This is a genomic window from Nocardiopsis sinuspersici (assembly GCF_001998325.1).
GTDB classification, from domain to species: domain Bacteria; phylum Actinomycetota; class Actinomycetes; order Streptosporangiales; family Streptosporangiaceae; genus Nocardiopsis; species Nocardiopsis sinuspersici.
This window is the reverse complement of record NZ_MCOK01000001.1, coordinates 4,409,159-4,466,829: the sequence shown is the minus strand read 5'-3', so window position 1 is coordinate 4,466,829 and position 57,671 is coordinate 4,409,159. Positions and strand designations below refer to the sequence as shown.

General features: G+C 71.7%; 47 protein-coding genes and 1 riboswitch (2 of these 48 running past the window's edge). Of the genes, 14 read left to right on the top strand and 33 right to left on the bottom strand.

All coding sequences use genetic code 11. From position 1 onward, the window contains the following. Both NOSIN_RS19275 and NOSIN_RS19270 read right to left on the bottom strand, forming a co-directional pair. Positions 1-164, bottom strand: partial view of a DUF397 domain-containing protein gene (locus NOSIN_RS19275; protein WP_077692097.1) — the 5' portion only. It extends 73 nt beyond the left edge of the window; 164 of the gene's 237 nt are visible here — the first part of the coding sequence; it begins with the start codon at positions 162-164; its stop codon lies off the left edge, out of view. Positions 165-679: 515 nt separating this feature from the next. Beyond that, entirely contained in the window at positions 680-1,588 is a 909-nt protein-coding gene (locus tag NOSIN_RS19270; RefSeq protein WP_171986610.1) for a helix-turn-helix domain-containing protein, read from the bottom strand. A 290-nt stretch (positions 1,589-1,878) separates the two neighbouring features. Here NOSIN_RS19270 and NOSIN_RS19265 point away from each other — a divergent pair, with 290 nt between their 5' ends. Continuing rightward, positions 1,879-2,430 (top strand): ATP-binding protein, encoded by a 552-nt coding sequence (locus tag NOSIN_RS19265; protein WP_077692096.1) that lies wholly within the window; start codon positions 1,879-1,881, stop codon positions 2,428-2,430. Between the two features lie 150 nt (positions 2,431-2,580). Continuing rightward, the gene (locus tag NOSIN_RS19260) at positions 2,581-2,949 is read left to right on the top strand and encodes an STAS domain-containing protein (RefSeq protein ID WP_077692095.1); all 369 of its coding nucleotides are present in this window, start codon (positions 2,581-2,583) and stop codon (positions 2,947-2,949) included. Positions 2,950-3,024: 75 nt separating this feature from the next. Here NOSIN_RS19260 and glmS read toward each other — a convergent pair whose 3' ends face one another. Beyond that, positions 3,025-4,872, bottom strand: a complete 1,848-nt coding sequence (glmS, locus tag NOSIN_RS19255) for a glutamine--fructose-6-phosphate transaminase (isomerizing) (RefSeq protein WP_077692094.1) — start codon at positions 4,870-4,872, stop codon at positions 3,025-3,027. 333 nt (positions 4,873-5,205) lie between these two features. Between glmS and coaA the strand changes: the two genes are divergently transcribed. Beyond that, complete coding sequence (gene coaA, locus NOSIN_RS19250; RefSeq protein ID WP_216349828.1) at positions 5,206-6,111, top strand: type I pantothenate kinase; 906 nt, start codon at positions 5,206-5,208, stop codon at positions 6,109-6,111. 66 nt (positions 6,112-6,177) lie between these two features. Here coaA and NOSIN_RS19245 read toward each other — a convergent pair whose 3' ends face one another. Then, positions 6,178-6,774 (bottom strand): hypothetical protein, encoded by a 597-nt coding sequence (locus NOSIN_RS19245; RefSeq protein ID WP_077692092.1) that lies wholly within the window; start codon positions 6,772-6,774, stop codon positions 6,178-6,180. A 306-nt stretch (positions 6,775-7,080) separates the two neighbouring features. Between NOSIN_RS19245 and NOSIN_RS19240 the strand changes: the two genes are divergently transcribed. After that, positions 7,081-9,333 (top strand): HelD family protein, encoded by a 2,253-nt coding sequence (locus NOSIN_RS19240; RefSeq protein WP_077692091.1) that lies wholly within the window; start codon positions 7,081-7,083, stop codon positions 9,331-9,333. A 31-nt stretch (positions 9,334-9,364) separates the two neighbouring features. Here the strand turns inward: NOSIN_RS19240 and NOSIN_RS19235 are convergent, their stop codons facing one another. Beyond that, complete coding sequence (locus NOSIN_RS19235) at positions 9,365-10,084, bottom strand: DUF998 domain-containing protein (RefSeq protein ID WP_077692090.1); 720 nt, start codon at positions 10,082-10,084, stop codon at positions 9,365-9,367. Positions 10,085-10,303: 219 nt separating this feature from the next. On the opposite strand from NOSIN_RS19235, the gene NOSIN_RS19230 reads away from it, so the two are divergent. The 4 genes from NOSIN_RS19230 (at position 10,304) to NOSIN_RS19215 (ending at position 17,496) form a co-directional block, all read left to right on the top strand. Then, on the top strand, positions 10,304-11,215 hold the full coding sequence (locus NOSIN_RS19230; RefSeq protein WP_077692089.1) for a universal stress protein: 912 nt from the start codon (positions 10,304-10,306) through the stop codon (positions 11,213-11,215). A gap of 481 nt (positions 11,216-11,696) precedes the next feature. After that, complete coding sequence (locus NOSIN_RS19225; protein WP_077692088.1) at positions 11,697-13,505, top strand: phosphoenolpyruvate carboxykinase (GTP); 1,809 nt, start codon at positions 11,697-11,699, stop codon at positions 13,503-13,505. A 224-nt stretch (positions 13,506-13,729) separates the two neighbouring features. After that, entirely contained in the window at positions 13,730-16,543 is a 2,814-nt protein-coding gene (gene pulA, locus NOSIN_RS19220) for a pullulanase-type alpha-1,6-glucosidase (RefSeq protein ID WP_077692087.1), read from the top strand. 179 nt (positions 16,544-16,722) lie between these two features. Further along, positions 16,723-17,496: a bestrophin-like domain gene (locus tag NOSIN_RS19215; RefSeq protein ID WP_077692086.1), complete on the top strand. Its 774-nt coding sequence runs from the start codon at positions 16,723-16,725 to the stop codon at positions 17,494-17,496. A gap of 84 nt (positions 17,497-17,580) precedes the next feature. On the opposite strand, the gene NOSIN_RS19210 is transcribed toward NOSIN_RS19215, so the two are convergent. The 7 genes from NOSIN_RS19210 to NOSIN_RS19180 form a co-directional block, all read right to left on the bottom strand. Then, positions 17,581-18,495: a hypothetical protein gene (locus NOSIN_RS19210; protein ID WP_077692085.1), complete on the bottom strand. Its 915-nt coding sequence runs from the start codon at positions 18,493-18,495 to the stop codon at positions 17,581-17,583. A gap of 99 nt (positions 18,496-18,594) precedes the next feature. After that, positions 18,595-20,247, bottom strand: coding sequence for a sodium/solute symporter (locus tag NOSIN_RS19205; protein ID WP_077692084.1), 1,653 nt, complete (start codon positions 20,245-20,247; stop codon positions 18,595-18,597). Next, complete coding sequence (locus NOSIN_RS19200; protein WP_077692083.1) at positions 20,244-20,633, bottom strand: hypothetical protein; 390 nt, start codon at positions 20,631-20,633, stop codon at positions 20,244-20,246. The genes NOSIN_RS19205 and NOSIN_RS19200 overlap by 4 nt, the downstream gene beginning before the upstream one ends. Then, positions 20,630-21,457 (bottom strand): LytR/AlgR family response regulator transcription factor, encoded by an 828-nt coding sequence (locus tag NOSIN_RS19195; RefSeq protein WP_077692082.1) that lies wholly within the window; start codon positions 21,455-21,457, stop codon positions 20,630-20,632. The genes NOSIN_RS19200 and NOSIN_RS19195 overlap by 4 nt, the downstream gene beginning before the upstream one ends. Beyond that, positions 21,454-22,470: a sensor histidine kinase gene (locus NOSIN_RS19190; protein ID WP_077692081.1), complete on the bottom strand. Its 1,017-nt coding sequence runs from the start codon at positions 22,468-22,470 to the stop codon at positions 21,454-21,456. The genes NOSIN_RS19195 and NOSIN_RS19190 overlap by 4 nt, the downstream gene beginning before the upstream one ends. A gap of 401 nt (positions 22,471-22,871) precedes the next feature. After that, on the bottom strand, positions 22,872-24,557 hold the full coding sequence (locus NOSIN_RS19185) for a solute symporter family protein (RefSeq protein ID WP_077692080.1): 1,686 nt from the start codon (positions 24,555-24,557) through the stop codon (positions 22,872-22,874). After that, positions 24,554-24,955, bottom strand: coding sequence for a DUF485 domain-containing protein (locus NOSIN_RS19180; protein WP_077692079.1), 402 nt, complete (start codon positions 24,953-24,955; stop codon positions 24,554-24,556). The genes NOSIN_RS19185 and NOSIN_RS19180 overlap by 4 nt, the downstream gene beginning before the upstream one ends. 355 nt (positions 24,956-25,310) lie before the next feature. Beyond that, positions 25,311-25,372: riboswitch (guanidine-III (ykkC-III) riboswitch) on the top strand. A gap of 30 nt (positions 25,373-25,402) precedes the next feature. On the opposite strand from NOSIN_RS19180, the gene NOSIN_RS19175 reads away from it, so the two are divergent. Beyond that, positions 25,403-25,717, top strand: a complete 315-nt coding sequence (locus NOSIN_RS19175; RefSeq protein WP_077692078.1) for a DMT family transporter — start codon at positions 25,403-25,405, stop codon at positions 25,715-25,717. A 151-nt stretch (positions 25,718-25,868) separates the two neighbouring features. Here NOSIN_RS19175 and NOSIN_RS19170 read toward each other — a convergent pair whose 3' ends face one another. From NOSIN_RS19170 to NOSIN_RS19140, 7 genes are all read right to left on the bottom strand, one after another. Continuing rightward, positions 25,869-26,936 (bottom strand): TerC family protein, encoded by a 1,068-nt coding sequence (locus NOSIN_RS19170; protein WP_077692077.1) that lies wholly within the window; start codon positions 26,934-26,936, stop codon positions 25,869-25,871. 85 nt (positions 26,937-27,021) lie between these two features. Then, a complete protein-coding gene (locus NOSIN_RS19165) occupies positions 27,022-27,588 on the bottom strand; it encodes a hypothetical protein (RefSeq protein ID WP_077692076.1) in 567 nt (188 codons plus the stop codon). Beyond that, positions 27,588-29,198, bottom strand: coding sequence for an Nramp family divalent metal transporter (locus NOSIN_RS19160; RefSeq protein ID WP_077692075.1), 1,611 nt, complete (start codon positions 29,196-29,198; stop codon positions 27,588-27,590). The genes NOSIN_RS19165 and NOSIN_RS19160 overlap by 1 nt, the downstream gene beginning before the upstream one ends. Before the next feature lie 238 nt (positions 29,199-29,436). After that, positions 29,437-31,590 (bottom strand): acetate--CoA ligase family protein, encoded by a 2,154-nt coding sequence (locus NOSIN_RS19155; RefSeq protein WP_077692074.1) that lies wholly within the window; start codon positions 31,588-31,590, stop codon positions 29,437-29,439. Positions 31,591-31,594: 4 nt separating this feature from the next. Beyond that, positions 31,595-32,824 carry a formyl-CoA transferase gene (gene frc / locus NOSIN_RS19150; protein WP_077692073.1) on the bottom strand — a complete coding sequence of 410 codons (1,230 nt, stop codon included), beginning with the start codon at positions 32,822-32,824 and terminating at the stop codon, positions 31,595-31,597. A gap of 15 nt (positions 32,825-32,839) precedes the next feature. Beyond that, on the bottom strand, positions 32,840-34,543 hold the full coding sequence (locus NOSIN_RS19145; protein WP_077692072.1) for a thiamine pyrophosphate-binding protein: 1,704 nt from the start codon (positions 34,541-34,543) through the stop codon (positions 32,840-32,842). A 76-nt stretch (positions 34,544-34,619) separates the two neighbouring features. Next, positions 34,620-36,005 (bottom strand): MFS transporter, encoded by a 1,386-nt coding sequence (locus NOSIN_RS19140; protein WP_077692071.1) that lies wholly within the window; start codon positions 36,003-36,005, stop codon positions 34,620-34,622. A 151-nt stretch (positions 36,006-36,156) separates the two neighbouring features. Between NOSIN_RS19140 and sucC the strand changes: the two genes are divergently transcribed. The 3 genes from sucC to NOSIN_RS19125 are packed head-to-tail and all read left to right on the top strand — an operon-like array spanning position 36,157 to position 39,843. Then, positions 36,157-37,317 carry an ADP-forming succinate--CoA ligase subunit beta gene (gene sucC, locus NOSIN_RS19135; RefSeq protein WP_077692070.1) on the top strand — a complete coding sequence of 387 codons (1,161 nt, stop codon included), beginning with the start codon at positions 36,157-36,159 and terminating at the stop codon, positions 37,315-37,317. A gap of 37 nt (positions 37,318-37,354) precedes the next feature. Next, positions 37,355-38,296, top strand: coding sequence for a succinate--CoA ligase subunit alpha (gene sucD / locus NOSIN_RS19130; RefSeq protein WP_077692069.1), 942 nt, complete (start codon positions 37,355-37,357; stop codon positions 38,294-38,296). Further along, the gene (locus NOSIN_RS19125) at positions 38,293-39,843 is read left to right on the top strand and encodes an aldehyde dehydrogenase family protein (RefSeq protein ID WP_077692068.1); all 1,551 of its coding nucleotides are present in this window, start codon (positions 38,293-38,295) and stop codon (positions 39,841-39,843) included. Before sucD ends, NOSIN_RS19125 begins: the two co-directional genes overlap by 4 nt. Positions 39,844-40,017: 174 nt before the next feature. Here the strand turns inward: NOSIN_RS19125 and fdhD are convergent, their stop codons facing one another. The 5 genes from fdhD to NOSIN_RS19100 all read right to left on the bottom strand — a co-directional run bounded on the left by fdhD (position 40,018) and on the right by NOSIN_RS19100 (position 47,204). After that, entirely contained in the window at positions 40,018-40,899 is an 882-nt protein-coding gene (fdhD, locus tag NOSIN_RS19120) for a formate dehydrogenase accessory sulfurtransferase FdhD (RefSeq protein WP_077692067.1), read from the bottom strand. 73 nt (positions 40,900-40,972) lie between these two features. Further along, positions 40,973-41,914 carry a 2Fe-2S iron-sulfur cluster-binding protein gene (locus NOSIN_RS19115; RefSeq protein WP_077692066.1) on the bottom strand — a complete coding sequence of 314 codons (942 nt, stop codon included), beginning with the start codon at positions 41,912-41,914 and terminating at the stop codon, positions 40,973-40,975. Next, a complete protein-coding gene (locus NOSIN_RS19110; protein WP_077692065.1) occupies positions 41,911-43,887 on the bottom strand; it encodes an NAD(P)H-dependent oxidoreductase subunit E in 1,977 nt (658 codons plus the stop codon). Before NOSIN_RS19110 ends, NOSIN_RS19115 begins: the two co-directional genes overlap by 4 nt. A gap of 250 nt (positions 43,888-44,137) precedes the next feature. Further along, on the bottom strand, positions 44,138-46,081 hold the full coding sequence (locus tag NOSIN_RS19105) for a molybdopterin oxidoreductase family protein (RefSeq protein ID WP_077692064.1): 1,944 nt from the start codon (positions 46,079-46,081) through the stop codon (positions 44,138-44,140). A 115-nt stretch (positions 46,082-46,196) separates the two neighbouring features. Continuing rightward, positions 46,197-47,204, bottom strand: coding sequence for a 2-dehydropantoate 2-reductase (locus NOSIN_RS19100; RefSeq protein ID WP_077692063.1), 1,008 nt, complete (start codon positions 47,202-47,204; stop codon positions 46,197-46,199). A 205-nt stretch (positions 47,205-47,409) separates the two neighbouring features. On the opposite strand from NOSIN_RS19100, the gene NOSIN_RS19095 reads away from it, so the two are divergent. Then, positions 47,410-48,501, top strand: coding sequence for a molybdopterin-binding protein (locus NOSIN_RS19095; RefSeq protein WP_236743400.1), 1,092 nt, complete (start codon positions 47,410-47,412; stop codon positions 48,499-48,501). Between the two features lie 67 nt (positions 48,502-48,568). Beyond that, positions 48,569-49,255: a GntR family transcriptional regulator gene (locus NOSIN_RS19090; RefSeq protein ID WP_171986609.1), complete on the top strand. Its 687-nt coding sequence runs from the start codon at positions 48,569-48,571 to the stop codon at positions 49,253-49,255. A gap of 21 nt (positions 49,256-49,276) precedes the next feature. Here NOSIN_RS19090 and NOSIN_RS19085 read toward each other — a convergent pair whose 3' ends face one another. From NOSIN_RS19085 to NOSIN_RS19045, 9 genes are all read right to left on the bottom strand, one after another. Further along, a complete protein-coding gene (locus tag NOSIN_RS19085; RefSeq protein ID WP_077692061.1) occupies positions 49,277-49,774 on the bottom strand; it encodes a DUF2087 domain-containing protein in 498 nt (165 codons plus the stop codon). A 226-nt stretch (positions 49,775-50,000) separates the two neighbouring features. Beyond that, positions 50,001-50,819, bottom strand: coding sequence for an HAD hydrolase family protein (locus tag NOSIN_RS19080; RefSeq protein WP_077692060.1), 819 nt, complete (start codon positions 50,817-50,819; stop codon positions 50,001-50,003). Positions 50,820-50,863: 44 nt separating this feature from the next. Then, positions 50,864-51,784, bottom strand: a complete 921-nt coding sequence (locus tag NOSIN_RS19075; RefSeq protein WP_077692059.1) for an STM4011 family radical SAM protein — start codon at positions 51,782-51,784, stop codon at positions 50,864-50,866. Next, entirely contained in the window at positions 51,781-53,127 is a 1,347-nt protein-coding gene (locus NOSIN_RS19070) for an STM4012 family radical SAM protein (protein ID WP_077692058.1), read from the bottom strand. The genes NOSIN_RS19075 and NOSIN_RS19070 overlap by 4 nt, the downstream gene beginning before the upstream one ends. Beyond that, positions 53,124-53,984: an STM4013/SEN3800 family hydrolase gene (locus NOSIN_RS19065; RefSeq protein WP_077692057.1), complete on the bottom strand. Its 861-nt coding sequence runs from the start codon at positions 53,982-53,984 to the stop codon at positions 53,124-53,126. Before NOSIN_RS19065 ends, NOSIN_RS19070 begins: the two co-directional genes overlap by 4 nt. Then, positions 53,981-55,096, bottom strand: coding sequence for an STM4014 family protein (locus tag NOSIN_RS19060; RefSeq protein ID WP_077692056.1), 1,116 nt, complete (start codon positions 55,094-55,096; stop codon positions 53,981-53,983). The genes NOSIN_RS19065 and NOSIN_RS19060 overlap by 4 nt, the downstream gene beginning before the upstream one ends. Beyond that, positions 55,093-56,163, bottom strand: coding sequence for an STM4015 family protein (locus NOSIN_RS19055; protein ID WP_077692055.1), 1,071 nt, complete (start codon positions 56,161-56,163; stop codon positions 55,093-55,095). The genes NOSIN_RS19060 and NOSIN_RS19055 overlap by 4 nt, the downstream gene beginning before the upstream one ends. Before the next feature lie 79 nt (positions 56,164-56,242). After that, positions 56,243-57,259 (bottom strand): STM4015 family protein, encoded by a 1,017-nt coding sequence (locus NOSIN_RS19050; RefSeq protein WP_077692054.1) that lies wholly within the window; start codon positions 57,257-57,259, stop codon positions 56,243-56,245. Next, positions 57,238-57,671: the 3' portion of a MerR family transcriptional regulator gene (locus NOSIN_RS19045; protein ID WP_077692053.1), read on the bottom strand. The gene runs 40 nt beyond the window's last position; only the last 434 of its 474 coding nucleotides appear in the window; its start codon lies beyond the right edge, outside the window — the gene reads right to left on this strand; the stop codon is at positions 57,238-57,240. The genes NOSIN_RS19050 and NOSIN_RS19045 overlap by 22 nt, the downstream gene beginning before the upstream one ends.

Below are 57,671 nucleotides of genomic sequence, written 5' to 3'. Positions count from 1 at the left end.
ACGAGTGCCGGCCCCTGCGGGTCCCGTGAGTTTCGCACGGCGATGTCCCCGTCCGGAAGGGTGGCGACCTCGACACAGTTCCCGTCCGGGTTGCTCCAGCTGCTCTTGGTCCAGACGACCTTCGGCAGACGGCTCGCGGGAACACCGTTGTAGATCGGATACATCTCAACCTCCTGGAACTTCGGGGGACTCGTGAGCGGGGTGTCCACACGCGGCCGTCCAGACCGCCGCGCCCGTCATGGCGGATGACCGGGTCCATCGGCGGAAGCCGGCCCAGGGCATGAGCGGCCTGTCCCCCGGTGGGTTGTTTCGTCCCCGGTGCGAGCCAAAGCGTAGCCCATGCACGTGCATTCGTACTTACCGAGGTAAGTACCTATGCAAGAACTCGGGAGTGGTGACAGCCCGGAACCGCATGTCAGACCTAACGCGGTGGGGGTCCGGGCGGTTCGGAACACGGGGACCGTTCCCCGGTCGTGGCCGGAGGCGGCCACACGGGAACCCGGGAGGTCCACGCAAAGCGAACGCCCGGGCGCTGAGGGCGACCAGGCGTGGAGAGGGGGGATCGGCGGGGGAGGGGCCGGTGCGTCCCGAAGCGGGGACCCCTGTCAGGGGCTCGGGAGCCGGCGGTCGGAGTGGTGCCGCGCCGTGGGCGTCGGCCGCGGGGGTGGGGGGCGAGGGGTCAGGAGTAGCGCTTCAGGAAGTCCTGGAGGATGTCCTCCGTGGCGCTGGGCGGCGGCGCCTGGGTGGCGAGGTGGTCCATCGTCTGCGCGTAGCGGTGGGTGTCGTCGTACTTGTCGAAGTACAGGGCGCTGTTCAGCTGCTCCAGGTAGACCACGTCGGGCAGCTCCGGAGTGGGAAAGCGCAGGATGCTGAACGGGCCGCCCGCCGCGGGGTGGCCGCCCATCGCGAAGGTGGCGATCTGGATGGTGATGTTGGGACGGCGGGCCATGTCGAGCAGGTGCTCGATCTGTCCGCGCATCACCTCGGCGTCGCCGTAGGGCCGGTGCAGCACGGCCTCGTCGATGACCGCCCACAGGCGGGGCGAGCCCGGCTCGACGAACCTGCGCCGGCGGTGCATGCGCATCTGCACACGGCTGTCGATGTCCTCCTCGGAGGTGGCGGTCCGGGACAGGCGGATGACCGAGCGCGCGTAGTCCTCGCTCTGGAGCAGCCCGGGGACGAACTGGACCTCGAAGGTACGGATGACCGACGCGGCCTCCTCCAGGCCCACGTACACGCCGAACCAGTGCGGCAGCACGTCGCCGTACTTGTGCCACCAGCCCTGGGCGTTGGCGCTGGAGATCAGGCCGAGGAGGGCCTCGCGCTGCTCCGCGTCGTGCACGCCGTAGAGCTTGAGCAGGTCCTCCACGTCACGGCGCTTGAAGCTGACCTGGCCCAGTTCCATGCGGCTGATCTTGGCGTGGGAGGCGCGGATGGCGTACCCGGCGTCGTGCCGGGAGATGTTCCTCTCCTGACGCAGTCGTCGGAGCTGTGTTCCCAGGAGAATCCGCAGGACGGTGGGGCCGCCGCTGGAATTGGCCAGAAAATCCTGGGTGACCTGGAGATTCGGGGCGTGATCGGCGACCACATCGCCTCCTGCGTGTAGCGGCTTTGGCGCGAGCGACCGCTCAGTATACCCAGCGGCCCTTGTTACGGACAGAGGTGTTGGGGATTCGGACCATGTCCTATGGGGGTCTCCGTGTCCGGTGTAAACGCGGGTGCCCGTCTGTGAATTCTTGGCAAGAGATCTACCAAGAGAGGTGCATCGTCCTATAGTCTAGGCCGACGTTGATCTGCACGTGCATCTGTGTCTTACAGATGTAAGCCACGATGGCCCCGTGGACAGGGTCACCCGACATCACACTCGTGAGGACCGTGATGAACGCAGAGCTCGTGTCTTCGGAGCTGGACTCCGAGGCATCCTGGAGCCGCCCCTCCCTCGCCGAGGCGTCCAACGCCCTCCTGGGCGGCTGGTGGGACGACCCGCTCGGCCGTGTGGCCGTCGGGGAGGGCGCGCGCACCCGGGACGCCGCGGCGAGGGCGTTCGGTTCGGTCCCCGGGTCGGTCCGCCGAGCGCGTGAGTTCGCCGCCCGGACCCTGGAGGAGTGGGGGCTCGAGGATGTGGTGGAGGACGTCCGCCTGATCATCTCCGAGCTCGTGGGCAACGCCTGCCGCCACGCCCGGCCCGGGAGCGGCCGGCCCGAGGACGGCCGTGTCGTGGTCCAGCTGCGCCACCTGGCCGATCAGGGGGGTGTGGTGTGCATGGTGGCCGATTCCAGCAGGAAAGCGCCGGTCAGAGTGGACGCCCACCATTTCGCCGAGTCGGGTCGCGGCCTCGGACTCGTCTCCGCGTTCAGCCGGGAATGGGGTTGGGAACCGGTCGAGGGCCGCGGCAAGATTGTCTGGGCGATATGCGACAGTGAAGGCTGATCCGCGCCCTTTACGTGTTCGACGACGAACACCTCGAAGCTGTGAATGACATCGATACGTCTTCCGGGACGAGTAGGCTGTCAACGCATGTCGGCATTTGACCGATCGCGTCTGAGCAGAGTTTCCTACACCCGATCCCGGGAGCGAGGCGTGGCCGTGCTGGACACGGAACAGGACCAGTTCGTCTGTGGCGGGATCACCGTCGTCGAACTGGGCGGCGAGATCGACATCGCCACCGCCGAGGAGGCGTTCACCCGGATCACGACCGCGGCAGCGGGCAGCTGCGTGGTCGTCGACCTGTCCGCGGTGGGCTTCATCGACGCCTCCGGCGTCAACGCCCTCGTCCGCGCACTGCGTGCCGCCACGAAGGCCCGACACCATCTCCTTCTGGCCTGCCCGCCCCGTCAGCTCTCCCGGATCCTCGACGTCCTGGGGCTGACCGAGGTCCTGCCGACCCACGCCGACACCGCCGCGGCCGTCGCCGTCCACGAGGAGGCCGGGCACGGGGCCGCGCACTGACGCGGGCCCGCCCGTCCCGGTACGCACGAGGGGGCGCGCCCGGCGCCGTCCGCCGGACACGCCCCCCTCACGCGGCTACTCGACCGTGACGCTCTTGGCCAGGTTGCGCGGCTGGTCCACGTCGTTGCCCTTGGCCAGGGCCAGCTCGCACGCGAACACCTGCATCGGGATCGTGGACACGATCGGCTGAAGCAGGGTCGGCACCGCCGGGATCTCGATGAGGACGTCCGAGTACGGGCGCACCGACTCGTCGCCCTCCTCGGCGATCACGATGGTGCGTGCACCGCGGGCGCGCACCTCCTGGATGTTGGACACGATCTTGTCGTGCAGCACGCTGCGCCCCTTGGGAGAGGGCACCACGACGACGACCGGCAACTGGTCCTCGATCAGCGCGATCGGGCCGTGCTTGAGCTCGCCGGCGGCGAACGCCTCGGCGTGCATGTACGCCAGCTCCTTGAGCTTGAGCGCGCCCTCCATCGCCACCGGGTAGCCCACGTGGCGGCCCAGGAAGAGCACCGTGTCGGCGTCGGCCAGCGACCGGGCCAGCTCGCGGACCGGCTCCACCGTGCCCAGGACCCGCTCCACCTGCTCGGGCATGGTGGCCAACTGGGCGATCACGGCGTTGATCTCGTCGCCGAACTTCAGCCCGCGCACCTGGGCCAGGTACAGGCCGACCAGGTAGCAGGCGGCCAACTGGGTGAGGAAGGTCTTGGTGGCGGCCACGCCGACCTCCGGGCCCGCGTGCGTGTACAGCACGCCGTCGGACTCGCGCGGGATGGTCGACCCGTTGACGTTGCAGATGGCCAGCACCTTCGCGCGCTGCTCACGGGCGTAGCGGACCGCCATGAGGGTGTCCATGCTCTCGCCGGACTGGGAGATGGCGATGACCATGGTCTGCTGGTTCAGGATCGGGTCCCGGTAGCGGAACTCGCTGGCCACCTCGACCTCGCACGGGATGCGGCACCAGTGCTCGATCGCGTACTTGGCGATCAGGCCCGCGTGGTAGGAGGTGCCGCAGGCGATGATGACGATCTTCTCGACGGAGCGCAGGTCCTCGGGGGACAGGCGCATCTCGTCCAGGGTGAGCTGGCCGTCGGCCGACACACGGCCCAGGAGGGTGTCGGCCACCGCGCGCGGCTGCTCGATGATCTCCTTGAGCATGAAGTACTCGTAGCCGCCCTTCTCGGCGGCGGAGGCGTCCCAGTCCACGTGGTACTCGTTCACCTCGACGGGGTTGCCGTCGTAGTCGGTGACGGACACGGAGTCGGCGCGCAGCTCCACGACCTGGTCCTGGCCCAGCTCGACCGCCTCGCGGGTGTGCGCGATGAACGCGGCCACGTCGCTGGCCAGGAAGTTCTCCCCCTGGCCGCGGCCGACGACCAGCGGCGAGTTGCGGCGGGCGGCCACGACCAGCCCGGGGTCGTCCACGGAGGTCGCCACGAGGGTGAACGCGCCCTCCAGGCGTTTGCACACCGCGCGCATGGCGGCGACGAGATCGCCGTGCTCGGCCACCTCGATGCCGAGCAGGTGCGCGGTCACCTCGGTGTCGGTCTCGGAGAGGAACTTGCAGCCCTGGTCCTCCAGTTCCAGGCGCAGGGCGGCGAAGTTCTCGATGATGCCGTTGTGGACGACGGCGACACGGCGGTTGCCGTCCACATGGGGGTGGGCGTTGACGTCGTTCGGGGCGCCGTGGGTGGCCCAGCGCGTGTGGCCGATGCCGGCGCCGTCCCCGCTGATCGGCCGCTCCTCCAGCGCCTGGCGCAGGTTCGCGAGCTTGCCCGCGCTCTTCTCGGTGCGCAGGACCCCCTCGTCCAGCATCGCCACACCCGCGGAGTCGTATCCGCGGTACTCCAACCTTGCGAGGCCGTCCATGACGACCTGAAGCGCCGGTTGCGGCCCGACGTAGCCAACGATTCCACACATGGCCGCCAGCGTAGGCGAAGGAGATTGCCGGATCGACCAACCAGTGCCCCATACCACTGGTCGTTTTCGCAGGTAACGGTATAGACCATTTGGTGTATGGAGAGTAGACCGCGCAGGTGGGGGGCATGGGGAGGCGCAGAGTGGAACTGATTCCGCCCGCCTGGAACCGGAGGTAAAAATTCTGGCCGGGCATGTCGTGGACGTGTGGTCCCGGGCACGTCCGGCGGCCGGGCCCGAGGCTCCGGGGGACCGGGCGCCCGGTACGGTCGACACTCTCCTCTAGGGTGGTCATTCGTGTCTCACGCGACGAAGAACGGCTTCTCCACGCCGTATGTGGAAATGGACCGGGAGGCCTGGGCAGGACTCCGGGCCTCCACCCCCCTTTCCCTGACCGAGGCGGACCTCGCCGAGCTCCGCGGCACCACCGATCCCACCTCCCTGGAGGACGTACGGGACATCTACCTGCCGCTGTCGCGCCTGCTCAACCTGTACGTGGGCGCCACCCAGCAGCGGCACGCCGCGGTACGCGCCTTCCTGGGCGAGTCCGGCCGCCCGTCGCCGTTCATCATCGGCGTGGCGGGCAGCGTCGCGGTGGGCAAGTCCACGACCGCGCGCCTGCTGCGCTCCCTGCTCGCCCAGTGGCCCAACCACCCCGACGTGGAACTGGTGAGCACCGACAACTTCCTCCACCCCAACGCGGTCCTGGAGTCGCGGGGGCTGATGCGCAGGAAGGGCTTCCCGGAGAGCTACGACCGCCGGGCCCTGGTGCGCTTCGTGTCGGAGATGAAGGCCGGCGCCGAACGCATCGACATCCCCGTCTACTCCCACCTGAGCTACGACATCGTGCCGGACGAGCGGCAGACCGTGCGCCGCCCCGACATCCTCATCGTGGAGGGCATCAACGTCCTCCAGCCCGCCACCGCCGGGCGCCTGGCGGTGGCCGACTTCTTCGACTTCTCCATCTACGTGGACGCCAAGGTCGAGAACATCCGCAACTGGTACCTCGACCGCTTCCGCGAGCTGCGCCGCACCGCCTTCTCCGACCCGCGCTCCTACTTCCACCACATGGCCACCAGCATCGGCGAGGGGGAGGCCCTGGAGTTCGCCGCCAACACCTGGCGCACCATCAACGAGGTCAACCTCGTGGAGAACATCCGTCCCACCCGGGGCCGCGCCACGCTGGTCATGTACAAGGGCGACGACCACCGCGTGCGCCGGGTCCGGCTGCGCAAGACCTGACCGGCCGGACGGGTGCGCACCCCCTCGGGCCCGGGGCGCGCGCCCGGCGCGGCCGTCCCGCCGCGCTCATCCCATCGTCACGACCACGCCGATGAGCACGGCCACCGCGATGGCCAGGAGCAGGACGACGCAGAACGCGGCTGCGAACAGGAAGGGATGCTGCTCGACCCACGACACGAGGCCCGGCCGGTACTCCTCCAGTTGCTTGCCGGTGACGCGGCCCTCCGGGCCGCTGCACGGCAGCCCGAGCGCGTACACCAGCCGGTCCATGTCCTCGGTCGCGTAGTTGGCGCCGTACACCCTGACGAGCACGCCGCCGTGCGCGTCGAGGACGAACAGGGTGTCGCAGGGAGGCACGCGCGGCTGGACGACGGTCGCGCGGATCGTCCACACGGCGCGCGCCCGTGACCGGCGCCGCTGGAAGAGCGCACCCTTGAGGATGATCTCGTGCGCGGTCAGGATGATCCTGGCGCGGTAGAGGTGCGCGGCCACCACCACGACCAGCACGATCCACACGGCGCCCACGACCATGGCCGCCCCCGGGCCGATGCGGAACGCGAAACCGGCGGTCATGACCACACCGGTCACCACTCCGACGGCCAGCCTGGCCCACCCCGCTCGGAGGCCGGGACGCAGTACGAGGTCATCCTGAACCTGGTGCACGTGAACACCGTCCTTTCCGGGGTCTTGGACGGTCCCGCGCCGGCGCCGGTTCCCCCGCCGGGGCGTTTCGCGCGGCCCCGCGCCGACGGCGGCACGGCCGGCGGAGCGTGCGGACGACTCCGCCCGGCCACCGGCCGGTTTGGTGGAGGTCACACCGCGGGATAAGGTGATCCCTCCTTTCGGCCGCACCCCTTCCGCGGGTGCTGTGCGCTCCAAGGATCGGAACGAACCGGGCCCTCGCGGCGACCGGGGCGGGACCCGCGCACGCGTGCCACCGTCCCGCCGAGCCCCCTCCGAGGTCGCCCTGTGTCCACGACCGTTCCCTCCGCCGACTCCGCCGTGCCCGTGAGCCCCGGACTCCAGGCCGAACGCGACCACCTCGCCGCCGCCCGAGACGCCCTGCGCAGGATGCGCGAGGACGTCGAGGACAGCGAACTCGTCCTGGGCGACGTCGTCAACGACAAGGTCACCAACGCGGCCCTGCGCCGCGGCCGCGCACGCCGCCTCGCCGCCCTGGCCGACGTCCCCGGCGCCCCGCTGTTCTTCGGCCGCCTCGACTTCGAGCCCGGGACCGTCTTCCTGGACGACGGTCCCGACGCCCCGGCTCCCGCGTCCGCTCCCAACGGTCCCGGCGCCCCCGCGCCCGCACCGGCTCCCGGCGACGAGCCGGACCGGGTGCACATCGGCCGCCGCCACGTCCACGACCCCGACGGCCGCCCCATGGTCCTGGACTGGCGCGCACCCGTCTGCGTCGCCTACTACCGGGCATCGCCCAGCGACCGGATGGGCGTGCGCACGCGTCGCCGCTACGGCTTCACCACCCTGGACCGCGGCCCGCACGCCGAACCCGAGGCGGTGCTCACCGCCTTCGAGGACGAACCGCTCACGGTCACCCCGGCCGAGGCCGACCAGCGCGCCGGCGAACTCCTCAGCGCCGAGATCGAGCGCCCCCGCACCGGGCCCATGCGCGACATCGTCGCCACCATCCAGCCCGAACAGGACGACCTCGTCCGCGCCCCGCTCAGCACCACCCTGTGCGTGCAGGGCGCTCCGGGCACCGGCAAGACCGCCGTCGGCCTGCACCGCGTCGCCTACCTCCTCTACACCGAACGCGCACGCCTCTCCCGCTCCGGCGTGGCGATCGTGGGCCCCAACCGCTCCTTCCTCTCCTACATCCGCGACGTCCTGCCCGCCCTCGGCGAGGTCGACGTCCGGCAGACCACCGTCACCGGGATGCTCACCGCCGGGCTGCCCGAACGCGCACGTCCCGCCGCCGGATGGGTGCGCCGCACGGAGGAGCCCGCCGCCGCGCGGATCAAGGGCCGGGCCCGCATGGCCGAGGTGCTGCGCCGCGACCTGTGGTCGCGCCTGCGCACTCCCGAGGAGCCGGTCGTGGTCCGCCGGGGGTCGCGCCGCTGGCGCCTCTACCCCGAGGACCTGCGCCCCCTCCTCGACGAGCTGGCCGGACGCGGCGTCGCCTACGGCTCCGGGCGCGAACTCCTCTCCCACCGCATCGCCCACGCCGTCCTGTCCCTCATGGAGAGCCAGGGGGAGGCGTGCGACGACCGCACCCACGAACAGGTGCGCCGCGACCCGGCCGTGCGGTCGGCGGTCACCGCCATGTGGCCCAAGGCCGACCCGCTCAAGCTCGTCCTCGGCCTGCTCACCGACCCCGACCGCCTCGCACGCGCCGCCGAGGGGCTGCTGTCACCTGAGGAGCAGGCCGCCGTCCTGCTGCCCGGCAGGCCCCGCGGTCCGAAGTCGGCCCGCTGGTCGGAGGAGGACCTCGCGCTCGTCGACGAGGCCGCCGCGCTGATCGAGCGCCCCGCGGGGCTCGGCCACATCGTGGTGGACGAGGCCCAGGACCTGAGCCCCATGCAGTGCCGGGCCGTCGGCCGCCGCTGCGTGTCCGGCTCGCTCACCGTGCTCGGTGACATCGCCCAGGGCACCAGCCCGTCGGCCACCACCGACTGGTCCACGCTCCTGGAACACCTCGGCAAGCCCACCGGCCACCTGAGCGTCCTGAACCGCGGGTACCGGGTCCCCGCCCAGATCATCGACTTCGCCGCGCGCCTCCTGCCCTCCATCGCCCCCGTCGCCCGCCGCTCCCGGACGGGGGACGCCGGCTCCGGCCATCCCTTCGCGCCGGTCTCCGTGCGCCGTGCGGCCGGGTCCCTCCGCGTCACCCCCGCCGTCGACGGCCTCGCCGCGTCCGTGGTCGACGCCTGCCGCGCCGCGCTCGGGGGAGAGGGCTCCGTGGGGCTCGTCGCCGCCGACACCGACCTGCCGGCCCTGCGCGAGGCCCTCGAAGCCGGGGGCCTGCCCACGCCGCTGCTCGGCGAGGCGGACACCGGGCCGGACGCGGGCCGCCTGGTCGCGGTGCCCGCAAGCCTCGCCAAGGGCCTGGAGTTCGACGCGGTCGTGGTCGCGGAGCCGGCCGCCATCGTCGAGGCCGAGGAGCGCGGCGCGAACCGGCTCTACGTGGTGCTCACCCGCGCCGTCAGCACCCTGCACGTGGTCCACGTGCGTCCCCTGCCGGAGGCCCTCCGCGACGCCTGAGCACGCGGGGGCGTCCGGGCATCCCCGGCCCTCAGCGGGCGGTCCGGACGGGACGGGGCTTCCGTGGCCGCTGCCACGGCCCGGGCAGCAGGCCCGCGGCGAGCAGCCACAGGGCCACCGTCGTCAGGTGCGCGCGTTGCAGGGAGTTGAGCTCGACCCCGGCCTCCCCGTCGCCCGAGGCCGCGTAGACCAGCCCGGCCATGACCAGGACGGCGATGGTCGAGGCCAGTTGGAGCACGGCCACGACGGCCACCAGCCACCACGCGCGCTCCTTCATCCGGTAGCGGTCGACCGCCAGGACGACCACGCTCACCAGGGCGGCCAGGATCGCGATCAGCGCGATCACCGTCTGTGCGAGGGTGGCCCCCGGCAGGGCCTCCACCATGGACTCCGCCGTGCAGGTGAGGTCCGTGGACACCGCGCACGGCCCGGGGAACACCGTGGCGACCAGGGAGGTCAGGCCGAACACGCCCATGGACCACCACGACACCGACAGCAGGTGGCTGTGCTGCTCCCGCGCGCCCAGCCCGAGCCCCAGCCCGGCGGCGATCATCACCAGGACCGCCGCGATGCGGTGCGCGCTGTCCAGGAACCTGGCGAAGTCCGCGCCCGGGTCGGAGAGGGCCCCTTGGACCGTGTCGCCGCCGGGCAGCAGGACCTCCACGACCCACAGGCTGTACACGATCGCGGCCGTCACCGCCGCGACCTTCCCGTCCCGGTAGTCCCAATGCAACTGTGCGGAGTGCGGCATCGTGCCCCCTCTTCCGCGGATGTCCCCATGGCCGGGACGGTCCGGCGGTGGCGCTGTCGAATTCACCGTTGTCTCGGGACCCTACGCCTTCCTCGCCCGGACGTCACCCAACTCGCGGCGGCACTGTTATCCACGGGTGTGTGTTCACGCGGCATGATCGGGGGACACCGGCGAACACGCGGGTACGGGTAGGGAACGACCGACGAGAAGGGCGCACGCATGGACGGCGCATCCACGACGCGATGGGTGATCGTGGGGGTCGACGGAACCGATTCCAGCCGCCACGCGCTGGAGTGGTCGGCGCACCAGGCGGTGCTGCGCGGGCTCGGGGTGCGGATCGTCGCGGCCGCCGGGCCGCTGGCCTCCGTCGGCGTTTTCGCGGGGAACACCCACCTCGACGGGGCCGTGCCCCCGGACGAGGCCGACACCCGGGGTGCCGAACGCCTGCTGGAGTACGCGCGCGACTGGGTGTCCCGGCTCTTCCCCGAACTGCGGGTGCAGACCCGCATGTCCTACGCCCGGCCGGTGGAGGCACTGCTCGCCGAGGCCGCCGCGGAGGGTGCCGTCGCCGTGGTGGTCGGCTCGCGCGGGCTGAGCGGGATCGCGGCCGCCTTCGTCGGCTCCGTCGGCATCGAACTGGCCGCGCGCTCACCCGTTCCGGTGGTCGTACTGCCCCGCGAGCACGCGTCGGCGCACGGGGTCCGGGGCCGCGTCATCGTGGGCATCGACGGGTCCGAGCCCAGCAGGCGGGCCGTGGACTTCGCCTTCACGCAGGCCGACTTCGCCGAGACCGAGCTGGTCGCCGTGAGCGCCTGGCAGCCCCTGGTGGCCTTCGCCGCCGCGACGGGTCCCATCCCCCCGGAGCTGTTCGACGACGAGACCGCCGCCGAGGCCGCCCGGCAGGCGATGGAGGACGAGCTGGCCGAGCCGCACATGCGCCACCCCGGGGTCACCGTGCACACCCGGGTGGTGCGCGCCCATCCGGTGGTCGCCCTGCTGGAGGAGGCCACACCCGCCGACCTCGTCGTCGTCGGCTCGCGCGGCCGCGGGGGGTTCCGGGGGCTGCTGCTCGGCTCGGTGAGCCACTCCGTCCTGCACGGCGCCAAGGGCCCCGTCGCGATACTGCGCTGACCGCAGGCGTGCGCCGACCCGGGACACGTGCCGGCCGGAGGTGACGCGCCGGAGGTGACGCGCCGGAGGTGACGCGTCGGCCGGAACCGGCCACCTCGGACTCCGCCGGGCGGCCCCGGACCGAGTCCCGGACCCGCCCGCGCTGGTCGGATCCGCCCGCGACGCCCCGGGTCCGGAGCATAGGTATAGCGGTTCTCCCGAGGCCGGAGACCGCCGTGTGACGAACAGCACGGTGTGTCGGACGCCGTCGGCGGTCCGCCCCCGTGACCGGGGAAAGCGGCTCCGAACAGTGCCGGAGCACTCCCCGGAGGTGCACTCGCCTACCCGGCGGTAGACCATTCGGATCCCCTGCTGTGCGGCGGAATCGGCTCTCTCCGTGTCACACCTGTAGACCATTGGCCTATACCAATTGGTCACTATGGGGGGTTGTCGTTCATGATGCGAGAGATCTCGACCTTGTAAAGGAGCCGCTGTGACTGCCGTGGGTATCGAAGTGGGCGCCGTACCGACCGAGCACGAAGGACTGGTCTCCTGGGTGCGCGAGGTCGCGGAGCTCACCCAACCGGACGGGATCGTGTGGTGTGACGGCTCGGAGGAGGAGTGGACCCGACTGACCGACCAACTGGTCGAGCAGGGGACCTTCGTCCGTCTGAACTCGGACAAACGCCCCAACAGCTTCTACTGCAAGTCCGACCCGAGCGACGTCGCCCGTGTCGAGGACCGCACCTTCATCTGCTCCGAGCGGGAGGAGGACGCGGGTCCGACCAACAACTGGATCGCGCCGGACGAGATGCGCGCCACCTTCGGCGAGGTCTTCCGGGGAGCCATGCGCGGCCGCACCATGTACGTGGTGCCCTTCTGCATGGGCCCGCTGGGCGGTGACATCTCCCAGCTCGGCGTCGAGATCACCGACTCCCCGTACGTCGTCGTGTCCATGCGCATCATGGCCCGCATGGGTACCGCAGCCCTGCGCCTGATCGAGGAGCGCGGCGACTTCGTCAAGGCCGTCCACTCCGTGGGCGCCCCGCTGGAGCCCGGTCAGCAGGACGTCGCCTGGCCGTGCAACTCCACCAAGTACATCTCGCACTTCCCCGAGACCCGTGAGATCTGGTCCTACGGCTCCGGCTACGGCGGCAACGCCCTGCTCGGCAAGAAGTGCTACGCGCTGCGCATCGCCTCGGTGATGGCCCGCGACGAGGGCTGGCTGGCCGAGCACATGCTCATCCTCAAGGTCACCCCGCCCAAGGGGCGGCCGCACTACGTCGCCGCCGCCTTCCCGAGCGCCTGCGGCAAGACCAACCTCGCCATGCTCCAGCCGACCGTCCCCGGATGGAAGGTCGAGACCGTCGGCGACGACATCGCCTGGATGCGCTTCGACGACGAGGGGCGACTGCGCGCCATCAACCCCGAGGCCGGGTTCTTCGGCGTCGCACCCGGCACCGGCGAGAAGACCAACGCCAACGCCGTGAAGACCCTGTGGGGCAACAGCATCTTCACCAACGTCGCCCTGACCGACGACGGCGACGTGTGGTGGGAGGGCCTGACCGAGGAGCCGCCCGCGGGCCTCACCGACTGGAAGGGCCGTCCCTGGACCCCGGAGTCCGGTGAGCCCGCGGCCCACCCGAACTCCCGCTTCACCACCCCGGCGGGCCAGGCGCCGACCATCGCCGACGAGTGGGAGGACCCGGCGGGCGTGCCGATCTCGGCCATCCTGTTCGGCGGCCGTCGCGCCTCGGCCGTGCCGCTGGTCACCGAGTCCTTCGACTGGCAGCACGGCGTCTACATGGGCGCCAACGTCTCCTCGGAGAAGACCGCCGCCGCCGAGGGCTCCGTCGGCGAGCTGCGCCGCGACCCCTTCGCCATGCTGCCGTTCTGCGGCTACAACATGGGCGACTACTTCGCGCACTGGGTGAAGCTGGGCCAGGGGGCCGACGAGTCCAAGCTGCCCCGGATCTTCTACGTCAACTGGTTCAAGAAGGACGCCGACGGTCGCATCGTGTGGCCCGGGTTCGGCGAGAACAGCCGCGTCATCAAGTGGATCGTCGAGCGCCTGGAGGGGGAGGCCCCCGCGGTCGAGACCCCGATCGGCCACGTGCCGACCGCCGACGCCATCGACACCGAGGGCCTGGACGTCTCCCGTGAGGACATGGAGTTCGTCCTGGACGTGGACACCGACGTCTGGAAGCAGGAGGCCGCCCTGGTCCCCGAGTTCTTCAAGACCTTCGGCGACCACATGCCCGGTGAGCTGTGGGACGAGTACCACGCGCTCCTGGACCGCCTGGACCGGTAGCGGTCCCTTCCGGCCGGTCCCTTCCGCGCGGGGGCCGGCGCCAGGGGGCGCGGGCACGACGGTGCCCGCGCCCCCTGGCATATGCGGTGGCCGCCAGCCGCCGCCGTGTGGACGTGTTGACGCAATCTTGCAGAAAAACAATGGAAACTCTTGCAGAAGTGACCGCGGTCTCATTAGCGTGCCGATCAACATTCCTGTGACCCCCGAGAGGACCGGCACCCCCTATGAGGCCCCCGCACACCCGGTCTGAGCGTCCCCCGCCCGGGACCGGACCCGGCGCCGTCCGAGCCGTCGCCGCCGGACTGGTCGCCACGGCCCTCGCGCTTCCCCTGCTCGGCGCGAGCGCCGCCGCACTCCCGGCACCCGCCGAGCCCGCCGGGCAGGCGGTGGGAGCGGACCTCACCGAGCAGCGCGCCCACTGGATCGACCGGACCACCGTGCTCTGGCCCGGCGACCTCGACCCCGAGCACACCTACGCCCTCGTGGCCTCCGGCGACGCCGGCCTCGACGTCTCCGGCGGCGAGCTCGGCGGCACCTACGAGACCCTGGACCTGACCGCCGACCCCGACGGCCCGACCGAGGACCAGCGCGCCGCCTGGCCCCACCTGGCCGACCTGTCCGCCCTGGACGTGGGACGGGTCAACGGGCCGCGCCTGCGCACGGCGCTCACCGGCCGGCTCGCCGTCGTCGAGCGGGACGGCGACGGCGCGGTCGTCGCCGCGACGGGCGTCCAGATCCCCGGTGTCCTCGACGACGTGTACGCCGACGCGGCCGACGCCGACCTGGGCGCGGTCTGGGACGCCAGGGGCCGCCCCACGATCTCCCTGTGGGCGCCGACCGCCCGGTCCGTGAGCCTGGAGCTGTACGACGACTCCGCCTCCGACACCCCGCGCACCGTGAGGATGCGGCAGGACCACAGGACCGGCGTCTGGTCGGTGCGGGGCCGGGACGACTGGGCCGGGCGCTTCTACACCTTCGACGTACGGGTGTTCTCCCCCTACGCCGACGGAGGACGGGGCGCCGTCGTGGACAACCGGGTCACCGACCCCTACAGCGTCTCGCTGTCCACCGACTCCGCCCGCTCCCACCTGGTGGACCCGGGCGACCCGGACCTGGCCCCCGAGGGCTGGTCCGACCTGGCCAAGCCCGCCGCCGTCCCCCCGGAGGCCGCCTCGGTCTACGAGCTGCATGTACGCGACCACTCGATCTCCGACGACACCGTCCCCGCCGGGCTGCGCGGCACCTTCGCGGCCTTCGCGCAGCCCGGGTCCGACGGGATGCGCGAACTCGCGGCCCTGGCCGAGGACGGCATGGACTACGTCCACCTGCTGCCCGCCTTCGACGTCGGCTCGGTGCCCGAGGACCCCGCCGACCGGTCCGAGCCCGCCTGCGACCTGGACTCCTTCGAGTCCGACTCCGAGGAGCAGCAGGCCTGTATCGCGAGGACCCGCGGCGAGGACGCCTTCAACTGGGGCTACGACCCGTACCACTACACGGTGCCCGAGGGCTCCTACTCCACCGACCCGGACGGCGCGACGCGCGTCAGCGAGTTCCGCCAGATGGTCGGCGGCCTCAACGGGGCCGGACTGCGCGTGGTCATGGACGTGGTCTACAACCACACCCACCAGGCCGGACAGGACGAGCACTCGGTGCTCGACCGCATCGTCCCCGGCTACTACCACCGGCTGGGGGCCGACGGCGGCGTGGCCACGTCCACCTGCTGCCCGAACACGGCGCCCGAGCACCTCATGATGGGCAAGCTCGTCGTGGACTCGGTGACCACCTGGGCCCGCGAGTACAAGGTCGACGGCTTCCGCTTCGACCTGATGGGACACCACCCCAAGCAGAACATGCTCGACGTCCGGGCCGCCCTGGACGAGCTCACGCTGGAGGAGGACGGGGTCGACGGCTCGTCGGTCCTGCTCTACGGCGAGGGCTGGGACTTCGGCGAGGTCGCCGACGACGCGCGGTTCGAGCAGGCCACCCAGGCCAACATGGCCGGAACGGGCATCGGCACGTTCAACGACCGGCTCCGCGACGCCGTGCGCGGCGGCGGGCCCTTCGACGCGGACCCCCGGGTGCAGGGCTTCGGCTCGGGGCTGTACACCGACCCGAACGGCTCGCCCGCCAACGGCACGGGTGAGGAGCAGCTGGCGCGGCTGCTCGGCTACCAGGACCTGGTCAAGGTGGGCCTGACGGGCAACCTGCGCGACTACCGGTTCACGGCCTCCTCCGGTGAGGAGGCGACCGGGTGGGAGGTGGACTACAACGGGGCCCCGGCCGGGTACAACCTCGACCCGGGCGAGGCGGTCACCTACGTGGACGCGCACGACAACGAGACCCTGTACGACGCGCTCGCCTACAAGCTGCCGCCGGACACACCGATGGAGGACCGTGTGCGGATGCAGGCGCTGTCCCTGGGCACGGCGGCGTTCGGGCAGGGCACGCTGTTCGTGCACGCGGGCAGCGAGCGGCTGCGCTCGAAGTCGCTGGACCGCAACTCCTACGACTCGGGGGACTGGTTCAACCGGCTCGAATGGGACTGCGCCGACGGCAACAACTTCGGCGTGGGCCTGCCTCCGGCCTGGGACAACGAGGACAAGTGGGACTACGCCCGGCCCCTCCTGGCCGATCCCGCGCTCGTCGCGGACTGCGCGGCCGTGGAGGACGCCCGGGAGCGCTTCGGCGAGATGCTGCGCATCCGCGAGTCCACCCCGGCGTTCTCGCTGGGTACCGCCGAGGAGGTCCAGGACCGGCTGTCCTTCCCGACCAGCGGCGCCGACGAGTTGCCCGGAGTCATCACGATGCGTGTGGACACCACCGGCCTGGAGGGCGGGTGGTCGTCGGTGACGGTGGTGTTCAACGCGACCCCGGAGACCGTCGGGCAGGAGGTGGACGCGCTGGCGGGAGGTGACGTGGACCTGCACCCGGTGCAGGCGGAGTCTGCCGACGAGGTCGTGCGCGAGTCCTCCTTCGACCCGGACACGGGCGCCCTGGAGGTGCCGCCGCGTACCGTCGCGGTGTTCGTGGAGGACTGAGGCGTGTCCGGGCCGGGGCGTGCGGACCCCGGCCCGGACCGGTGCCCGTCCGCGCGGGTCGTCGCTGGTCACGGCCCCGAGGGGATATTTGCGGGCGTTCCGTCTTTCGGCCGGAGAGGCGGCCGGGACCGTGCTACGGATGGACCCGTTCCCCTTGGCACTCTCCTCCTGGAATCCACATGCTGACGTTGTTCCTCGTCCTCATCGTCCTGATCGCCATGGTCGGCGGCGCCCTGCTGGCAGTGGGCAGGTTCCGCGTCGACGACGAGTCATCGGGGGGAGCCGTCAGCGTCGTCGTCGCGCCCTGCGTGCTCGCCCTCTACCTCGCGTCGGCGGCGATGGGGGTGGTCATCGGCTGGGAGCACTTCACGGGGGCCGGGGACGGGCTGACCGCCGAGGCGGGTGCGGCCGAGTCCCTGTACTGGAGCACCACCGCCTTCCCCGACGAGGAGGCGCAGGTGGTGCGCGAGCGGCTTCGCGCCTACATGAGCACGGTCGTGGAGGAGGACTGGCCGCGGATGGAGAGCGGGGGTGAGCTGAGTTCCGCGGGCGACGAGGCCTTCGCCGACCTGGCCGCCTCCGTGCGGGCGCTGTCGGTGTCCGACACCGGCGACGGCCTGGACCGCCTGACCGCCCGCCAGGAGCTCGCGGAGCTCAGCGACGCGCGCATCGAGCGCGCCGACGCCGCCGGGGACGGGGTGCCGTCCGTCCTGAACGCCATCGCGGCCCTGTCCGCCGTCGCCGTGGCGGTGCTGCCGTTCGCCATGATCCGGCGGGGCTCGTCCGTGGCCTACTTCTGGGCCGCGGCCAACCTGGTGTTCGTCTTCGCCACCATCCTGCTGCTGTTCTACCTGGGCAACCCCTTCAACGGGGCCCTGGCCCACGACGCGGGCGCGATCCAGGAGGCGCTGGCCGAGTTCGACCGGACCGACGCCTCGCTCGACCCCCGGTAGGGGCCACGGCGGGTTCCGGGCGTGCGCTCCGCGGCACGCCCGGAACCCGTTGCTGCGCCCGTGCGCGGCTGTTCCCGCGGCCGGTCAGCCGGAGACGCGAGCGGCTGCGCGGCCCGCGCCCGAGGCGGCCACGGCGATGACGACCACGAGCACCACCATGGTGCGCATCGGGGTGAAGGCGCCGGCGGCCTGCGGCGCCGAGGACGACGACATATCCGCCAGCACCTGCTCTCCGGCCGCCTCCTCCACCGTGATCGGGGCGGACGGGGACGGGGAGGGCTCCACGGGGTCGGTCGCGCGCTCCTGCCCGGGGGCCGCCGGGACGGCCGGGGACCCCCGGTCCGGGCCCGCCTCCCCGGGCGGCACCTCCCCGGGCTCGTCCCGGGCCTCGGACGCGGGCGCCTCGGGAGCGGTCTCCCCGGGAGCGGGCTCTCCGGGCACCGAGGGAGCGGACCGCTCCGGTGCCCCGGGCCGCGGCTCACACGGTGGCGCCTGGCCCGTGTGGACCACCACCCGCACTCCGTTCGCGCACACCAGGACGTAGGGCTCCGGGGCGACCTCCACCAGCACGTCGGAGGTCTCCACCCGGACCCCGGTGGGGTCCACCTCCACACGGGAGGTTCCGTCGTCCACGCTCACACCCGGGCCCGCGCCGTCCACGCTCACACCCGGGCCCGCGCCGTCCACGCTCACACCCGGGCCCGCGCCGTCCACGTGCACACTCGGACCCGCGCCGTCCACGTGCACACTCGGACCCGCGCCGTCCACGTGCACACCCGGGCTCGTGCCGTCCACGCTCACGTCCGGATCCGTGCCGTCCACGGTCACGTCCGGGGCCGTGTCCTGCGCACGCACGTCCGGGCCCGCGCCGTCCACGCTCACGTCCGGTGGGGCGGTCGGCGGATCGCCCTCCAAGGCGAGCGCGGACGGGGCGCCGGAGGTGAGCAGGAGCGCGCTCAGGGCCAGCAGGACGGGCGGGATACGACGCGAGGGGAGCATGTGACCCATCGTATCCAGGCCGGGGCGAGGAGTGATATCCCGTGTTCGCGAGGTCGCGTACGGGGCGACGGGCGGGCCCGCCGCACGGGGACCGCGCGCTCAGGGCGAGTGGAGCCGCAGGACCGCGTGCTCGGCCCAGTCCGGCGGACGTGTGAGCCGGGAGACCACCGTCATCGTCGTGAAGGCCAGCGGGATGGTCCACGCCGCGGGCTGGGCCAGCAGCACCGACACCCATCCGTCCGGCGTGGGGAGCAGTATCGACCACCCCACCGCGCCGGTCGCGGTCACCGTGCCCACGACCAGCCCCGAGGCCGCTCCGGGCAGCGTCAGCCTCCGCCACCAGATCCCCAGCACCAGCAACGGACAGAACGTGGAGGCCGCCACCGTGAACGCCCACACCACCAGCACGTTGATGTCGATCATCTGCGCGGGCAGCGCCAGCAGCACGGCCACGCCCGCCCCCACGACCACCGCCAGGCGCAGCCGTGGCACGCTCCCCTGGAACAGGTCGTGCGACAGCCCGCCCGCCAGGGCCAGCAGCAGCCCGGAGGAGGTGGACAGGAACGCGCCGAACGCGCCCGCCGCCACCAGCGCCGCCAGCACCGTGCCCACCGACCCCGGTACCGCCTGCTCCGGCAGCACCACCGCCACCGTGTCGGTGCCCTGCAACAGGACCAGGTGCGGCGTGAGCACCCGGCCCAGCAGCCCGTACACCGCCGGGAACAGGTAGAACAGCCCCAGCAGGGCGATCACCCCCACCGCCACCCTGCGCGCGGTCCGCGCCGTGGGACTCGTGTGGAAGCGCATGATGACGTGCGGCAGGCCCATACAGCCGAGCGTGATCGCCAGCAGGGCGGACCACGTCTCGAACAGCGGGTAGCCGCCCACGTCCAGCAGCGGCATGCTCCACCGCTCACCGCCCAGGTCCGGCAGCCCCTCCGGGCGCGGAATGGTCGCGCCCTCGGGGAAGACGTACTCGGTGCCCTCGGCCGCGGTGTGCTCACCGGCGGAGAGCCGCACCTCCTCGCCGCCCGGAGCGGTCACCGTCACCGGCTCGTCCAGGCTGAACCGGGTCCCCACGGTGAACTCCACCGGGGTCGTCTCGGGAAAATGCGTGCCCCACTCCGGGGTCAGCGCCTCCGTGCGGGTCCGCGGACTGGAGTGCACCACCAGGTAGATCGCGGGGATGGCGAGGAAGGCCAGTTTGACGACGTAGTGGAAGGCCTGCACGTAGGTCGCCGACCGCATGCCGCCGGCGGCGATCGACCCGCTCACCACCAGCCCGGCGAGCAGCACCCCCACCCAGTACGGCGTGCCGCTGACCAGGGCCATCACCACCCCGGCGCCCTTGAACTGGGGCACCAGGTACAGCAGCATGATCACCAGCACCACGCACCCGCACAGCTTGCGCAGACGCGGCGCGCCCAGCCGGTACTCGGCGAAGTCGGGCACGGTGAACGCGCCCGACCGGCGCATCGGCCCGGCCACCAGCGCCACCACCGCCACGTAGCCCGCGGCGAACCCCACCGCGTACCACATGGTGCCCAGGCCGTTCTTGAGCACCAGCCCGGCCAGCCCCAGCACGGAGGCGGCCGACAGGTACTCTCCCGCGATCGCCATCGCGTTCCAGGTGGGGGACACCCGGCGCGAGGCCACCAGGAAGTCCGACGTCGAGCGTGCCGCGCGTACCCCGTAGATGCCGATGACCAGGCTGGTGACCAGGACCAGCCCGATCGCCAGGGCCGAGATCACCGCTCCCGCTCCCCGTGCCCGGGCTTCGGGTGCTCCCGCTCCGCCCGTTCCTCGATGCGTTCGGCCGAGCGCACGTGCCACAGCGCCAGCACGAACAGCAGGGGGTAGACCGCCACCATCAGGAGCAGCCACGACAGGGGGACTCCGCCCGGACGGATCTCCCCGAGCACGGGGAAGGCCGCGAAAGCGCCGCTCATTCCGAACAGCAGGACCGACAGCAGCGCCACCGTGCGCGCCGCCGCCCGCCGCTGGGCGTGGAAGAGCCTGCGCGCAGCCTCGGTGTCCACCGGCCCGGGTATCGGCAGCAGGTGCTGCACGGGCCGGTTGCCGCGGGCCAGCGCGATCCGGGTCTGCGGGCTCGTCAGCTTCTCCCTGCGCGGGCTCATGGCGCCTGCCGGGGGGACTGCTCGTGCTCACCGTCCCGGGACCGGACGGGGGGAGGGCCCTGCGCGTTCGCGGACCGGCCGAGCTGGTCGCGGCGGGCCGCCTCCAGCAGTTGCGTGCGCAGGTGGCGGCCGTGGCGGCGGCTCACCGGCACGTCCCCGGCCGGGGTGCCCGCCACCAGGCCGGACGAGGAGGTCACCCGCAGGTCGCGCACCCACGGGATCGCGATGAGGAAGCCCCGGTGGACCCGGACGAACCCCGCCGAGGCCCACACCTCCTCCAGGTACGACAGCGACAGGCGGATCAGGTGGCCGCCGTCGGCGGTGTGCAGGCGCACGTAGTCGCCCTGGGCCTCCACGAACTGCACGTCGTCGCGCTTGACGAACACCGTGCGCCTGCCCGTGTCGATCTGCACCACGTGCAGGTCCTCGGCGGGCGGGGCGTCACCGCTGGGACGGCGCAGTTGGGCGATGCGGCCCACCGCCTCGGCCAGGCGCTCGGGGCGGATCGGCTTGAGCAGGTAGTCCACGGCGCCGATGCCGAACGCCTCCACGGCGTGGGTCTCGGACGCGGTCACGAACACGATGGACGGCGGCTCCGACAGCACGCTCAGCACCCGGGCCACGTCCATGCCGTCCAGGCCGGGCATGAGGATGTCCAGGAACGCCGCGTCGATCGTGGTGGTCCCCAGCAGCCGCACGGCCGTGGCGCCGTTGTCGGCCACGAGGACCTCCGCCACCTCGGGCATGTCGCCCAGCAGTGACGCCATCTCCTGGCGGGTGGAGGCCTCGTCCTCGACCACCAGTACCCGTAGCTCGGGCTTCACTGCGCCACCACCCCCCTGGTGAATCTGGGTACGCGCACGGTCACCTTCGTTCCCTCGCCGAGCGCGGTCTCGATCACCAGACCGTACTCGGGTCCGTAGACCGCGCGCAGCCTCTGGTCCACGTTGGCCAGGCCGACGCTGCGCGACTCCGGTCCCGTGCCCGCCAGCAGGGAGCGGGCCAGGTCGGGGTGCATGCCGACCCCGTCGTCCTCGATCTCGATCACGCACAGCGGTCCCTCGCCGAAACCCGAGACGCTGATGTGGCCGCGGCCCTCCTTGCGTTCCAGGCCGTGCCGGAGCGCGTTCTCCACGATCGGCTGCACCACCAGGAAGGGGATGGCCACCGGCAGCACCTCCGGCGCTATGCGCACGGTGATGTCCAGGCGGTCGTGGAAGCGGGCCCTCTGTAGTTCGAGGTAGGTCTGCGTGGCCTCCAGCTCCTCCGAGAGCGTCGCGTAGTCGCCCTTCTCCGAGAAGCCGTAGCGCAGGTAGTCGGCGAAGTCCGACAGCAGGTGGCGGGCGCGGTCCGGGTCGGTGCGCACCAGCGCGGCGATGACCGCGAGGGCGTTGTGCATGAAGTGCGGGGAGATCTGTGCCCGGAGCGTGCGCAGGTCGGCGGCGGCGATGCGCGTGCGTGCCCGGCGCAGCGCCGCGTGGTCCAGGCAGTCCGACACCAGCGCGGCGGCCGCCTCCACGTCGGTCTCCACGGGGTTGCCCGACGCCACCAGCGCCCCGGACAGCTCGTCGTCCACGGTCAGGGGGACCGCGCACACCGAGGTTCCGTCGGCCAGGCGGCCGCGCGCGTTGCTTCCGTACTCGAAGACCTGGGCGAGCAATCCCTCGACCTCCTGCGGCTCGGGCTGTCGGCCGTACGCGGCGACAGGACCGTCCAGGTCGGCGAGCACGACGCCTTCCACGGCCAGGAGCTCGCGCAGCCGCCGGGCGGCCGAGGGCACCTTCCTGCCGTGTAGTCCGTCCTGGAGGTCGATGCCCAGGGAGTGGACCTGGCGCATCAACTCGACGCTCGCCCGCTGCGCTGACGACGCTGGGCGCCGCCGGGAGGGGGACATCCGCGACAGCCACCGATATGACACGGAACGACCCTATCCCAGCAGCCTGTGTCGACACTCACGTGGTGGGAATCACCTTTCGAATCGTGATGTGGGAGGCGTGTCCGTTCCCGTGCCGGCGCAAGGGTCCGGGCCCGTCACCCGGGAGGGGATGACGGGCCCGGGAAGGGGCTCGGGGACGGTGGCCGCACCGGGAGCAGGGTGTCTCCCGGCGGGGAGTGGGCCACCGGTGACCACCCCGAGCTCGTGGTTCCTGGGGCCTGCTCCTCGGGTCCCGGCCCGTGAGGGGTGTTCGTGCGCCCGAACACGGACCGGGGCGAGGCGGAGGTCCCGAAGGGCACCGCCTAGTGCTGGCCCGCCTTCTCGGCGCCGGCACCGGTCAGGGCGCGGACCTGGAGCATCGCGAACTTGTCGAAGTCGCGCTCCTTGGACATCAGCGTGCCGACGACCGCGCACAGGAGGCTGATCGGCACCGACACCAGGGCCGGGTTGGGCAGCGGGAACCAGGCGAAGTCCGCGGTCGGGATGAGCGCCTTCTCGCTGCCGGAGACCACCGGCGAGAAGAGCACCAGGCCCACGGCGCTGATCAGGCCGCCGTAGATGCCGGCGAGGGCGCCGGCGGTGTTGAACCTCTTCCAGAACAGGCTCAGCAGCAGGGTCGGCAGGTTGGCCGAGGCCGCGATCGCGAACGCCAGCGCGACCAGGAAGGCCACGTTGAGGTTCTGGGCGAACACGGCCAGGACGACCGCGACCGTGCCGACGCCCAGTGCGGCGAGCCGGGCGACCTTGACCTCCTCGGCGCCCGTGGCCTTGCCCCTGCGCAGGACCGAGTTGTAGAAGTCGTGCGCGATGGAGGACGAGGAGGCGATGACCAGGCCCGCCACGGTGGACAGGATGGCCGCGAAGGCCGCGGAGGAGATGAGCGCGAGCAGGACCGAGCCCGCCATGTCCCCGCCGATGGTCTCACCGACGGCCTGGGCCAGCTGCGGAGCGGCCGTGTTGCCCGCCGCGTTCTGGGCCGTGATGGCCTCGTGGCCGACGATGGCCGCCGCGCCGAAGCCCAACACCAGGGTCATCAGGTAGAAGGTGCCGATGAGGCCGATGCCCCAGTTGACCGACTTACGGGCGCTCTGGGAGTCGGGGACGGTGTAGAAGCGGATGAGGATGTGGGGCAGGCCGGCCGTACCCAGCACCAGGGCCATGCCCAGGCTGATGAGGTCCAGCTTGTTCCACATGGTCTGCACCGGGTCGCCCGCGACCTCCACGCCGTAGCGCAGGCCGGGCTCCAGGAAGCCCTCCTGGCCGCTGGCGTTGGCGGCGTCGCTCATCAGGGCGCCGAGGTTGAACCCGTACAGCGACAGGGTCAGCACGGTGAGCAGGGCGGCGCCGGACATGAGGATGACGGCCTTGATGATCTGCACCCAGGTGGTGCCCTTCATGCCGCCGAAGGTCACGTAGACCGTCATCAGGAGGCCGACGACCACGATGCCGACGATCTTGGCGGTGGCGGCGTCCATGCCGAGGAAGGTCTGACCGGGCTGGATGCCCAGCAGCAGGGCGATGAGCGCGCCCGCGCCGACCATCTGCGCCAGCAGGTAGAAGATCGACACCACGATCGTGGAGACCGAGGCCGCGGTCCGGACCGGGCGCTGCTGCATCCGGTAGGACAGCACGTCGCCCATGGTGTAACGGCCGGAGTTGCGCAGCAGCTCCGCGACGAGCAGGAGGGCGACCAGCCAGGCGACGAGGAACCCGATGGAGTACAGGAAGCCGTCGTAGCCGAACAGGGCGATCATGCCGGCGATGCCCAGGAAGGACGCGGCCGACATGTAGTCGCTGCCGATGGCCAGGCCGTTCTGGAGCGGGGAGAAGCCGCGGCCGCCCGAGTGGAAGTCGGTCGCGGAGCGGGTGTTGCGACTGGCCCAGACGGTGACGCCGAGCGTGGCCGCGATCATGAGGACGAAGAGGACGATGGTGACGATACGACTGCTGTCGTCGACCGTGGCGACCGCTTCCTGTGCGAACATCATCGGCCGCTCTCCTTGTCCATCGCGTCGTGCTGGAGCTCGTCACGCAGCTCGACCGCCTGTGCGTCGAGCTTGCGGCGGGCGTAGCTCGTGTACAGGATGGCGATCCCGAAGGTGGAGAGGAACTGCAGGAGGCCGAAGAGCAGCGCGACGTTCACGTTGCCGAAGAGCACGGTGCCCATGACCTCGCGGCCGTAGGCGGACATGAGCACGTAGAGCAGGTACCACGCCATGAAGGCGATGCTCATCGGGAAGATGAAGGCGTAGAGGCGCTTCTTGAGCCCGACGAAGCGCGGGTCGCCGTGCATCCTGACGTAGGCCTCGCGCGAGATGGGCTCCGCGTCGCCTCCGTTGCCACCTGGGGGTGGTGTCGGGTCCTTCGTGGGCCTGTCTGGTGACATTGAAACCTCCGGGGGGATCGGCGGACAGCCGGTGAAGACGATGTTTCGCCGGTGTGACGTGCGTTACCCGGCACTGTAAGGAGGGGCACTCCGCCACAGGAGGGGGTGCGCGTCCACGCGCGCCGAACGCGGGGGAGGAGCGTCAAGCGGTCGCCCAGCGCTCGGTGAGTGGTCGGGCCGTGCGGTGAGCGGTCGACGAGTGGTTCCCCCGCTGGTGCGCGTGTCAGCCCCCGACGTGCGGGTCCATACCGCCGACGGCCGGTGAAGGGGGTCTCCGGCGTCCCCGGAAGGCCCGGCCGGCGCGGGCCGTTGTACCTTGCGTGGCATCACCGCCCGTGCGGACAGAGGTCGTACGGGTGCGTTCCGTGAGACCCCGGACGAGGTGCGCCGTACCCGGTGACGACAAGACGGCGCGTTCGCACACGCACGTCACGGAAGGTACGGATCATGGCCTGGATCGTTCTGGTGGTCTCGGGGTTCCTGGAGACCGCGTGGGCGACCGCGCTCAGCGCGTCCCAGGGCTTCACCCGCCTGTGGCCGTCGGTGGCCTTCGCGGTCACTCTGACGCTGAGCATGGCCGGCCTGGCCTACGCGCTGCGCACCATCCCCGTCGGGACCGGTTACGCGGTCTGGGTCTCGATCGGCGCCGTCGGCACCGCCCTGGTCGGCATGCTCTTCCTCGGGGAGGGCTTCAGCGTCCCCAAGGCGCTGTGCCTGCTGCTCATCGTCGCGGGCGTCGTCGGACTCAAGCTCCTGCACTGAGCCCGTGTCCGGGCCGGGGCGGCACGGACGGGGACGGACCGGGGACGGGCTGCCCCGGGCGAACGCGGGCGGCCCCGGCGGAGGTGCTCCGCCGGGGCCGCTCTGTGGTCACCCGTGTCCCGCCGCGGTGGTGCGCCGCGGGGGCGTGAGGTCATTTGCGGGTCCGTGTTCCCACCTCGTCGTCGTCATCGGTCCGTGCCCGCGAGGCGGTGTCGGTGTCCCCGGCCCCTTCGGAGGACCGGGCCGCGACCCCGGCGGCCTCCGCCGCCTCGGCGGCGGCGGTCTTGCGGCTGCTGAGCAGGCTGGTCACCGTCGTGACGGCGAGCGTGGCGATGATGACGAACAGAGAGGTCAGGGTGCCGATCTCCGGCACGTGCCAGTCGGTGGTCTCGTGCAGGGCGTGCAGGATCAGCTTCAGGCCGATGAAGCCCAGGATCACGGCCAGGCCCTTGTTGAGGTGGACGAGCTTCGTCAGCAGGCCGCCGATGAGGAAGTAGAGCTGGCGCAGGCCCATCAGGGCGAAGGCGTTGGCGGTGAAGACCAGGTAGGGCTCCTGCGTGATGCCGAAGATGGCCGGGATCGAGTCGAGGGCGAACAGGATGTCGGTGAGGCCGACGGCGATCATCACCAGCAGCATCGGCGTGACCACGCGCTTGCCGTCCAGCCGCACGGTCAGCTTCGCCTCGTGGAACTTGTCGGTGGTCGGCAGGAGGCGCCGCACCATCCGCACCGCGGCGTTCTCCTTGTACTCCTCGTCCTCGCCGCCCGCGTCGGCGATCAGCTTCCACGCCGTGAACAGCAGGAACGCGCCGAAGATGAAGAAGACGCCGGCGAAGGCGTTCACCACCGCCGCGCCCAGGGCGATGAAGAGGCCGCGGAACAGCAGGGCGAGCGCGATCCCCACCAGGAGGACCCTCTGGCGGTGCTTGGCCGGGACCGCGAACGACCCCAGGATCAGGATGAAGACGAACAGGTTGTCGACACTCATCGAGTACTCGACGATCCAGCCGGTGAAGAAGTCCAGGCTCTGTGAGGGGGTGCTGAAGATCCCGATCCCGATACCGAAGACGATGGCGAGGGAGACGTAGACGCCGATCCAGATCGCGGCCTCACGCATCGATGGCTCATGGGGTCTGCGCGCGATGATGATGAAGTCGACCGCGATGACGGCCAGCAGGGTCGTGATGGTGACGGCCCATACCCACGGGTGAATGTCCACGTTCTCTTATCTCCATGTGCTCGTACGGGCACGGTGCTGCCCGCGGAGCGGCGGTACGGCCGCTCCGCAGGCATCACCGTGGTTGTCAGGGGGAGGTGTTGGAGGACTTGCGGCGGGGACGCTGGGGTCCGCGCCGCCGGTTGAGGTGATCCGCGTGTTCCATGTAGCGCTCGACGAGTGCCGCGGCCACGGGGTTGTGACCACGGATGCGCAGCAGCCAACGCGGGGCGATCCGCTCGTGCAGCCACAGGAACCCGATGGTGAACCCGAAGCTCAGCATGGCTTGCAGCGCAAGGAAGGACAGTAGCGGCTCACCCAGCACGGTGTCGCTTCCGACCACCTGTGCCACGGCGTAGGAGTCGAACAGGCGGACGAGGGGGAACCCCACGAGCCAGTACAGGGCCAGAGGCGCCACGGACCCGATGGTGAAGACGCCACGTGCCAGCAGCACACAGTATCCGGCGCCGAGAAGTGCGATGGGACCCCCCATCGCGAGCGCGAGGGTGAGGGTGACCTCCACGGGGAGTCCCGCCAGGACTCCGACGCCCGCGGCGAACAGTCCTACCACCGGGCCGATCGCCGCGCCTGGTACAGCGACCTCCACGTGGTCGAAGAGGGGCCTTCCCTCCGGAGGGGTGTCTGGGGGCTTCATCAGTCGATCACGACCCCGAAGGCGAACAGGGAGTAGAACAGGGCACCGAGGTAGAACACCGCCGCGAAGGCGATGATGGCGTTGGAGAAGATGCCCGGCCGGATCGGCTTGGGCAGCGTGATGTTGTTGACCAGCAGCAACACCACGCAGTAGGCGCCCATCGCGAACGCCGACAGGAAGGCCAGCACGTCCAGGATCGCCGCCGGCCCGTCGGCCGGACCGAAGAGCAGGATGCAGATGCCGAAGGCGATCAGGCCCCAGAGGAAGATGGCGTACAGCTTCGACATGCCGATCTTCTTGGCGCCCGGCACGAAGTTGAAGGTCATGTCGGCCTGGCCGCGCGAGAAGGAGTCGAACAGCCCCAGCGTGGCGTTGAGCCCGATGAGCGCGATGAAGCAGAAGAACACCGTGCCCAGGACCGGGCTGCCGGCCGCCGAGAAGGAGGCCGCCATGGCGTCCAGGGCGGCGTTGCGGTCGCCGCCCCTGAGCAGCTCGGTCACGTTCGGGTCGAAGCGGGCCGCGGACTGGGCCAGCACGGTGAAGGAGATCGTCACCAGCATCGTGATGCCCCAGAACAGGACCAGGGCGTCGAAGGAGACCCAGCGCCGCCAGCCCTTCCACTTCTCCATCTCCTCGGGGTCGGAGGTGTCGAACATGAAGCCGCGCGAGGGCATGGTCTCCTGCTCGCCCGCGTGCCTCAGACCACGGATCTGGGGGATGTGCGCTCCCATGCCCGCGCCCTTGTCGCGCAGGTGCAGGGTGTACCACATCTGCTGCATGCCCGAGGGGCCGGCGAAGGCGATGGACCCGACGATCACGGGGAACCAGAGCGCCGTGGACGCCTCCGCGGGGAAGTAGCCGAACGCGAACATCCCGGTGAGGGTGGACGTCAGGTCGGACAGGTTGCCCACGATCGCCGCGATCACCGCGCTGCCGACCACCAGCAGGCCGATACAGATCGACAGCAGGTTCTCGAGCAGGTTGTAGATGACCTTCGCGAAGGTGAAGACCACGCCGACGAGGAGCATCCCCGTCACCGCCGTCAACTGCCAGGGGATCCCGGTCACCCTCTCGAAGGCCGACGCGCCCGCCGACAGGTGGCCCGGCCAGATGTAGACCAGGATCGCCGTGGCGAAGAAGAACCACATGAGTGGCTTGAAGACGCGTGCGGCTCCGTAGAAGATGCTCTCGCCCGTGGCCATCGCGTAGCGGGACATCTCCAGCATGACCACGGCCTGCAGGGTCACACCGACCAGGAAGAGCCAGCGGATCTCGGGGCCGAAGACCAGGACCAGCCGCGGCCACATGTAGGACTCGCCCATGCCCACGCCGAGGGCGACGAGGAACACGGTGGGGCCGAGGATGTGGATCGAGGGGGGTGCCTTGGGCAGGCGCCGGATGGGCATCTGCTCCAGCCGGCCCGCCTTCCAGAAGCGCTCCTCCTCCTCGGGGGCGCTCCCGGCGGTGCCGGCCGTGTCGGTCGGGGTGCTCGGGGGGTTCGTGCCCGCCTCGGTGGAGGGCGCCGGTCGTTGTGCGGGGATGTGCGGACGTTCGGTGCCGGAGCCGGTCGAGGCCGCGGTGTCACCGCTTTCGGGGTGCGAGGAATCCATGGGTGGAACTCCCTGTGTGGGATGTGCGGATGCGAGTCGGTGGTTCGCATGGCGCCCCCGGATGGTTCTGGTCCTCCCTTCCTTCGGACGTGTACAAGGGGTCACTGCGGCGCGGCGCGTGGCTGCCGTCGCGGTGGCTGCTCCCGACGGTCTGTGGCGGCGGCTCCAGGCCGTCGGGTTCATGGGGGTTGCGGAGGGAACGGCCCGGTCAGAGCTCACGCCCTGACCGGGCGTCGGGTCAGAGTACTCCGGCGGAGCGGGCCCAGCGGTACTTGGCGCCCAGAACCTTCACGGGCATCTCCGTGGTGTAGGGATAGGCGACGATCCCGTGCTCGAAGAGCTTCTGGCTGGCGGCCTCGACCTCGGTGTCGCCCGAGAGCGAGGCGACGACCGGCTTGTCGATCCCGGCGGCCCTGGCCTTGCTCACCACGTCGATCACCACGTCGGCGAAGACCAGCGGCGGGGTGACGATCGTGTGCCAGTAGCCCAGGACCAGGGAGTGCACCCGGGGGTCCTCCAGCCCCAGCCGGATGGTCTTCTCGTAGGTGGAGGGCGGCTCGCCCCCGGTGATGTCCACCGGGTTCCCGGCGGCGCCGAAGGGCGGGATGAAGGCGCGGAAGGCCTTGTCGAGGTCCGGCGGGATCTCGTACAGCGACATGCCGTTGTCCACCACGGCGTCCGACAGCAGCACGCCGGAGCCGCCGGCGCCGGTGATGATGACGATGTTCTCGCCGGTCGGCGCGGGCAGGACCGGCAGCGCGCGGCCGTACTCCAGCAGCTCGGTCAGGCCGGGCGCGCGGACCACGCCCGCCTGGCGCAGGATGTCGTCGTAGACCTTGTCGTCGCCCGCGAGCGCGCCGGTGTGCGATCCGGCCGCACGGGCCCCGGCGGAGGTCCGCCCGGCCTTGAGCACCACCACGGGCTTCTTGGGCACGACCTCGCGGGCGGCGGCGACGAACGCGCGGCCGTCCTTGAGGTCCTCCAGGTGCATCGCGATCGCGTTGGTGTTCTCGTCCTGCCCGAAGAAGGTGAGCAGGTCGTCCTCGTCGATGTCGGCCTTGTTGCCCACACCCACGATCGCCGACACGCCCGTGCGGGTGCTGCGGCTGTAGCCCAGGATCGCCATGCCGATACCGCCGGACTGGGACGTTAGAGCGGTCCCGCCCGCCACGTCGTAGGGCGTGCAGAAGGTCGCCGACAGCTTCTGCGGCGTGTAGTAGTAGCCGTAGATGTTGGGGCCGAGCAGGCGGACGCCGTGCCGTCGGGCCACGGCGAGCACCTCGTCCTGCAACTCCTGTTCGCCGGTCTCGGCGAAGCCGGAGGGGATGAGGATCGCGCCCGCCACGCCCTTGCGCCCGGCCTCCTCCAGCGCGCTCGCCACGAACTTGGCGGGGATGGCGAAGACCGCGACGTCCACGTCGCCGGGCACGTCGGTGATCGAGGCGTAGGAGGCGCGCCCGTAGACCTCCTTGGCCTTGGGGTTGACCGGGTGGACCCCGCCCTCGTAACCGCCGTCCACGATGTTCTTGATGACGGAGTTGCCGATTTTGCCCGCCTCGTTGGAGGCGCCGATGATCGCGATGGAGCGCGGCTTGAAGATGCGCTCCATGGAGGCCAGGATCTCCTCACGGCTGAACTTGTCGGGTCCCTTCGCGGGCTCGAAGTCGAGGACGAAGCGCAGGTCGGCGGCGATCGCCCCGGAGGCGGAGGCGAACACGGGGTTCAGGTCCGCCTCGGAGATCTCGGGGAAGTCCGAGACCAGGTCGGACAGGCGGACCAGGAGGTCGGCCAGGGCGCCCTTGTCCACGGCCTCGCTCCCGCGGACCCCGGACAGCACCTCGGCCGCCCGGATGGAGTCGAGCTGGCCGAGCGCCTCCTCCCGGGTGAGCGGCGCGAGCCGGAAGGCGACGTCCTTGAGGACCTCCACGAGGACCCCGCCGAGACCGAACACCACCACCTTGCCGAACGTGGGGTCGGTCGTGGCACCGACGAGCACCTCCACTCCGCCGCCGACCATCTGCTGGATCTGGACTCCGTCGATCCGGGCGTCGGGGTCGTGGGCGCGGGCGTTGGCGGTGATGCGCTCGAAGGCCGCGGCGACCTCCTCGGCGCTGTTCAGGCCGATCTCGACGCCTCCGGCGTCGGTCTTGTGGAGGATGTCGGGGGAGACGATCTTGGCCGCCACGGGCAGGCCCAGCTCCGCGGCGAGGGCGGCGGCCTCCTCCGCGGTGCCGGCCAGCGCCTCACCGGGTACGGGGATGCCGTAGGCCTCGGCGAGGACGCGGCCCTCGGGGGCGGTCAGCGCGCTCCGGCCCTCGGCCCTGGCGCGGTCGAGTACCTCGCGGACCGAGGCACGGTCGCGGTCGGAACGCTCGGGGGTGTAGACGGCCATACCTTCAGATCACTCCGTTCGATGAGAGATCGGCCAGTTCCTCGGGGGAGAGGCCCAGCTCGGATCCGTAGACGTCGGTGTTGTGCTCGCCGAGCAGGGGGGACCGCACGACGTCCACCGCCGATTCCGAGAGCCGGATGGGCGAGGCGACGGTGTGGTAGGTGCCGCGCTCGGGATGCTCGACCGCGGTGACGACCCCGTTCTCGCGCAGGGTGGCGTCCTCGATGATCTCCCGGGTGGACATGATCGGCCCGCAGGGGATGTTGTGCTCGTTCAGAGCGGCCAGGACGTCCCACTTGGGCAGTTCCTGGGACCACTCCTCGATCAGGGAGAACGCCTTGTCGAGCTTGTCCAGCCGGGCCTCGGGGGTCGACCACTCGGGGTCCTCGGCCAGTTCGGGGTGGCCGATCAGCCGGGCGATGGGGGCCCAGCCGGTGGGCTGGATGATGACGTAGACGTAGTCGTTCGGGCCGCCGGGGGCCGTGCGCACGGCCCAGCCGGGCTGCCCGCCGCCGGAGGCGTTGCCGGATCGGGGGACCTCGTCGCCGAACTCGTCGTTCGGGTACTCGGAGAGGGGCCCGTGCGCCAGCCGCTGCTGGTCGCGCAGCTTGACGCGGCACAGGTTGAGCACCGAGTCCTGCATGGCGACCTGGACGCGCTGGCCGCGGTCGGTACTGACGCGCTGGTACAGGGCGGCGAGGATGCCGGCCACCGTGTGTATCCCGGTGCCCGAGTCGCCGATCTGCGCTCCCGTGGCCATCGGGGGTCCGTCCTCGAACCCGGTGGTGCTCATCGAACCGCCCATGGCCTGGGCGATCACCTCGTATGCCTTGAAGTCGGCGTAGGTGCCCGGCCCGAAGCCCTTGATCGAGGCGTAGACCAGGCGGGGGTTGACCTCGGACAGCACCTCCCAGGTGAAGCCCATCCGGTCCAGCGCCCCGGGCGCGAAGTTCTCCACCAGCACGTCGCTGCGGCGCACCAGGTCCAGGAAGATCCGCTTGCCCTCGGGGCTCTTGGTGTTCAGGGTGATGCTGCGCTTGTTGGAGTTGAGCATCGTGAAGTACAGGCTGTCCACGTCCGGCTTGTCCCGGAGCTGGCGCCGGGTGATGTCCCCGGAGGGAGCCTCCACCTTGACGACGTCCGCGCCCATCCACGCGAGGATCTGTGTCGCGGACGGACCGGACTGGACGTGGGTCATGTCCAGGACGCGGATTCCGTCGAGTGCCTTGCCCATGACTCTCCTTCCGGGCTACTTGTACATCGTCTGGTTCATGGTCCCCGGGGCGTACACCTCGGGGTCGATCCAGACGTTGATCAGTGAGGGCTTGCCGGACTCGCGGGCGCGGCGCAGGGCCGGGGCGATCTCGGCCGGGTCCCGGACCTCCTCCCCGTAGCCGCCGAGCATCTTGGCGAACTCCGAGTAGCGCACGTCCCCGAGGGTGTTGCCGATCTCCCCGCGGTCGGCGCCGTACTTGGCGATCTGGCCGTAGCGGATCTGGTTCATCGAGGAGTTGTTGCCGATGATCCCGACGAAGGGCAGGTCGAAGCGGACCAGCGTCTCGAAGTCCCAGCCGGTCAGGCTGAACGCGCCGTCGCCGAACAGGGCGACGACCTCCTTGTCGGGCCGGGCGTGCTTGGCGGCCATCACGAACGGGATGCCGACGCCGAGCGTGCCGAGCGGGCCCGGGTCCATCCAGTGGCCCGGCGACTTGGGCTGGACCACCTGGCCGGAGAAGGTGACGACGTCGCCGCCGTCGCCGACGTAGATGGAGTCCTCGGTGAGGAACTGGTTGATCTCGCTGACCAGCCGGTAGGGGTGGATCGGCGTGGAGTCGGAGGTGAGCAGGTGGGCGCGCTTGTCGAGCGCGGCCTGCTCCTGGTTGCGCAGGTCCTCCATCCAGGCCTTGCGGCCCTGCGCCCCGGTGTCGCCGTAGCCCGAGACGGCCTGGAGGACCGAGGACAGGACCACGTCGGCGTCGCCGACGATCCCCAGGTCGACGTCCCGGTTCTTGCCGACGGTGGCGTAGTTGAGGTCGATCTGCACCACGGTGGCCGTGGACGGGAGGCGCTTGCCGTAGCCCATCCGGAAGTCGAAGGGGGTGCCGACGATGATGATCAGGTCGGAGTTGGTGAAGGCGTAGCGCCGGGAGAGCTGGAAGTGGTGGGGGTCGCCCGGGGGCAGGGTGCCGCGGCCCGCGCCGTTCATGTAGGCGGGGATGTTGAGGGAGCGGACCAGGTCGGTGGCCGAGTCGGTGGCCCGGGTCGTCCACACCTGGTTGCCGAGCAGGATGCTGGGCCGCTCCGAGCGCACGATCAGCTCGGCCAGCCGCTCGATGTCGGCGGGGTCGCCTCCCTGGCGGGTACTGGCGCGGTAGCGGCCCGCGACGGGGATGCGCGCCCTCTCCAGCGGTACCGAGGCGTCCAGTACGTCGCGCGGGATCTCCAGGAAGGACGGGCCGGGCGCGCCGCTGTTGGCCTCGCGGAAGGCCATGGAGACCAGGTCGGCCACGCGCTCGGTGTGCGGCACGGTGGCCGCGAACTTGGAGATCGGGTTGATCATGTCGACGTGCGGTAGGTCCTGGAGGGACCCCATCTTGTGCTGGCTGAGGGCGCCCTGGCCCCCGATGACCAGCATCGGGCTCTCCGCGCGGTAGGCGTTGGCGATGCCGGTGACCGCGTCGGTGGTCCCGGGACCCGCGGTCACCACGGCGCATCCGGGCTTGCCGGTGATCCGGGCGTATCCGTCCGCGGCGTGCGCTGCGACCTGCTCGTGGCGGACGTCGATCACGTCGATGCCCTCGTCCGCGCAACCGTCGTAGATGTCGATGATGTGTCCGCCGCAGAGCGTGAAGATGGTGTCGACACCTTCGGCCTTGAGCGCCTTGGCCACCAGGTGGCCGCCGGAGATCGTGGTCGTGTCGCTGCTGGGTTCGGTGCTTGCCTTGTCGGCCATCGGTGCGACGACCCCTTTCGTGCGGGTACCGGGATGCGGTGTACCTTTGTTGATCGGATACTGTATACCGTGTACGTCACATTGGAGCACGACGCGCTGCCGCTGTCCAGACCCTGGTTTGCCTGGGGATGGTACGAATCGGCAGAGGACGGCGCAGACGGGCCGCGAGAAGGGCCGCCACCGCGGGCAGGACGCCCGCCGCGGCGAGGAAGCCGGCATGGGTGCCGGCGGGAGCCAGGGACAGGACCGCCATGGCTCCACCCACCCCCAGCAGCCCTCCGACCGCCTTGGACCCGTGGACGAGGCTCTGGAGGCCGGGAGCGCGCTGCGATCCGAAGTGCCCCTCGGTGATCGCCCGGGTGAGCGGATAGCAGGACCCGGTGCCCGCGCCGACCACCAGCGCCAGGAGGACGAGCAGCTGGACCGGCCCGGCGGGGGCCGCGGCGGCCAGCGCGACCAGCGCGAGGGCGGTCGCGGCCATCAGCAGGGCGAGGGTCCGACGCCTTCCCGTCCGCTCGGCGGCGGTGCTCGCGGCCAGCCTCCCCAGGCCGCTGGCCAGGGCGAGGGCCGTGATCACGGCGGCGACGTCCGAGGGAGGCCGGCCGAGGCCGAGCAGGAGCGTCGGCAGGGCGGCGAGCGCGAACAGGGCGCTCGTGCCGGACAGCGCCACCACCGCGTGCAGGGCGGGCAGCGAGCGCCCGCTCGCCCAGGCCTGTCCCATGCTGAAGTCCCCCGCCGCGGGAGGGTCGGCGCGCCTGCGCAGCGCGGTCGCGCACGGGTCGTTGCCCGGCGGCCACCACCGCTCCGGGGCCTCGCGCTGGCCCGCGCCGCCCGCCAGGCCCAGGGCGACCACCACCGCGGCGAGCGCGGTGGAGGCCGGCGGCAGCGCGTCGGGGGAGAGTCCCAGCACGACGGCGGGCAGCAGGGGGACCGCGCCCAGGGCGAAGGCGCCGCCCACGACGCCCAGGCGCACGGTGTGCCGGTCCGGGAACCAGCCGCCGACCAGGTCCGCGCAGGAGTGGTAGACCAGCCCGGCCCCCGCGCCGCCGAGGACGCCGTAGCCCAGTACCGCGGCGACCGGGCTCGCGGAGTGGCCGAGTGTGAACAGGGCGGCGCCGCACAGCAGTGCTCCCGCGCAGACCACGGGGCCCGGCCCCAGCAGCCCTCTGGTCCGCAGCCAGTGCGGCGCGGGAGCGAGGGAGCCCTGGACCAGGGCCCAGACGAGGAACGGCGCGAGTGCCTGGGCGGGCGACCAGCCGTGCGCCTCGACCAGGACGGGCACGGCGGCCCCGTAGCCGAACTGGAGCACGCCGACCGCCGCGACGGCGACGAGCGCGCGGACGAGGAGGGCGGATCGGGGCAGCCCGGTCAGTTCCCGGGCGGTGGGGCCGACGGTGTACCGCCGCCCCCGCCAGTCTCGGACATCTGTCGTGGTGTGGTGTCGGGTTGGCTCCTGAGGCATGTCGACACCTCCTTGTATGCAGTATGCAAAGCACGTCGCGCCTTGTGAAGGGGTACGCGGGCACAACTCGTCGAAGGAGCGGGTATTGCATACTGCATACAGTATGGCGTATCACTGAGAGGGGGCGAGCGAAGCAGGATGAGGAGGAGTGGTGGATCTCTACGAGTTCGAGGCCAAACAGATCTTCGGTGAGTACGGTGTCCCCCTCGTGGAGGGCGAGATCGCCAACACCCCGGAGCAGGTCCGGCTGGCGGCGGGCCGGATCGGCCAGAAGGTCGTCGTCAAGGCGCAGGTCAAGACCGGTGGCCGCGGTAAGGCCGGCGGTGTGAAGGTCGCCGACGGACCCGAGGACGCCCAGGCCAAGGCCGAGCAGATTCTGGGCATGGACATCAAGGGCCACACGGTGCACCGCGTCCTGGTCGAGGAGGCCTCCGACATCGCGGAGGAGTACTACTTCTCCCTCCTCCTGGACCGCGCGAACCGCACCTTCCTGGCGATCTGCTCCGCCGAGGGCGGTGTGGAGATCGAGGAGGTCGCCGCCACCGACCCCGACGCGGTCGTGCGAGTTCCGGTGGGCCCCGAGGGCCTGGACCGCGAGGCGGCGCTGGAGATCTGCCGCGCCGCACGCCTGCCGGAGGGGATCCGGGACCGCGCGGCGAAGGTCGTCACGGCCCTGTGGCGGGTCGCCGCCGGCGAGGACGCCACCCTGGTCGAGGTCAACCCGCTGGTGCGCACCCGGGACGACCGCGTGATCGCCCTGGACGGCAAGGTCACCCTGGACGACAACGCGGCCTTCCGGCACCACGAGCGCGCCCCCTTCGCGGACGGCGCGAACACCGACGAACGCGAGCTGCGGGCGCGGGAGAAGGGCCTGAACTACGTCAAGCTCGACGGCCAGGTCGGGATCATCGGCAACGGCGCGGGCCTGGTCATGTCCACCCTGGACGTGGTCGCCTACGCCGGCGAGGGCCACGGCGGCGTCAAGCCCGCCAACTTCCTGGACATCGGCGGCGGCGCCTCGGCCGAGGTGATGGCCGACGGTCTGGAGATCATTCTGGGCGACCCGGCGGTCAAGAGCGTGTTCGTCAACGTCTTCGGCGGCATCACCGCCTGCGACGCCGTGGCCAACGGCATCGTCCAGGCACTGGAACTGCTGGGCGACGTGAGCAAACCGATCGTGGTCCGTCTGGACGGCAACAACGCCGAACTGGGCCGAAAAATCCTCACCGAGCGCGCCCACCCGGCCGTGCGACAGGTCGACACGATGGACGGCGCCGCCGCACAGGCCGCCGAACTCGCGTCCGCGAACTGACCTGGGTGGGACATCCCGACGGGAGTATGAGAGACACATGGCTATCTTCCTGAACAAGGACAGCAAGGTGCTCGTCCAGGGCATGACGGGCTCTGAGGGCACCAAGCACACCCGCCGGATGCTCGCTTCGGGCACCCAGATCGTGGGCGGGGTCAACCCGCGCAAGGCGGGCCAGAGCGTGGACTTCGACGGTACCCAGGTGCCGGTCTTCGGATCGGTGGCCGAGGGCATGGAGGCCACCGGCGCCGACGTCACGGTGATCTTCGTGCCGCCCAAGTTCTGCAAGGGCGCGGTGTTCGAGGCCGTGGACGCCGGGATCGGCCTGGCGGTGGTGATCACCGAGGGCATCCCGGTGCACGACACGGCCGCGTTCTGGGCCCACGCCCAGGCCACGGGTAACAAGACGCGCATCATCGGCCCCAACTGTCCCGGGCTCATCACCCCGGGTCAGGCCAACGCGGGCATCATTCCCTCCGACATCACCAAGCCGGGCCGGATCGGGCTGGTGTCCAAGTCGGGCACGCTGACGTACCAGATGATGTACGAGCTGCGTGACATCGGGTTCTCCTCGGCGGTGGGCATCGGTGGGGATCCGATCATCGGGACCACGCACATCGACGCGCTCAAGGCCTTCGAGGCCGATCCCGACACCGATGTGATCGTGATGATCGGTGAGATCGGCGGTGACGCCGAGGAGCGGGCCGCGGACTTCATCCGGGAGCACGTGACCAAGCCGGTGGTGGGGTACGTGGCGGGCTTCACCGCTCCGGAGGGCAAGACGATGGGCCACGCGGGCGCGATCGTGTCGGGGTCCTCGGGCACGGCCGCCGCGAAGAAGGAAGCGCTGGAGGCCGTCGGCGTCAAGGTCGGCAAGACCCCCAGCGAAACCGCCCAGATCATTCGTACCGCTCTGACCGGAGCGACCCAGGGAGAGGAGGCGGGCGTCCCCTCGCAGTCGATGGCGCCCACAGCCCCATGACGGAGATGACGCTCAAGCCCGGCACCGAGTGGGCGACCCTGTACGCCCGCTGCCGCGAGATCGCCCCGGAGGCCTTCGCCGCCGACCGGGTCAACAACCACTGGGGCGGCCAGTGGCGTGCCGACGGTGAACCGCGCACGTCCTACTCGCCCGTGGACGGTTCCGAGATCGCCGGACCGCCCATGCTCGACGAGGCCACCGCGGACCTCGCGGTGGCCGGGGCCGCCGCCGACCACCGCGCGTGGAGCGGTGTCCCCCTCGACGAGCGCCGGGACCGGGTCCGCGCGGCCGTCCGGGCCTGGGGCGAGCACCGCGACACCCTGGCCCTGGCCCTGGTCTGGGAGATCGGCAAGCCCTGGCGGCTGGCCCGCCAGGACGTCGACCGGGCGATCTCGGGGGTGGAGTGGTACCTGGAGGAGGTCGACCGGATGCTGGACGGGCGCGTCGCCCTCGACGGCCCCGTCAGCAACATCGCCAGCTGGAACTACCCCATGAGCGTGCTGGCCCACGCGATGTGCGTGCAGGCCCTGGCGGGCAACGGCGTGATCGCCAAGACGCCCACCGACGGCGGGCTCGTGTGCCTCACCCTGGCGGTGGCCCTGGCGGTCCGGGAGGGCCTGCCGTTCACCCTGGTCAGCGGTGGAGGGCGCGACCTGTCCCCGGCGCTGGTCCGCGGCTCCGAGATCGGCTGCGTCTCCTTCGTCGGAGGGCGCGACACCGGGGGCCGGGTCGCGGCCGACCTCGCCGACCTGGGCAGACCGCACATCCTGGAGCAGGAGGGCCTGAACTGCTGGGGCGTGTGGGAGTTCGACGACTGGGACACCCTCACGGGGCAGATCCGCAAGACCTTCGACTACGCCAAGCAGCGCTGCACGGCCTACCCCCGGTTCGTGGTGCAGCGCTCCCGCTTCGACGCCTTCCTCCAGGCCTATCTGTCCGCCGTGTCCACGGTCCGCTTCGGGCACCCGCTCGCCGTCGCCGATCCCGGGGACGACCTGCCCCAGCTCGACTTCGGGCCGCTGGTCAACGCGGCCAAGGCCAAGGAGCTCACCGACCGGGTCGAGGAGGCCGTCGCGGGCGGCGCGGTGCCGCTCCACCGGGGCTCCGTCGCCGACGCCCTGCTGCTCCCGGGGCAGAACACCGACGCCTACGTGGCCCCCGTGGCCCTGCTGGAGCCGCCGCGCTCCTCCCCGCTGTTCCACGCCGAGCCCTTCGGGCCGGTCGACACGATCGTGCTGGTGGACACCGAGGCCGAGCTGCTGGCGGCCATGAACGCCAGCAACGGGGCGCTGGTCGCCACCATCTCCTGCGACGACACCGACACGGCCGACCGCCTGGCGGCCGGGGTGCGGGCCTTCAAGGTCGGCGTCAACCGGCCGCGCTCACGCGGGGACCGCGACGAGCTGTTCGGCGGCTGGGGCGACTCCTGGCGGGGCGCCTTCGTCGGCGGTGAGCTCCTGGTCCACGCGGTCACCCGCGGTCCCGCCTCCGAGCGGCTGCCCGGCAACTTCCCGCACTACACGCTGCACCCGGAAGGACGCGTCTGACCGGCGCACGACAGCGGTGATCTTGCTCTTGGCGGCACCGTCGAGCACCGACAGTGGCACTGGGAGCAAGATCACCGCGTATCGGTGCGTCTTTCCGGGGCGGGGGAAGCCCGGCAGGCGTGGTATCGGGCCTGGCCGGCGCGGGGGGCTGGTACGCGCCGACCGGGCCCGCGCCTACCGACCCGGAGGGCGTGGTACTTCTGGGGCCGCCGAAGGCGCGGTGAGCGCCTTCTCCAGGAGTACGCGGTGCCTTCCGGCGTAGACGTTCATGGAGGTGCCGCGCAGGAATCCGACGAGCGTGATGCCCGCCTCCTCGGCCAGGTCGACCGCGAGGGAGGAGGGCGCGGAGACGGCGGCCATCATGGGGATGCCCGCCATCCACGCCTTCTGCACCAGCTCGAAGGAAGCGCGTCCCGACACCATCAGTACCGTGTCACGCAGCGGCAGACGGTCGGAGCGCAGCGCCCAGCCGACCAGTTTGTCCACCGCGTTGTGCCTGCCCACGTCCTCGCGCAGGACGAGCAGCTCGCCCTGCGGGGTGAACAGCCCGGCGGCGTGCAGGCCGCCGGTGCGGTCGAACACCCGCTGTGCCTCGCGCAGCCGGTCCGGCAGCGCCGTCAGCGTGTCCAGGCCGATCCGCAGCCCGTCCCCGGCCACCGGCCAGCGGGCCTGGGTGCGCACGGCGTCCAGGCTCGCCTTGCCGCACAGCCCGCAGGAGGAGGAGGTGTAGAAGTTGCGCTCCAGGGAGGTGTCCGGGCGGGGGACGTCCGGGGCCAGCGACACGTCGAGCACGTTGTAGGTGTTCGATCCGTCCTCGGTGGCCCCGGCGCAGTAGCGGATCGCGGTGACGTCCCGTTCCCGGGCCGCCACCCCCTCGCTGACCAGGAACCCCGCGGCGAGGTCGAAGTCGCTTCCGGGGGTGCGCATGGTGATGCTCAGCGGGGTCCCGTCCAGCCTGATCTCCAGCGGCTCCTCCACCACGAGGGTGTCCACGCGCTCACTCGCGACCCCCTCCCTGATCCGGAGGACCTTCTCCCGGGTCGTGACCCGTCCCATCCGTCCACCGCCTTCCGCTGCGTCTGGTCTACTCCTTCACCCGCCCCGCGTCGAGGGGGGCGGACCCACGGATTCAGTCTCCGCCGCGCCGCTGCACGTGCTGGAAGCCGAACCGGCCCTTGATGCACAGGTTTCCATGGGTCACCGGATTGTCGTGCGGGGACGTGACCTTGACGATCTTGTTCTCCTGCACGTGCAGGGTGAGGTTGCAGCCGACCCCGCAGTAGGTGCAGATCGTGGTCGTCTCGGACTGCTTCTCCTCGTCCCAGGTACCCTCCTGGCGCATGTCGAACTCCGTGGAGAACGACAGGGCGCCGGTCGGGCAGACCTCGATGCAGTTCCCGCAGTACACGCAGGCCGAGTCGGGCAGGGACACGTCGTGCTCGGTGGAGATGCGCGCGTCGAACCCCCGGCCCGCCACTCCGATGGCGAAGGTGTTCTGCCACTGGTCGCCGCAGGCGTCCACGCACTTGTAGCACATGATGCACTTGGAGTAGTCGCGCACGTAGAGGTCGTTGTCCACCTTGGCGGGCTGCTCGACCGTCGCCGCGACGGAGCCGTCGCCGGGCTCGTGCTCGCCCGCCCGGCGGGCGTCGCGCACGCCCAGGGCGGCGGGCTCGGCCCGCCGGCCGAACCTCTCGGGCTCCGCCTCGTAGCGCTCCATCCACTCCGCCACCTGCGGCGTGGTGGACAGGTCCACCGAGGAGCCCAGCAGCTCCAGGACCAGCTTGCGGCTGTGCCGGACCCGCTCGGAGTCGGTGGCCACGCTCATCCCGGCCTCCAGCTTGCGCGAGCAGGCGGGGGCGAGCGTGCGCGCGCCCTCCACCTCCACCACGCACACGCGGCAGGCGTTGCGCGGGGTGAGCGTGTCGCCGTAGCACAGGGTGGGGATCTCGGTCCCGGACGCGGAGCAGGCGTCCAGGATCGTGGTGTCCTCCGGGACGCGGACCTGCTCTCCGTCGATGGTCGCGTCGATCAGCCGCTTGGGCGGGGACAGGAGTACGGGGGCGGTCATCGGGCCTCCTCGGTCGCCGGCCGGTCGCCCGGCGCGGCGGTCTGGTGGGTGTCTTCGGAGAACAGTCCGAGCCGGTCGATGGCCGACTCCACGGCGTTCCAGGCGGTCTGGCCGAGTCCGCAGATCGAGGCGTCCCGCATGGCCTGGCCGACCTCGCGCAGCAGGGGCAGCTCCTGGGCGGGGGAGGCGCCGGCCCGCAGGCGCAGCAGGGACTCCTCCTGGCGCACGGTGCCCACACGGCACGGGACGCACTGGCCGCACGACTCGTCCCGGAAGAAGGCGGCGACGCGTACCAGCGTCGAGGCCAGGTCCGCGGTGTCGTCCAGGACGAGGACGACGCCCGAGCCCAGCGAGGTCCCCGCCTCCCTCGCCCCCTCGAAGGTGAGGGGGATGTCCAGCTCGTCGCCGCGCACGAACGTCCCGGCGGCACCGCCGAGGAGGATCGCGCGGATCGAGCGGCCCTCCGGCATCCCGCCCGCCGCCTCGACCAGGTCGCGCAGGGTGGCTCCGAAGGGCATCTCGTACAGGCCGGGACGGCGTACGCCGCCGGAGAGGCAGAACAGCTTGGGACCGGTCGACTTCTCGGTGCCCACGGCCGCGTACGCGGGGCCGCCCATCAGCAGGACCGGGAGCACGTTGACCAGTGTCTCCACGTTGTTGACGGCGGTCGGCTTGCCGAACAGCCCCTTCTCCACGGGGAAGGGCGGCTTGGAGCGGGGCTCGCCCCGCTGGCCCTCGATGGAGCCGAAGATCGCGGTCTCCTCGCCGCAGATGTAGGCGCCCGCGCCGCGCCGGATCTCGATGTCGAAGGAGAAGCCCGAGCCCATGATGTCGGTGCCGAGCAGGTCGCGCTCGCGGGCCAGGGCGAGGGCGTTCTCCAGGTGCCGCAGGGCCCTCGGGTACTCGCCCCGGATGTACAGGTAGCCGGTCTGGGCGCCGATCGCGTATCCGGCGATCGTCATGGCCTCGACGAGGGAGAAGGGGTCGCCCTCCATCAGCACCCGGTCCTTGAAGGTGCCGGGCTCGCTCTCGTCGGCGTTGCACACCAGGTAGTGCGGCGCGTCGGGCTGCTGGGCGGTGGCGCTCCACTTGCGGCCGGTGGGGAAGGCCGCGCCGCCGCGGCCGACCAGGCCGGAGTCGTTCACCTCCCGGAGGACCCCGGCGGGTCCGAGCCGCAGGGCCTCGCGCAGCGCCGCGTAGCCGCCCTCCGCGCGGTAGTCGTCCAGGCTGAGCGGGTCGACGCGGCCGATCCGGCGCAGCAGGACGTGGTCGGGGGAGCCCGCGTCGGGGACCGCGGAGGCGGCGTCCGCCTCGGGCGCGGTGCCCGGGAGCGGGTCGGCGCCGTAGGTGGTGCGGACCGCCGGGCGGTGGCCGTTCCCCTCGCTCGGAGCCACCGGTCCGTCCGCGGACGCGCTCTCGGCGAGGGCGTCCAGGTCGTCGGGGCCGGCGGGCGCGGCGACGGCGTACCGGGCCGGGTCCCCGGCCTGGAGCGCGAGCGCGGCGGGTGCGCGTTCGCACATGCCCAGGCAGGGGCTCTCGTGCCAGGTGGTGCCGCCCTCGGTGGATCCGGGCGGACCCAGCCGTTCGACCATGCGGTCGCGCAGCCCCGAGGAGCCCGCGGCGGCGCAGGCGATGTCCGTGCACAGGTGCACGACCCGCCGGGGCCGCTCGTGCATGGCGAACATCGCGTAGAAGGAGGCGACGGCGTAGGCCTCCGCCGGGGGAACGGTCAGTCTGCGGCAGATGTGGTCGAGTGCGCCGCGGCTGATCCAGCCCACGCGGTCGTTGACGGCGTGTAGGGCGGGTAGGAGCATGTCGCGCTGGTCACGGGCGGTGTGGCCGCCCCTGGCGTAGCGCAGGTCGGTGTCCTGACGGGTGCCGCCGTCCCATCCGGACTCAGGCGGTCCCAGGACCGAGTCGACAGCCTCGCGCTCGGCGGTGGTGGGAGCCTCGTCCAGGAATTTCAGGTCCACGCCCGTGTCACCTCATATCACGTGTAAGCCAGATCACAGGATTCTGTATACAGAGAACAGTATGATGGGTGAGTCGGATTGACAACCCCGTGGTCCGACGCGGTCCCGGTGGGATGTCATCCTTCCCGGGGCGTGCTCGAACCGCACACGGCAGGTGCGCTCGGGCACCCGCGCGGGCCGTCTCCGCAGGGGGCTGGGGAGACGGCCCACACGCTTCTCGTGTGCTCGGCGCATCCGGGGCGCGCCCGGATCAGCTCGCGGCGGCGCTCACCCGCGCCTCCTCCTCCACCCGTTCGATCCGGACCGCGGCCGCCTTGTACTCGGCCGTGCCGGCGATCGGGTCCGTGGCGTCGATGGTCAGCATCTGGGTGTCCACCTGGTCGGGGAAGTGGAAGGTCATGAACACCAGCCCCGGCCGCATGGCCTCGGTGACCGAGACGGGGGTCAGGACCGAGCCCCGGCGCGAGGTCACGCGCACCGTCTCCCCGTCCTTGACGCCGAGCTTGGCGGCGTCCTCGGGGGACAGGTCCAGCAGCTCGCCCCGGCGCAGGGGGGAGGAGAAGCCGCTGGTCTGCACACCGGTGTTGTAGTCGTCCAGCCGGCGCCCGGTGGTCAGGCGGAACGGGAAGTCCTCGTCCAGCAGGTCCACCGGCGGCGAGTGGCCGACGATGCCGAAGGGCGCGGGTTCGCCGCGCTCCTCCGGGTCCTCGGACCACAGCCGTGAGTGCAGGTAGCTCGGCTCCAGCTCGTCCTCGGAGTAGCAGGGCCACTGGATACCGCTCAGCTCGGCCAGGCGCGCGTAGCTCATGCCCCGGTGCATGGGGGACAGCGAGCGCACCTCGTTCCAGATGTCCTCGGCCGACGGGCGCTCCCACTCCTGCCCCATGCGGTTCGCCAGCTCGCACATGATCTCGATGTCGTCCCGGGCGCCCTCCGGCGGGTCCAGGGCCTTGCGGACCAGTTGGACCCGCCGCTCGCTGTTGGTGAAGGTGCCGTCCGACTCGCACCAGGAGGCGCTGGCCGGGAGCACCACGTCGGCGAGTTCGGCGGTACGGGTCAGGAAGATGTCCTGCACCACGAGGTGGTCCAGCGAACGCAGCCGACCCGTGGTCTTGTGCGTCTCGGGCTCGGACTGGACCGGGTTCTCCCCGATCACGTAGAGCGTCCTGAGCTCCTGGGACTCCATCGACTCGAACATCTGGGTGAGGGTCTTGCCCTTGGTGCCCTGGATCGGCCGCCCCCACAACCGCTCGAACGGGGCGCGCACCTCCGGGTCCAGGATGTCCTGGAACCCGACCAGCCGGTCGGGGATGGCGCCCATGTCGCCACCGCCCTGCACGTTGTTCTGTCCGCGCAGCGGGTTGAGCCCGGCGCCGTGCCGGCCCACGTGGCCGGTCAGCAGCGACAGGTTGATCAGCGCGCGCACGTTGTCGGTCGCGTTGTGGTGCTCGGTGATGCCGAGGGTCCAGCAGAGCTGGGCGCGCTCGGCGCGGGCGTAGGCGTGCGCCATCTCGCGGATGGCCTCCGCGGGCACGCCCGTCTCGGCCTCGGCCGCGGCGAGCGTCCACGGCTCGACCAGTTCGCGGTACTCGTCCAGGCCGGTGGTGGCGCGTTCGACGAAGGTCTCGTTGGCCAGGCCCGCGTGCAGGATCTCCCGGCCGACGGCGTGTGCCAGCGGGATGTCGGTGCCGACGTTGAGCCCGAGCCAGCGGTCGGCCCACTCGGCGGTCGACGTGCGGCGGGGGTCCACGACGAAGAGCTTGGCGCCCCGGTGGACTCCCTTGAGTACGTGCTGGAAGAAGATCGGGTGCGCGAAGCGCGGGTTGCCGCCCCAGATGATGATGAGGTCGGTGTCCTCGATCTCCGTGTAGGAGGAGGTGCCGCCCCCGGACCCGAAGGCGGCGGCCAGCCCGGCGACGCTGGGGGCGTGGCAGGTGCGGTTGCACGAGTCGACGTTGTTGGTGCCGACCACGACGCGGGCGAACTTCTGCGCCATGAAGTTCATCTCGTTGGTGGCCCGGGCGCAGGAGAGCATGCCGAAGGAGTTCGGCCCGTGGCGCTCCACGCCCTGCCGGAATCCGGCGGCGGCGCGGTCGAGGGCCTCGTCCCAGGTGGCCGGGCGCAGTTCGCCGTGCTCGCGCACGAGTGGTCGGGTGAGGCGGTCGAGGGGGGCGGAGAGGTCGTCGGATCGCATGTGGCCTCGCTTGGTGTTCGTGGCCTTCTTCGTGAAGGGCTCGTGGGCGTGGGCGGTTACCACGAACCGTATGGTAAGGATACTGTATACAGTATTTGTGCTAAGGGAGTAGAGGTCAAGAGCCTGCGACCAGGGAGGGAGCGGGGGTGGAGGGCTCGGACACCCTCTGGTTCAGCAGTCCCGCCGTGGCGTCGATCGCGCGGAGCGTCGGCACCGGGACCCCGGTCATGTCGGCCAGCTCCACCACGGCGGACAGGATGACGTCCAGTTCCATGGGGCGCCCCCGCTCCAGGTCGTGCAGGGTGGAGGTGCGGTGGTCGCCGGCCCGCTCGGCGCCCGCCAGCCGCCGCTCGACGGAGATGCTCGTCCGCACGCCCAGCTCGGCCGCCACCTGCAGGGTCTCGTTCATCATGGTGCGGGCCAGCTCCCTGGTCGAGCGGTCGCGGCAGATCTGCACCATGGTCGACCGGGTCAGCGCGCTCAGCGGGTTGAAGACGATGTTGCCCATCAGCTTCACCCAGATGTCCTCGCGCAGGTCGCGTTCGACCGGGCACTTGAGCCCGCCCGCCTCCATCGCCGCGGCCAGGTCGCGACAGCGCGCGGAGTCCGAGCCGTCCGGCTCGCCGATGGAGAAGCGGGTTCCCTCGATGTGCTGGATCACCCCCGGCGCGGCGATCTCGGTGGCCGCGTAGACCACGCACCCGATGGCGCGCTCGACCGGGATCGTCCGGCTCACCGCGCCTCCGGGGTCCACGCTCTCGATCCTCCTGCCCGCGAAGGGGCCCCCGACCCCGTGGAAGTACCACCACGGGATGCCGTTCTGCGCGGCCACGACGGAGGTGGCGGGCCCGAGGAGGGGGCGCAGCAGCGGACCGCATCCGGCGTACTGCTGGGCCTTGAGGCCGAGGATGACGGTGTCGACGGGTCCGATCTCGGTGGGGTCGTCCGTGACATGGGGGCGTGCGGTGAAGTCGCCACGCGGACTCAGCACCCGGACCCCGTTCTCACGTATGGCCCGCAGGTTCTCGTTACGGGCGACGAGGTGGACGTCGGCACCACCGCGGTGCAGCGCGGCGCCCGCGTAGGCACCGATCGCTCCCGCTCCAAGGACGGCGATTCGCATAGGAACTCCTTTCATTTTCCATACTGTATACAGTATGCTTGCGAAGCCGCTCCTTCACACCACGGCAGGGAGAGAAGGAATGTCCGACCTGGGTGCTTCGGAAACTTCTCCGCTTCTTCACGTGAAATCTCGCCCGCGGTCTTCCGTCTCCTGGAAAAGGGCACGGAAGCTGGCGCGGGCGACCGGCGCCGAGGGTGGATCGCCCATGGCCGAGGAGTCGCTCGCCGACGCACTCGGTTCCACCCTCGGCGCCGACCTCGTCTCGGCGGTCGACGTCCCCGTCCTGGACAGTGCTGCGATGGACGGGTACGCGGTGTCCGGAGAGGGCCCCTGGGCCGTCCTGGGCCGGTCGTTCGCCGGGCACCGGGGGCCCGTCGCCCGCCTGCGCCGTGGAGAGGCGGTGGAGATCGCCACGGGTGCCGTCGTACCGGACGGCACCACCGCCGTCCTCCCCCACGAGCGGGCGACGGTGTCCTCGGGAACCGTGTACGGCGGCGCCGAACCCGGGCGGCACGTCCGGCGCCGGGGCGAGACCACCGCGGCCGGATCACTGGTCGCCCACCGGGGGAGCCCCGTCACGCCCGCCCTCCTGGGGCTGGCCGCGAGCCTGGGCCTGGACACCTTGTCCGTACTCCGCCCCCTGGTGCGCGTCCTGGTCACGGGGGACGAGGTCGTGCGCCGGGGGACGCCGCGCCCGGGCGCGGTGCGCGACGCGATCGGACCCGTCCTGCCCGGTCTGGCGGCCTGGGCGGGGGGACGGTGCGCTCCCGCGGTCCCGGTCGCCGACCGGGGACGGGACCTGGCGCGGGAACTGGACGCGGCCGCGGGGTCCGACGTCGTCGCCGTCTGCGGCTCCTCCTCGGCCGGACCCGCCGACCACCTGCGCACGGTGCTGGCCGAGCTCGGCGCGGAGCTCGTCGTCGACGGCGTGTCCTGCCGGCCGGGGCACCCGCAGATGCTGGCGGTGCTGCGCTCGGGCGCCGTGGTCGTGGGGCTGCCGGGCAACCCCGGCGCCGCCCTGGCCGCCGCACTCACCCTGCTCGTCCCGGTACTCAGCGGACGCGCGGGCCGACGTGATCCCGCACACACCGGAGGGCGCGCCCGGTTCGCCGGCACGACCCCGCCGCACGCGTCCGACACCCGTCTGGTGCCGGTGCGCGTCAGCCGGAATCTGGCGGTGGAGCTGCCCGGATCCGGTCCCGCGGACCTGAGCGCCGCCGCCGCGGCGGACGCCCTCGCGGTCCTCCAGCCGGGCCGTGCCCCGGGCCGCGTCGAACTCGTGGAGCTGCCGAGGTGACCCACATCCCCGCTGTGCTTTGTACACTGTCTACAAAGACCGCCCACCTGGATTCTGGAGACTTCCTATGTCCTCGCAGGGGTTGAGTACCGTCGCAGGGCGTATCCAGCGTCCGGTACCACTGCGTGAAGCCGTGTACGAGGCCATCCTCGACCTGATCACCACACGTTCCCTCTCACCCGGCCAGCACCTGGTCGAGACGGAGCTGGCCCAGAACCTGGGCGTCTCCCGCCAACCCGTCCGGGAGGCGATGCAGCGACTCAGCAACGAGGGGTGGGTGGACCTGAGGCCCGGCTACGGCGCGTTCGTGCACACGCCCACCGAGAGCGAGGCCGACCAGCTCCTGGCCGTCCGCGCCCTGCTGGAGACCGAGTCGGCCCGGCTGGCGGCCGAGAACGCCTCGGCCGAGCAGGTCGGGTTGCTGCGCGAGCTGATCTCCGCCGGACGCGCGGCGACCGAGCGCGCCGACACCGACGCGGTCGTCCAGACCAACGCCGACTTCCACCGCACCGTCACCGAGGCCTCGGGCAACCGGGTGCTCGCCGAGCTGGCCGCGCAGGTCGACCGCCGGGTCCGCTGGTACTACGCTCCGGTCGCCCGCGTCCGCGGCGCCGCCTCCTGGGACGAGCACGCCCAGCTCGTCGACGTCATCGAGGAGGGGAACGCGGCCGAGGCGCTGAGGCTGATGAGCGAGCACACCGAGCGCACCCGGCGTACCTACCACGAGCAGGTGGACGACCTCCACACGTCCTGACCCCGGCGGAGCGGCCGGGTGTCAGGCGCCTGGGACCCGGTACACGCTCCCCTCGTCGTTACGGGTCAGGTACCCCTCGTCCACGAGGTGGCGGTGCATCGACGACGGGTCGTCGCAGCAGGACAGCAGCGCGGCGTTGACCTGTTTCTCGGTGTACTTCACGCCGGGGGCGAAGAACCGGCCGGTGACGCGCTCGAACACCCCGCGCCGCAGTTCGCGTCTGGCGGGAAGAGCGGTCAGTCGGCCGCCGTGGAACAGGGAGTCCACCGGGTCCCGGTCGATGGGCCGGTGCTCCTCCAGGGCGGTGGCGAACACCGCCGGATCGGCCACCACGCGGTCGCCGTCCTCGCGTACCAGGCCGGCGTCCGCCAGCCGGGCCAGGCGCTTGCGCTCCCTGGACCCGCCCGCGCGGGCCTCCTCGGCGGGCACGCCGTCGGAGCCCGCGTGGACCACGCGGGCGTAGAGCGCCAGGCGGGCGGGATCGGCCAGGGCCGAGACGATCTGGGTGGGATGCGGCACGGTGCTCCTTGTCTTTTCTGGGGCTCCGCTTCGCCCGCCCGTCACCCTCCCACCACCCTCAACGGACGCCCGCGGCGCGGAGCCCTCCTTGTTCGGGCGCCCTGTAGGCGGGAACCCTCGGATCCTCCAGAACCCCGTCGGCGCCCGAACGGCACCCCTCATGGGCTGAGGAGGCTTCTCCTCGTATGGACCCTAGAGGGAGCACCGGCCGCGCGGCCACGGGTTTTCAGCCTTCGGCGAGCAGCCGTTCGACCACCCTGGCCACGCCGTCCTCGTTGCTGGCGGGGGCCGTCAGCAGCCCCAGCGCCGGGTCGAGCAGATCCGGGTGCCCGCTGGCCATGGCGTACCCCGCACCGGCCCAGGACAGGGCGGACAGGTCGTTGGGCATGTCGCCGAAGGCCACCACCTCCTCGGCGGAGACACCCCACCGCTCGCAGACCATCGCGAGCGTGCTGCCCTTGCTCACCCCCGGGGCGCTCAGCTCCAGCAGGCCGAAACCGCCCGAGTAGGTGACCTCCGCCAGCGGGCCGACCACCTCCAGGGCTGCCTCGTGCAGCACGTGCACCGGGATGTCGCGGGAGCGCACGAGCAGCTTGGTGACCGGTGAGGCCCGGCTGAGCAGGGCGTCGGGGGTCTCCAGCACCTCGCGTACCCAGTCGCGGGGCACCCACGGCTCCAGGTGGTATCCGGCGTCGTGGAAGAAGTCGGTGCCGGTCTCGACGCCGAAGCCGATCCCCTCCAGCGCGCCGCGCAGCTTCTCGACCACCGTGCTGGCGGTCTCCAGGTCGATCGCGCGCACCAGGGGGTCGGAGTCGGGCACGTGGGCGAGGGCGCCGTTGCCGCAGAGCACGGCGGCGCAGGTGAGCTGTTCGGCGATGTGCTGGGTGGTGCGGGGCGGACGCGCGGTGGAGACGACCACCCTGACGCCCGCCTCCGCGGCGGCGGCCAGGGCCCGCCGGTTGCGTTCGGAGACGAGCCCCTCCCTTCCCAGGAGGGTGCCGTCGAGGTCGGTCGCGATAACCCGGGGAAAGACCATGGTGCGCATTATGTCGGTTGCCTGAGACCTTCTGAAGGGGTTTTCGCCCGCCGTCACACGAGCGGGAGCGTGGTCACCGGTCCCGCGGGGATCCGTTCCACCACCCCTCCCCGGAACACGTCGTACAGGTCCAGCGATTCCAGGTGGACGTAGCCGATGTGGCAGTCGCAGCTGGTCAGCGGGCACGCGCGCGGACCGAGCCGGGGGGCGAACGAACCGTCGTAGAGGTTGCCCAGCGGCGTGTCCACGAAGTGGCAGCGGCGCACGTTCCCGTCCCCGTCCACGGACAGCACACTGTCACCGGTACGACAGGGCAGTCCCCGGCTGGGATGGGGCCGGCGGCTGTAGTGGAAGTGCGGGTCCAGGGCCTGCCACTCGGCGGCCTCCGCGTCGGTGTAGGTCCGCCCCTCCGAGGCGTTCACCCACAGGTACACCTCCCCGGGCAGGTCGGCGCGCATCCGCCGGGCCGCCTCCAGGTGCTCGGGCTCGCCGACCACGCCGACGCTGAACCGCACCCCCATCCCGGCCAGCTCGCGCGCCTTGGCGAGGAAGCGCTCGTGGGACACCTGCCCGGGGTGGTAGGTGGTCCACAGCGCGGCGGTGGACAGGTCGCAGTCGGCCAGCCAGCCCGCGCGTCCGCTCAGGTTGGTCTGGATGGCCACGCGGTCCACGTGGGGCAGGTGGCTGAGCCGGGTGATCGCCCTCCGGTACCAGGACCGCACCAGCCCCTCGCCCCACGGGGTGAACAGCACCGAGAACCGCGTGCCCGGGTGCTCGGCCTCCTGCCCCGCCACCCAGTCGGTGAACCGCTCCAGCGCGGCCCGGTCGGCGCGCAGCGTCTCGGGGCCGTCGCGCCGCTTGGCGAAGGGGCAGTACGGGCAGTCGTAGTCGCAGCTGGCCAGCGGTCCCCGGTAGAGCAGGGTCAGGTGCGGTGGGAGCGTCGTGCCGGAGGGCGCCGGTGCCACCGCGCTCACCGGGCCTCGTAGTCGGCCATCAGCGCCCTCACCCCGGCGGAGAAGAACATCGGCCCGATCGCGTCGGAGTGCGCGAGCCCCTCCGGGGCCAGCCGGACCAGGTCCGGTGCGCCCCCGCGCTCCAGCCATCCGCGCTCGTCGAGGGCCGCGAAGATCCCGGGGAAGTCCTGGCGGGGGTGGGAGCCGAACCGCTCGGCGTAGGCCGCCGTGTCCATCCCCTCCGCCCGCAGCAGCGACTGGAGCAGGTGGCGGCGCCGCCGCTCGTCCTCGTCCAGGTGGAAGCCCACCTCCGCGCGGGTGAAGTCGGCCCGGTCGCGGTCCACGTAGTCGGCGATGATCGACCGCACCCCGCCCACTCCCACGGCGTAGTCGAACGAGTAGTGCGCACCGGCCGTGTACGACCGGGCGCCGCAGCCCAGCCCCACCATGCCGTCGGTCTGGCAGCAGTGGTCGGGGTCCGCCGCGGCCGGGGCGTCCGCGCGCCGGAACATGCGCATGGACACCTGCTCGTAGCCGCGTTCGAGCAGGTGGTCGCGGCCCTGCCGGTACAGGCTGAGACGGTGGTCGTCCCACTCGCGGGCGCGGCGGCCCAGCCCCGTGAGCGGGCGCACGTACAGCGGGTACAGGTACACCTCCTCCGGCGCCCACTCCAGCGCGGTGTCCAGCGAGTGGGCCCAGGTGCGGGCGTCCTGCCGCTCGATGCCGTAGATGAGGTCGACGTTGAGGTCGGCGGAGGCGTGCTCGCGGATCGCGGCCAGCGCCCGGTCCACCTCGGCGCGCTTCTGCGGGCGCCCGGCCGCGTGGGCCTCGGAGTCGAGGAAGCTCTGTACGCCCATGCTGATCCGCGTGGCGCCGCGCGCGTCGAGCACCCGCAGCCGGTCGGGGGTGGCCGTGGCCGGTGAGGTCTCCACCGACACCGGGATCCGCGACAGGTCCACCCCGAACGCTCGCTCGGTGAGGTCGTAGACCCGTGTGAGCTCCTCGGCGGTCAGGTACGTGGGAGTGCCCCCGCCCAGGGCGGCCCGCGCGAACCGCGCGCCCTCCGGCAGGACCTCGGCCACCGCCTCCGCCTGCCGCTCCAGGGCGCCCAGGTAGGCGGTGACCTGCTCGGCCGGGGGAGTGGAGCGGGTGAACAGGTTGCAGAACCCGCAGCGCATCTCACAGAAGGGGATGTGCGTGTACAGGGACAGTGCGTCGACGTCCTCGCCGCGCCACAGGTCGGCGAGCGGGGGACGGTTCTCGAAGGGCCGGTAGGCGCTCTTGTGCGGGTAGGCGTAGACGTAGGACTGGTACGGGGAGTCGGCGCGTACCGGTTCTGCGCGCGGGGTGAGTGCGGTGGTCACGCGATCGCCTCCTGGGCGTCGACGGGTGCGGTGCGCTCCAGGGGCAGGAACGCGTGGGCGTAGGGGACCGTCCACACGGTCTCGTGGCCGATGCGGTGGCCGGTGTGGCCGTCCTCGCCGTAGGCGGTGCCGTGGTCGGAGCACACGATGGCGAAGCAGGGGCGGCGGGCCGACATCGCCGCCAGCAGCGGCGGCAGGTGCCGGTCCACGTACTCCAGCGCGGCCGCGTGGCTCTCCCGGCTGTCCCCGTCCTCCCTGGTGGCCCCGGGCAGGTGGAACCAGTTGGGCTGGTGCAGCGCCGACACGTTGAGCAGCAGGAACAGCGGCTGGTCCGCGGGCCGCTCCCCCGCGATCCGGGCCGCGCACGCCACCTGGTTCTCGAAGGAGTGCGGGTCGGCCACGCCGAACGACTCCTCCCAGTGGCTCTCGGCGAACATGTCGGGGAGGACCGAGCCCACCGCCGAACGCCGGTTGAAGAAGCCCGTGCCCCCGACGCACGCCGTGTGGTACCCGGCCCGGGCCAGTCCCGAGGCCAGGTCGGGGGTGTCGAAGGTCCAGGTGTGCGGCGCGGTGGACACGCTGCCCGGGAAGGCGGCGGCGAACAGGCGCGGGTGCGGACCGGGTGCGGCGGGCGTGGGCAGGAAGCCGGCCAGCATCGCCAGGTGGGAGGCGTAGGTGAAGCTCGCGGGGGCGTGCCTGCGCTCCCACCGCCCTCCCGGCAGCAGCCGGGCGAGGTTGGGCGTGCGGCCCGACTCGGCCAGCTCGGCGGCCACGTCGTACCGGAGGGTGTCCAGGGTGAGCAGCAGGATGTCGTGCGTGCCCACCACGGCGTTCATGTCGGGTTCGGTGCTGTTCATACTCTCTCGGGTCCGGGAACGGGGAACCGGCCGGTGGCCAGGGCGTGCAACTGCTCGGCGTAGGTGTCGCGGCCCTCGTGCAGCACTCCGGGGATGAGGTCGCCGAAGGCGTTGACCTCGCACACGGCGAACTCCCGCCACCCGGGAAGGGCCAGCAGGTCCACCCCGGCGTGCAGGGTGCGGGGGAAGCACGCGGCGGCGGACTCGGCGGTGGCCAGCGCCTCCGCCCACGCGTGCGGGCCGACCGACTCCCGCAGGGCCTCCAGGTCGCCCCGGGCGTTGCCCAGGTGCAGGTTGGTCATGGGCGAGGTGGACGAGCGCACCACGACGTGCGTGGCGCGGCCCGCGACCACCACCACGCGCAGGTCCACGGCCCTGCCGTCGAACCCCGCCTTGGGCACCCACCGCTCCACGTGCAGGCCGTCCGGGGCGAGCGCGTCCACCACCGTCGCGACCTCCTCCTCCCGGGTGTAGGTGCGCAGCCGCAGGCTGTTGTACAGCTCCACGGACCCGTCGGCGCCCCGGACCAGGTCGGCGGAGGTCACCGCCCTGACCCGTCCGCCGGACGCGGTGGCCAGCGCCACCACCCCCGAGGCGGAGGAGCCGTGCGCGGGCTTGACGAACACCCTGGACCAGCGGTGCGCGTCCATCGCCGCGCGCAGCGACGCGTAGTCCGTGACCGGCCCGGGCAGGGCGGGCGCCACCGGGATCCCGGCCGCCGTCAGGCGCGCGTGGCAGCGCCTCTTGTCGCACATGTCCACCAGGTCGGCGGTCTCCTGGAGCAGGTGCGCGCCGGGGGTGGCGGCCACCGCCGTCGCGAGCCGGTCCAGCGCCGCGCGGAACCCGGCGTGCTGGTCGGCGGTGCCCTCGGCCCGGTAGAGGTCGGGGGCGTGCCTCCAGCCGCGCAGCAGGCGCTCGGTCTCCACGTCGCCGCCGGGGGAGTCCACCCGGACCAGGGCGTCCCCGGGCAGTGTCACCGGCCCGGTGGCCAGGTCGTGCCACGGCACGATCACGGGTTCGGGCAGGCCGGCGGCCCGGACCGCCTCGCCGAACAGGTCCAGGCGCCGGTTTCCGGGGACCCCCACCACGGCCAGCGGGCGCTCCGGGGTCATTCCGCGACCGCCGTGTAGTAGTGGACCTCGCCGCCGTAGGTGTTCGGTTCCCGCGGGCCGGACAGGTCGACCTCCACGCCGGGCAGGGCGGCGCGGACGCGTTCGCGCATGTCCTCGGACAGGAAGTGGTGGTGCAGGTCCAGGCGGCGCAGTCCCCGGAAGGCCGGGGCGGCCTCGATCAGGGCCTGTGCGCCCTCGTCGGTGAGGTCGCCCAGGGACAGGTCGAGGACCTCCAGTGAGGGCAGGACGGGTGCCTGCGCCAACACGGGGATCCAGTCGTCGATGCCCTCGGTGTTGCGCACACCCAGTGAGCACAGTTCGGGGAAGGCCTTCCCGGACAGGACGGGTCCGAGGTCCTCCGGAGTGGTCTCGCCGCCGTACTCCTCCGCCCCCAGCCACAGCTCCAGGTGTTCCAGCACGGGCAGGCCGGAGGCGCACACGTCCCTGACCACCTCGGGGCGCAGCGCCCCGCTCTGGACGGTGAGGCTGCGCAGCGACCGGTGCTCGCGGATGTGCAGGCTCAGGTCACCGCTGCCGCCGCGCACGACGAGCTCCTCCAGGTTCGGCAGCGCGGTCACCAGGGGTGCCAGGTCGCACAGGTTGATCCAGGAGATCTCGTTCTCCTCCTGCACGACCTCGCCGAAGAACAGCGATCGCAACCCGGTGAGCCGCGGTGCCAGTCCGAGTAGCGCTTCGGCGGCCTTTTCGACCTCCGTCCCGTGGTCCTCGTCCGGCATGTTGCCGACCGTCAGCGCCGTTACCGCGGACAGGTCCACCTCCTCGGCGAACCGGGCTGTGTAGCTGGCGGTGCCCTCCAAGGGCTGGTCCTGAAAGAACCTGCCAGGCCGGTACGGCGGTACATCACGAGGTTCGTCCCTCCGCAGTCGCCAGGCGACCGACCCGGGATCTGCCAATGCGGCTTCCAGGGCCGCGTGCGGCGGATAGGGGTCGGGGATGGGGATGCCCCTACGGACCATGTTCTGGTAGACGTCGTCCACGGTGTCGTAGCCGGGGAACTCGACCACGGGCAGGCCCGCGAACTCGGTGACGTGGTGGGTGTTCGGCAACGGGGGCTCCTACCTGGGGGCTTTGGGGCGGACACATGTCTAACAGCCCGAGACGACATGTCCGCCGCCGGAGGAGGGGCTACTCCGAGACCGCCGTGTAGTAGTGGACCTCGTCGTGGTGGGTGTCCGGTTCCAGGCGCTCGGACAGGTCGACCTCCACCCCGGCGTCGGTGAGCACCCGGCGGACCTCGCCCGCGGCCTCCTCGGACAGGTAGTGGTGGTGCAGGTCCAGGCGCCGGAGGCCGCGGAACACCGGTGCTTCGAGCAGGGGCGCGACGTCCTCGTCGCGCAGGACGCCCAGGGACAGGTCCAGGGTGTGCAGCCGTGCGGTGACCGGGGCCTTCGCGAGTGCCCGCACCCACGCGCCGGTGTGCTCGGCGTTGCGCAGCCCCAGGGACCGCAGTCCGGGGAAGGCCCTTCCGGACAGGACGGGTCCGAGGTCCTCGGGGGCGGTGTCGCCCCCGTAGTCCTCCACCCCCAGCCACAGCTCCAGGTGCTCCAGTTCCGGCAGGCGGGACGAGGCGACCTGACGCGCGAGCCTCCCGGGCAGACCTCCGCCCTGGAGGGTGAGGCCGCGCAGCCCCGGGTGCTCCAGCGACTCCAGGCTCAGGCGGCCGGTGCCGCGCGCCGCGAACCCGGTCAACCGCGGGTAGGCGGCCACCAGGGGGGAGAGGTCTCCGTGCCTGATCCACGACGCCTCGCACTCCTCCGCGAACAGGTCCGCGTAGAAGAGGAAGCGCAGGCCGGACAGGCGCGGGGCGATCTCCACGAAGGCGTCGCGGACCTCGTCGGAGGACTCCACCCTGAAGGCGTCCACCAGGCTGCCGACCACGACGGCGCTGACCGCGGCCGGGTCGGACACGAACCCGGTGAAACCGGTGAGGTAGTCCAGGGACGACCACTGGTCGCCCTCGTCATAGCCGTACCCGTACCGGGTCAGCCGCCAGGCCACCGAACCGGGGTCGGCGAGGCCGTCCAGTTCCGGGGGCCGGTGACGGGACGCCGGGTCGTCCCCCGACCGTGTCAGGCGGCGGGCCTCCATGTAGTCGGCGACGGGCAGACCGGCGAAGTCGGTCAGGTGGTCGTAGAAGGCCAAGGTGACTCCCAGAGGCTCGGGGAACGCGTGCGCCCATGCGTAGCAGCGCACTCCGACATCGCCGTCTCCTCCAGCATCGCCCTCATGGTCGGGCACTTCAGGAAGTCCCCGGACTCGCAGGCCACGACGTGCGCCACCATCTCGCGTGCGGACCGCAGCCGCTCCAGGCGCTCGTCCAGTCCGGCCAGGTGCTCGGTCAGGAGGGCGCGTCGCGCCGCACCGTCCGACGCTCCGACCACCTCGCGGATCTGCGCCAGGCTGAACCCGGCCTCCTGCGCGCGCAGCACCAGAGCCACCTGGAGCTGGTGCTCCGGCGTGTAGCGGCGCTGCCCTCCGGAGCGCCGGGCCGGCTCCAGCACACCGGCCGCCTCCCAGTGCCGCAGGACGTGGGTGGCCAACCCGAACGGCTCGG

Bases quoted from the DNA above. Each gene is read 5' to 3' on its own strand.
- NOSIN_RS19265 (WP_077692096.1), top strand. From the start codon at position 1,879: ATGAACGCAGAGCTCGTGTCTTCGGAGCTGGACTCCGAGGCATCCTGG.
- glmS (WP_077692094.1), bottom strand. From the start codon at position 4,872: ATGTGTGGAATCGTTGGCTACGTCGGGCCGCAACCGGCGCTTCAGGTC.
- NOSIN_RS19235 (WP_077692090.1), bottom strand. From the start codon at position 10,084: ATGCCGCACTCCGCACAGTTGCATTGGGACTACCGGGACGGGAAGGTC.
- NOSIN_RS19230 (WP_077692089.1), top strand. From the start codon at position 10,304: ATGGACGGCGCATCCACGACGCGATGGGTGATCGTGGGGGTCGACGGA.
- pulA (WP_077692087.1), top strand. From the start codon at position 13,730: ATGAGGCCCCCGCACACCCGGTCTGAGCGTCCCCCGCCCGGGACCGGA.
- NOSIN_RS19215 (WP_077692086.1), top strand. From the start codon at position 16,723: ATGCTGACGTTGTTCCTCGTCCTCATCGTCCTGATCGCCATGGTCGGC.
- NOSIN_RS19210 (WP_077692085.1), bottom strand. From the start codon at position 18,495: ATGCTCCCCTCGCGTCGTATCCCGCCCGTCCTGCTGGCCCTGAGCGCG.
- NOSIN_RS19200 (WP_077692083.1), bottom strand. From the start codon at position 20,633: ATGAGCCCGCGCAGGGAGAAGCTGACGAGCCCGCAGACCCGGATCGCG.
- NOSIN_RS19190 (WP_077692081.1), bottom strand. From the start codon at position 22,470: ATGCGCCAGGTCCACTCCCTGGGCATCGACCTCCAGGACGGACTACAC.
- NOSIN_RS19185 (WP_077692080.1), bottom strand. From the start codon at position 24,557: ATGATGTTCGCACAGGAAGCGGTCGCCACGGTCGACGACAGCAGTCGT.
- NOSIN_RS19180 (WP_077692079.1), bottom strand. From the start codon at position 24,955: ATGTCACCAGACAGGCCCACGAAGGACCCGACACCACCCCCAGGTGGC.
- NOSIN_RS19175 (WP_077692078.1), top strand. From the start codon at position 25,403: ATGGCCTGGATCGTTCTGGTGGTCTCGGGGTTCCTGGAGACCGCGTGG.
- NOSIN_RS19165 (WP_077692076.1), bottom strand. From the start codon at position 27,588: ATGAAGCCCCCAGACACCCCTCCGGAGGGAAGGCCCCTCTTCGACCAC.
- NOSIN_RS19160 (WP_077692075.1), bottom strand. From the start codon at position 29,198: ATGGATTCCTCGCACCCCGAAAGCGGTGACACCGCGGCCTCGACCGGC.
- NOSIN_RS19155 (WP_077692074.1), bottom strand. From the start codon at position 31,590: ATGGCCGTCTACACCCCCGAGCGTTCCGACCGCGACCGTGCCTCGGTC.
- frc (WP_077692073.1), bottom strand. From the start codon at position 32,824: ATGGGCAAGGCACTCGACGGAATCCGCGTCCTGGACATGACCCACGTC.
- NOSIN_RS19145 (WP_077692072.1), bottom strand. From the start codon at position 34,543: ATGGCCGACAAGGCAAGCACCGAACCCAGCAGCGACACGACCACGATC.
- NOSIN_RS19140 (WP_077692071.1), bottom strand. From the start codon at position 36,005: ATGCCTCAGGAGCCAACCCGACACCACACCACGACAGATGTCCGAGAC.
- sucD (WP_077692069.1), top strand. From the start codon at position 37,355: ATGGCTATCTTCCTGAACAAGGACAGCAAGGTGCTCGTCCAGGGCATG.
- NOSIN_RS19125 (WP_077692068.1), top strand. From the start codon at position 38,293: ATGACGGAGATGACGCTCAAGCCCGGCACCGAGTGGGCGACCCTGTAC.
- fdhD (WP_077692067.1), bottom strand. From the start codon at position 40,899: ATGGGACGGGTCACGACCCGGGAGAAGGTCCTCCGGATCAGGGAGGGG.
- NOSIN_RS19115 (WP_077692066.1), bottom strand. From the start codon at position 41,914: ATGACCGCCCCCGTACTCCTGTCCCCGCCCAAGCGGCTGATCGACGCG.
- NOSIN_RS19105 (WP_077692064.1), bottom strand. From the start codon at position 46,081: ATGCGATCCGACGACCTCTCCGCCCCCCTCGACCGCCTCACCCGACCA.
- NOSIN_RS19100 (WP_077692063.1), bottom strand. From the start codon at position 47,204: ATGCGAATCGCCGTCCTTGGAGCGGGAGCGATCGGTGCCTACGCGGGC.
- NOSIN_RS19095 (WP_236743400.1), top strand. From the start codon at position 47,410: ATGGCCGAGGAGTCGCTCGCCGACGCACTCGGTTCCACCCTCGGCGCC.
- NOSIN_RS19090 (WP_171986609.1), top strand. From the start codon at position 48,569: ATGTCCTCGCAGGGGTTGAGTACCGTCGCAGGGCGTATCCAGCGTCCG.
- NOSIN_RS19080 (WP_077692060.1), bottom strand. From the start codon at position 50,819: ATGCGCACCATGGTCTTTCCCCGGGTTATCGCGACCGACCTCGACGGC.
- NOSIN_RS19065 (WP_077692057.1), bottom strand. From the start codon at position 53,984: ATGAACAGCACCGAACCCGACATGAACGCCGTGGTGGGCACGCACGAC.
- NOSIN_RS19060 (WP_077692056.1), bottom strand. From the start codon at position 55,096: ATGACCCCGGAGCGCCCGCTGGCCGTGGTGGGGGTCCCCGGAAACCGG.